The organism is Streptomyces sp. NPDC004788 (assembly GCF_053601115.1).
Genome location: NZ_JBSGBF010000046.1, coordinates 1 through 57,671, shown reverse-complemented (window position 1 = coordinate 57,671; position 57,671 = coordinate 1). Strand labels below are relative to the sequence as shown.

General features: G+C 72.8%; 51 protein-coding genes (1 of these 51 running past the window's edge). 37 read left to right on the top strand and 14 right to left on the bottom strand.

Annotated features, from left to right (window positions below; genetic code table 11):
- Positions 1-1,696, bottom strand: partial view of a glycoside hydrolase family 15 protein gene (locus ACWEJX_RS21120; RefSeq protein WP_451608944.1) — the 5' portion only. It extends 170 nt beyond the left edge of the window; only the first 1,696 of its 1,866 coding nucleotides appear in the window; the start codon lies at positions 1,694-1,696; its stop codon lies beyond the left edge, outside the window.
- Between the two features lie 277 nt (positions 1,697-1,973).
- Between ACWEJX_RS21120 and ACWEJX_RS21115 the strand changes: the two genes are divergently transcribed.
- From ACWEJX_RS21115 to ACWEJX_RS21085, 7 genes are all read left to right on the top strand, one after another.
- Positions 1,974-2,438 carry a hypothetical protein gene (locus ACWEJX_RS21115; RefSeq protein WP_451608943.1) on the top strand — a complete coding sequence of 155 codons (465 nt, stop codon included), beginning with the start codon at positions 1,974-1,976 and terminating at the stop codon, positions 2,436-2,438.
- Positions 2,435-2,785, top strand: a complete 351-nt coding sequence (locus ACWEJX_RS21110; RefSeq protein WP_451608942.1) for an MrpF/PhaF family protein — start codon at positions 2,435-2,437, stop codon at positions 2,783-2,785. Before ACWEJX_RS21115 ends, ACWEJX_RS21110 begins: the two co-directional genes overlap by 4 nt.
- Positions 2,786-2,810: 25 nt before the next feature.
- A complete protein-coding gene (locus ACWEJX_RS21105; RefSeq protein ID WP_451608941.1) occupies positions 2,811-3,119 on the top strand; it encodes a monovalent cation/H(+) antiporter subunit G in 309 nt (102 codons plus the stop codon).
- Entirely contained in the window at positions 3,116-3,544 is a 429-nt protein-coding gene (locus ACWEJX_RS21100) for a Na(+)/H(+) antiporter subunit B (RefSeq protein ID WP_451608940.1), read from the top strand. The genes ACWEJX_RS21105 and ACWEJX_RS21100 overlap by 4 nt, the downstream gene beginning before the upstream one ends.
- A complete protein-coding gene (locus tag ACWEJX_RS21095; protein WP_451608939.1) occupies positions 3,541-4,269 on the top strand; it encodes an MnhB domain-containing protein in 729 nt (242 codons plus the stop codon). The genes ACWEJX_RS21100 and ACWEJX_RS21095 overlap by 4 nt, the downstream gene beginning before the upstream one ends.
- A 71-nt stretch (positions 4,270-4,340) precedes the next feature.
- Entirely contained in the window at positions 4,341-4,718 is a 378-nt protein-coding gene (locus ACWEJX_RS21090) for an NADH-quinone oxidoreductase subunit K (RefSeq protein ID WP_451608938.1), read from the top strand.
- 12 nt (positions 4,719-4,730) lie between these two features.
- Positions 4,731-6,596 (top strand): complex I subunit 5 family protein, encoded by a 1,866-nt coding sequence (locus tag ACWEJX_RS21085; RefSeq protein WP_451608937.1) that lies wholly within the window; start codon positions 4,731-4,733, stop codon positions 6,594-6,596.
- Between the two features lie 14 nt (positions 6,597-6,610).
- Here ACWEJX_RS21085 and ACWEJX_RS21080 read toward each other — a convergent pair whose 3' ends face one another.
- Together ACWEJX_RS21080 and ACWEJX_RS21075 are read right to left on the bottom strand one after the other, a co-directional pair.
- Entirely contained in the window at positions 6,611-8,035 is a 1,425-nt protein-coding gene (locus ACWEJX_RS21080) for a hypothetical protein (protein WP_451608936.1), read from the bottom strand.
- A 57-nt stretch (positions 8,036-8,092) separates the two neighbouring features.
- Positions 8,093-9,358 carry an MFS transporter gene (locus ACWEJX_RS21075; protein WP_451608935.1) on the bottom strand — a complete coding sequence of 422 codons (1,266 nt, stop codon included), beginning with the start codon at positions 9,356-9,358 and terminating at the stop codon, positions 8,093-8,095.
- 422 nt (positions 9,359-9,780) lie between these two features.
- On the opposite strand from ACWEJX_RS21075, the gene ACWEJX_RS21070 reads away from it, so the two are divergent.
- The 9 genes from ACWEJX_RS21070 (at position 9,781) to ACWEJX_RS21030 (ending at position 19,322) form a co-directional block, all read left to right on the top strand.
- Entirely contained in the window at positions 9,781-10,701 is a 921-nt protein-coding gene (locus ACWEJX_RS21070; protein WP_451608934.1) for an acetaldehyde dehydrogenase (acetylating), read from the top strand.
- The gene (dmpG, locus tag ACWEJX_RS21065; RefSeq protein WP_451608933.1) at positions 10,698-11,711 is read left to right on the top strand and encodes a 4-hydroxy-2-oxovalerate aldolase; all 1,014 of its coding nucleotides are present in this window, start codon (positions 10,698-10,700) and stop codon (positions 11,709-11,711) included. The genes ACWEJX_RS21070 and dmpG overlap by 4 nt, the downstream gene beginning before the upstream one ends.
- 117 nt (positions 11,712-11,828) lie before the next feature.
- Positions 11,829-12,695 carry a cupin-like domain-containing protein gene (locus ACWEJX_RS21060; RefSeq protein ID WP_451608932.1) on the top strand — a complete coding sequence of 289 codons (867 nt, stop codon included), beginning with the start codon at positions 11,829-11,831 and terminating at the stop codon, positions 12,693-12,695.
- On the top strand, positions 12,695-13,948 hold the full coding sequence (locus tag ACWEJX_RS21055; protein WP_451608931.1) for an 8-amino-7-oxononanoate synthase family protein: 1,254 nt from the start codon (positions 12,695-12,697) through the stop codon (positions 13,946-13,948). The genes ACWEJX_RS21060 and ACWEJX_RS21055 overlap by 1 nt, the downstream gene beginning before the upstream one ends.
- Complete coding sequence (locus tag ACWEJX_RS21050) at positions 13,945-14,835, top strand: HpcH/HpaI aldolase/citrate lyase family protein (protein ID WP_451608930.1); 891 nt, start codon at positions 13,945-13,947, stop codon at positions 14,833-14,835. Before ACWEJX_RS21055 ends, ACWEJX_RS21050 begins: the two co-directional genes overlap by 4 nt.
- Positions 14,832-15,797 (top strand): ornithine cyclodeaminase family protein, encoded by a 966-nt coding sequence (locus ACWEJX_RS21045; RefSeq protein ID WP_451608929.1) that lies wholly within the window; start codon positions 14,832-14,834, stop codon positions 15,795-15,797. Before ACWEJX_RS21050 ends, ACWEJX_RS21045 begins: the two co-directional genes overlap by 4 nt.
- A complete protein-coding gene (locus tag ACWEJX_RS21040; RefSeq protein ID WP_451608928.1) occupies positions 15,784-17,154 on the top strand; it encodes a hypothetical protein in 1,371 nt (456 codons plus the stop codon). The genes ACWEJX_RS21045 and ACWEJX_RS21040 overlap by 14 nt, the downstream gene beginning before the upstream one ends.
- A gap of 91 nt (positions 17,155-17,245) precedes the next feature.
- Entirely contained in the window at positions 17,246-17,767 is a 522-nt protein-coding gene (locus ACWEJX_RS21035; RefSeq protein ID WP_451608927.1) for a MaoC family dehydratase, read from the top strand.
- A gap of 58 nt (positions 17,768-17,825) precedes the next feature.
- Entirely contained in the window at positions 17,826-19,322 is a 1,497-nt protein-coding gene (locus tag ACWEJX_RS21030; RefSeq protein ID WP_451608926.1) for an aminopeptidase P family protein, read from the top strand.
- 119 nt (positions 19,323-19,441) lie between these two features.
- Here the strand turns inward: ACWEJX_RS21030 and ACWEJX_RS21025 are convergent, their stop codons facing one another.
- The 9 genes from ACWEJX_RS21025 to ACWEJX_RS20985 form a co-directional block, all read right to left on the bottom strand.
- Complete coding sequence (locus ACWEJX_RS21025) at positions 19,442-21,559, bottom strand: BTAD domain-containing putative transcriptional regulator (RefSeq protein ID WP_451608925.1); 2,118 nt, start codon at positions 21,557-21,559, stop codon at positions 19,442-19,444.
- 42 nt (positions 21,560-21,601) lie between these two features.
- Entirely contained in the window at positions 21,602-22,372 is a 771-nt protein-coding gene (locus ACWEJX_RS21020) for an SDR family NAD(P)-dependent oxidoreductase (protein ID WP_451608924.1), read from the bottom strand.
- A 35-nt stretch (positions 22,373-22,407) separates the two neighbouring features.
- Positions 22,408-23,781 (bottom strand): cation:proton antiporter, encoded by a 1,374-nt coding sequence (locus tag ACWEJX_RS21015; RefSeq protein ID WP_451608948.1) that lies wholly within the window; start codon positions 23,779-23,781, stop codon positions 22,408-22,410.
- A gap of 17 nt (positions 23,782-23,798) precedes the next feature.
- On the bottom strand, positions 23,799-25,325 hold the full coding sequence (locus ACWEJX_RS21010; RefSeq protein WP_451608923.1) for a class-II fumarase/aspartase family protein: 1,527 nt from the start codon (positions 25,323-25,325) through the stop codon (positions 23,799-23,801).
- 78 nt (positions 25,326-25,403) lie between these two features.
- Positions 25,404-26,585 carry a Glu/Leu/Phe/Val dehydrogenase dimerization domain-containing protein gene (locus ACWEJX_RS21005; protein WP_451608922.1) on the bottom strand — a complete coding sequence of 394 codons (1,182 nt, stop codon included), beginning with the start codon at positions 26,583-26,585 and terminating at the stop codon, positions 25,404-25,406.
- Positions 26,578-28,065: a pyridoxal-phosphate dependent enzyme gene (locus ACWEJX_RS21000; protein WP_451608921.1), complete on the bottom strand. Its 1,488-nt coding sequence runs from the start codon at positions 28,063-28,065 to the stop codon at positions 26,578-26,580. Before ACWEJX_RS21000 ends, ACWEJX_RS21005 begins: the two co-directional genes overlap by 8 nt.
- Entirely contained in the window at positions 28,052-29,881 is a 1,830-nt protein-coding gene (locus ACWEJX_RS20995; protein WP_451608920.1) for a thiamine pyrophosphate-dependent enzyme, read from the bottom strand. Before ACWEJX_RS20995 ends, ACWEJX_RS21000 begins: the two co-directional genes overlap by 14 nt.
- 29 nt (positions 29,882-29,910) lie before the next feature.
- Positions 29,911-31,161: an ABC transporter substrate-binding protein gene (locus tag ACWEJX_RS20990; protein WP_451608919.1), complete on the bottom strand. Its 1,251-nt coding sequence runs from the start codon at positions 31,159-31,161 to the stop codon at positions 29,911-29,913.
- A gap of 81 nt (positions 31,162-31,242) precedes the next feature.
- Complete coding sequence (locus ACWEJX_RS20985; protein ID WP_451608918.1) at positions 31,243-32,187, bottom strand: sulfotransferase family protein; 945 nt, start codon at positions 32,185-32,187, stop codon at positions 31,243-31,245.
- 684 nt (positions 32,188-32,871) lie between these two features.
- Between ACWEJX_RS20985 and ACWEJX_RS20980 the strand changes: the two genes are divergently transcribed.
- From ACWEJX_RS20980 to ACWEJX_RS20900, 17 genes are all read left to right on the top strand, one after another.
- On the top strand, positions 32,872-33,129 hold the full coding sequence (locus ACWEJX_RS20980) for a phosphopantetheine-binding protein (protein ID WP_451608917.1): 258 nt from the start codon (positions 32,872-32,874) through the stop codon (positions 33,127-33,129).
- On the top strand, positions 33,126-36,308 hold the full coding sequence (locus ACWEJX_RS20975; protein WP_451608916.1) for a non-ribosomal peptide synthetase: 3,183 nt from the start codon (positions 33,126-33,128) through the stop codon (positions 36,306-36,308). The genes ACWEJX_RS20980 and ACWEJX_RS20975 overlap by 4 nt, the downstream gene beginning before the upstream one ends.
- Positions 36,305-37,036, top strand: coding sequence for a thioesterase domain-containing protein (locus tag ACWEJX_RS20970; RefSeq protein WP_451608915.1), 732 nt, complete (start codon positions 36,305-36,307; stop codon positions 37,034-37,036). Before ACWEJX_RS20975 ends, ACWEJX_RS20970 begins: the two co-directional genes overlap by 4 nt.
- Entirely contained in the window at positions 37,033-37,773 is a 741-nt protein-coding gene (locus ACWEJX_RS20965) for an SDR family NAD(P)-dependent oxidoreductase (RefSeq protein WP_451608914.1), read from the top strand. Before ACWEJX_RS20970 ends, ACWEJX_RS20965 begins: the two co-directional genes overlap by 4 nt.
- 6 nt (positions 37,774-37,779) lie before the next feature.
- Positions 37,780-39,069, top strand: a complete 1,290-nt coding sequence (locus tag ACWEJX_RS20960; RefSeq protein ID WP_451608947.1) for a glutamate-5-semialdehyde dehydrogenase — start codon at positions 37,780-37,782, stop codon at positions 39,067-39,069.
- Positions 39,066-39,353: an acyl carrier protein gene (locus ACWEJX_RS20955; protein WP_451608913.1), complete on the top strand. Its 288-nt coding sequence runs from the start codon at positions 39,066-39,068 to the stop codon at positions 39,351-39,353. The genes ACWEJX_RS20960 and ACWEJX_RS20955 overlap by 4 nt, the downstream gene beginning before the upstream one ends.
- Positions 39,350-40,705, top strand: a complete 1,356-nt coding sequence (locus tag ACWEJX_RS20950) for a TrpB-like pyridoxal phosphate-dependent enzyme (RefSeq protein ID WP_451608912.1) — start codon at positions 39,350-39,352, stop codon at positions 40,703-40,705. Before ACWEJX_RS20955 ends, ACWEJX_RS20950 begins: the two co-directional genes overlap by 4 nt.
- On the top strand, positions 40,702-41,883 hold the full coding sequence (locus ACWEJX_RS20945) for an acyl carrier protein (protein WP_451608911.1): 1,182 nt from the start codon (positions 40,702-40,704) through the stop codon (positions 41,881-41,883). Before ACWEJX_RS20950 ends, ACWEJX_RS20945 begins: the two co-directional genes overlap by 4 nt.
- Positions 41,880-43,379, top strand: coding sequence for a class I adenylate-forming enzyme family protein (locus ACWEJX_RS20940; RefSeq protein ID WP_451608910.1), 1,500 nt, complete (start codon positions 41,880-41,882; stop codon positions 43,377-43,379). The genes ACWEJX_RS20945 and ACWEJX_RS20940 overlap by 4 nt, the downstream gene beginning before the upstream one ends.
- Positions 43,372-44,595 carry a type III PLP-dependent enzyme gene (locus tag ACWEJX_RS20935; RefSeq protein WP_451608909.1) on the top strand — a complete coding sequence of 408 codons (1,224 nt, stop codon included), beginning with the start codon at positions 43,372-43,374 and terminating at the stop codon, positions 44,593-44,595. Before ACWEJX_RS20940 ends, ACWEJX_RS20935 begins: the two co-directional genes overlap by 8 nt.
- A gap of 33 nt (positions 44,596-44,628) precedes the next feature.
- The gene (locus ACWEJX_RS20930) at positions 44,629-44,886 is read left to right on the top strand and encodes a phosphopantetheine-binding protein (protein ID WP_451608908.1); all 258 of its coding nucleotides are present in this window, start codon (positions 44,629-44,631) and stop codon (positions 44,884-44,886) included.
- The gene (locus ACWEJX_RS20925; protein WP_451608907.1) at positions 44,883-46,043 is read left to right on the top strand and encodes an acyl-CoA dehydrogenase family protein; all 1,161 of its coding nucleotides are present in this window, start codon (positions 44,883-44,885) and stop codon (positions 46,041-46,043) included. The genes ACWEJX_RS20930 and ACWEJX_RS20925 overlap by 4 nt, the downstream gene beginning before the upstream one ends.
- On the top strand, positions 46,036-47,166 hold the full coding sequence (locus tag ACWEJX_RS20920) for an acyl-CoA dehydrogenase family protein (RefSeq protein WP_451608906.1): 1,131 nt from the start codon (positions 46,036-46,038) through the stop codon (positions 47,164-47,166). The genes ACWEJX_RS20925 and ACWEJX_RS20920 overlap by 8 nt, the downstream gene beginning before the upstream one ends.
- Positions 47,163-47,795: a 4'-phosphopantetheinyl transferase family protein gene (locus tag ACWEJX_RS20915; protein ID WP_451608905.1), complete on the top strand. Its 633-nt coding sequence runs from the start codon at positions 47,163-47,165 to the stop codon at positions 47,793-47,795. Before ACWEJX_RS20920 ends, ACWEJX_RS20915 begins: the two co-directional genes overlap by 4 nt.
- Positions 47,792-48,844, top strand: a complete 1,053-nt coding sequence (locus ACWEJX_RS20910) for a hypothetical protein (protein WP_451608904.1) — start codon at positions 47,792-47,794, stop codon at positions 48,842-48,844. Before ACWEJX_RS20915 ends, ACWEJX_RS20910 begins: the two co-directional genes overlap by 4 nt.
- 19 nt (positions 48,845-48,863) lie before the next feature.
- Positions 48,864-50,420 (top strand): amino acid adenylation domain-containing protein, encoded by a 1,557-nt coding sequence (locus ACWEJX_RS20905; protein ID WP_451608903.1) that lies wholly within the window; start codon positions 48,864-48,866, stop codon positions 50,418-50,420.
- Between the two features lie 107 nt (positions 50,421-50,527).
- Positions 50,528-52,135 carry an amino acid adenylation domain-containing protein gene (locus ACWEJX_RS20900; RefSeq protein ID WP_451608902.1) on the top strand — a complete coding sequence of 536 codons (1,608 nt, stop codon included), beginning with the start codon at positions 50,528-50,530 and terminating at the stop codon, positions 52,133-52,135.
- Between the two features lie 20 nt (positions 52,136-52,155).
- Here the strand turns inward: ACWEJX_RS20900 and ACWEJX_RS20895 are convergent, their stop codons facing one another.
- On the bottom strand, positions 52,156-52,731 hold the full coding sequence (locus ACWEJX_RS20895) for a GNAT family N-acetyltransferase (protein ID WP_451608901.1): 576 nt from the start codon (positions 52,729-52,731) through the stop codon (positions 52,156-52,158).
- Positions 52,732-52,766: 35 nt separating this feature from the next.
- On the opposite strand from ACWEJX_RS20895, the gene ACWEJX_RS20890 reads away from it, so the two are divergent.
- Positions 52,767-53,363: a flavin reductase family protein gene (locus tag ACWEJX_RS20890; protein WP_451608900.1), complete on the top strand. Its 597-nt coding sequence runs from the start codon at positions 52,767-52,769 to the stop codon at positions 53,361-53,363.
- Here ACWEJX_RS20890 and ACWEJX_RS20885 read toward each other — a convergent pair.
- Positions 53,285-54,613, bottom strand: coding sequence for an MFS transporter (locus tag ACWEJX_RS20885; RefSeq protein WP_451608899.1), 1,329 nt, complete (start codon positions 54,611-54,613; stop codon positions 53,285-53,287). The genes ACWEJX_RS20890 and ACWEJX_RS20885 overlap by 79 nt on opposite strands.
- 150 nt (positions 54,614-54,763) lie before the next feature.
- Between ACWEJX_RS20885 and ACWEJX_RS20880 the strand changes: the two genes are divergently transcribed.
- Genes ACWEJX_RS20880 through cysD form a run of 3 tightly spaced genes read left to right on the top strand, consistent with a single transcriptional unit; the run spans position 54,764 to position 57,521 of the window.
- Complete coding sequence (locus ACWEJX_RS20880) at positions 54,764-55,987, top strand: DUF1015 family protein (protein ID WP_451608898.1); 1,224 nt, start codon at positions 54,764-54,766, stop codon at positions 55,985-55,987.
- A gap of 38 nt (positions 55,988-56,025) precedes the next feature.
- Positions 56,026-56,586: an adenylyl-sulfate kinase gene (gene cysC / locus ACWEJX_RS20875; RefSeq protein ID WP_451608897.1), complete on the top strand. Its 561-nt coding sequence runs from the start codon at positions 56,026-56,028 to the stop codon at positions 56,584-56,586.
- The gene (gene cysD, locus ACWEJX_RS20870) at positions 56,583-57,521 is read left to right on the top strand and encodes a sulfate adenylyltransferase subunit CysD (RefSeq protein WP_451608896.1); all 939 of its coding nucleotides are present in this window, start codon (positions 56,583-56,585) and stop codon (positions 57,519-57,521) included. The genes cysC and cysD overlap by 4 nt, the downstream gene beginning before the upstream one ends.
- The last annotated feature ends 150 nt before the right edge of the window (positions 57,522-57,671 follow it).

The window sequence follows — 57,671 nt, the reverse complement described above, 5'->3', positions numbered from 1 at the left end:
CCGGGACCGGACGGCGCTCGGCGCCGCAGGCGGCCGCCATGAGGAAGCCACAGAGGAGGAAGGCCCCCTCGTCCTCGCCGAGAGCGGAGTCGCCGCGGCGGAAGCGGTAGACGAAACCGTCCTCGACGAGCTCGCGCTCGACGGCCCGCCGCGTCCCGGTGAGCAGGGTGTCCCCGCCCGGCCAGGACGCCATCGGCTCGGACGCCGAGACGAGCGGGCGGAGCAGGGCGGCGTCGGGGCGCGGATCCCCGGCGGCGCGCTGCCAGCGTCCGTCGGGGTGGACACAGCGCCGGCGGGTCTCGGCGAGGATCGTCTCCGCGAGCTCCTGCCAGCGGTCGGTGCCCGGCGCGTCGATGTCCCGGGCCGCCGCGGTCAGCCCGCACACGGCGGCCAGGCGGGAGTGGGTCCACCAGGCCGGCTCCAGCTCCCACAGCCCGGCGTCCGGCCGGTGCCAGTTGGCCGCCAGGGCGTTCACGGCGGTACGCGCGGCCCGGACCCCGTCCCCGTCGAGGCGGTCCTGGCGGGCCGCGGCGGCGAGGAGTTCGAGGACCTCGCCGAAGGTGTCGAGCTGGAACTGGCTTCCGGCGCGGTTGCCGACCCGGTCGGCGGCGCCGGGGTAACCGCTGAGCGGCAGGGTCCGCTCCCGCGGCACCGGGCCGCCGTCGGTGCGGTACGCGGGCCGCAGCCCGGGCCCGTCGGCGAGCACCCGCTCGACGGCCACCCGCACGGCGGCGTCCATGAGCGGGTGCGGGCCGTGCGCGGCGACGGCGAGGCCCGCGTAGCACTGGTCGCGCAGCCAGGCGTAGCGGTAGTCGTAGTCCCGCTCCGAGCCGGCGTGTTCGGGCAGCGAGGTGGTGGCGGCGGCGACCATGGCGCCGGTACGGGGCACGGTCAGGCCGGTCAGGACCGCGTACGCCGCCCGGGCGTCGCGCGCCGCGGGGAGCGCCTTGCAGTCCGGGACGGCCTCGGCCCAGTGGCGCTCGGTGCGCCGCCAGGCCCGGTCGGCGGGTTCGGGCGCGGGCAGCGGCCGGTCGGAGAGTTCCAGGACCAGGTCCCGCTCCTCGCCCTCCGGCACGGTGAGCCGCGCGGTGAGTTCGCCGTCGGCGCCGACCCGGGCCTCCGTGACGCCCCTGAGCCGCAGCCGCAGCCCGCCCCCGGCGGCCTCCCAGGTCTCGGTACCGGCCCCGACACCGGTCCTGGGCCCGGTCCCGGTCCCGGTCCCGCCTTCGGCTTCAGCTTCGGCTTGGGCTTGGGCTTCGACGCGGTGCGGCACCAGGGGCGGGGCCTCGCCGTATCGGCCGCGTACATGGAGGCGCACGGCCACCCGGGCGGTCCCGGACACCGCCCGTATCCGGCGCAGCACCACGGCGCGGTGCGGGTCGGGCGGCGCGGCGAGCGCGTCGCGGCACTCGATCACGCCGTCGGCGAGGGTCCAGCGGAAGGTCCAGACGAGAGTGCCGTCGTGGTACGCGCCCGTGGGCACGTGCCACGGATCGACGGGGCGCGCCTGGAAGGCGCCCGCGCCTCCGATCAGTTCCGACAGGACGGCGGGGTCGTCCCAGCCGGGCACGCACAACCACACGAGGTCGCCCTCGGGCCCCACGATCGCGCCCCGTTCCCCGTCGGCCAGCAGCGCGTAGTCACCCAGCGGCCGCGGTCGGTGCGCCGGGACCGAGGGCGTGTTCGGCTGCGCCATCGGCTCATCACCTCCCGGCCCCCTCCGCCGCATGCCCGGCGGCTACCCGCTCGGACGGCGGGTACTCCGCGGAGCTCCGCGCCGACCGCTCCGGACCGGCCGCTCCGGACCGACCGCTCCGGACCGACCTCCGGGCCGACTGCTCCGGACCGGTGACAAGCGGGCCCGCGCGCGGCGCGGGTCGGCCGGTCGGGGCGGCCGGAGGCGGTAGGTCTGATCCGCGGGACCCGGCCCGAACCCGACGGCCGGAGCGGGCCGCGGCGGCTGGGGAGGCGGGATGGGACGGGCGGCGGTGGAGCTGCTCACCTGGTGGGCGGCGGTGTGCGCGTTCCAGGTGCTGCTGATCGGCCAGGTCAGCTGGCCGGAGCTGGCGGTGGCGGCGGCCGGAGCCGCGCTCGCCGCGCTCGCGGCCCGTACGGTACGGGTCGCCGCCGACGCCCGGCTGGGTCCGACGGCCCGCCTGGGAACGGCCCTGCTGCTGTGGCCGGGGGCACTCCTCGCCGACACCTGGCGGCTCGCCCGGGCCGTCGGCCGGGTGCTGCGCGGGCGCCGGGTCACCGGCCGGTTCCGTACGATCCGCTGGGCGCACGGCACGGGCCCGGCCTGGGCCTGCGGCCTCCTCTCGGCGACGCCCTCGCTCTACGTGGTCGCGCTCGGCCGGGACCGTACGGCCCTCGTGCACACGCTGCCCGGCGGGGCGGGTCCCCTGGAGTCCGCGCTGACCAGCGGCGGGCGGCGATGAGCGGCGCGCCGGGCGGGGAGTGGAACGGCTGGCTGGCCGCGCTCGGCACGCTGCTCGTGCTCGCGCTGCCGCCGGCGCTGCTCGCGGCCTGCCGCGGCACTCCCCCGGCCCGCCTCGCCGGGCTGAGCCTGACCGGCACCCTCGGCACGGTGATCCTGCTGCTCGCCGCCCAGGGCTTCGGCCGGGACGCGTACGGGGACCTCGGCGTCGTCCTCGCGGTCCTCGGCCCGGTCGGCGTCCTGGTCTTCACCCGGTTCCTGGGCGGACCCCTGGTCGGCGGCACGGCGCCGGCCCCGGACGCCGAGGGCGGCGGACGAGGGCGGGACGGGCAAGGGGCGCCACGGTGACGCCGGCGGCAAGAGCGGGGTCGCGATGAGCGCCCGTGCCGTCTGCGCCGCCGTGCTGCTCGTCGCCGGCGTCGCCGTCCTGCTGCTCGCCGTGCTCGGCCTGCACGTGCTGCCCGGCCCGTACGCGCGGCTGCACGCGCTGTCGCCCGCCACGTCGCTCGGCGGGCCGCTGGTGGTGCTGGCGCTCGTGGTCGAGGCGGGGCCGAGCCGCCGTGCGGCGGCGCTGCTCGTGGTGGCGCTGATCATGGCCGTCGGCGGTGCGCTGACCACGATCGCCCTGGGCCGGTCCACCGCGCAGTACGAGGGACGGGTGCCCCGGGAGGATCCTCCGTGACGGCCCCGCAGCCCGCCGAGGTGCTCGGCTGCGTCGCGGTCGTGCTCGCGGCGGCCGTCGCGACCGCCGCGGTCCGCACCCGCGACCCGGTGCGGCAGGCCGTGGTGCTGAGCGCGCTCGGGCTCGTCCTCGCACTGGTGTTCATGCTGTTCCAGGCTCCCGACGTGGCCCTCAGCCAGCTGGCCGTCGGCACGGCGGTGACCCCGCTGCTGATCCTGCTCACGGTGCGCACGATCGCCCGCCGGGCGACCCGACGCACGGGCGGGGGCGAGGGCGAGGGCGAGGGCCGGGGCGGGGGCCAGGGCAGGGGTCGGGCCGGAGACAGGGACGGAGGCCAGGGCGGGGGCCGCGACAGAGGCCGGGGCGGGGGCCAGGGCGGGGGCCGCGGCGGAAGCGGTGACCGGAGCCCGGCGGGTGACCGGTGAGCCGTACCGTCCGCGCCCGGCTGTTCCTGGCGGCGGCGCTCGTGTTCGGCGCCGGATACGTCCTCGCCTGTCTCGAACTGCCGCCCCTGGGCAGTCTGTTCCACCCGTACGCGCGGCGGGCGGTGCCGGTCGCGCTGGCCCGGCGGACCGCGAACACCGTCTCGTCGGTCAACTTCGACCTGCGCGGATTCGACACCCTGGGCGAGGAGTTCGTGCTGTTCACGGCCGTGCTCGGGGCCGTACTGCTGCTGCGCCGCACCCGCGACGAGCACGTGACGCGGCCGCGGCCCGGCCGGGTCCTGTCGACCGTACGGCTGACCGGCACCGTCCTGCTGCCGGTCGCCCTCGTCACCGGCGTCTACATCGTGGCGCACGGTCAGCTGACTCCCGGCGGCGGCTTCCAGGGCGGTGTGATCCTGGCGACCGGCCTGCACCTGGCGTATCTGGCCGCCGACTACCGCGTGCTCCGGCGGGTGCGGCCGCGGGCCGCCTTGGAGGTCACCGAGGCGGTGGCGGCGGGGGCCTTCGCGGGCCTCGGCCTCGCCGGGCTCGCGCAGGCGGCCGCGTATCTGGAGAACGTCCTGTCGCTCGGCACGCTCGGGTCGCTGACCTCCGGCGGTCTCGTGCCCGTGCTGAACGCGGCCGTGGGCGTGGAGGTCGGCTCGGCCCTGGTCGTCCTCCTCGCCGGCTTCATCGACCAGGCCCTGGAGATCGAATCCGAATGACCGCGACCGCGACCGCACTCCTCACGCCCCTCACGCCCCTGACATCCCTCACGTCCCTCACATCCCTCGCGATGCCTCTGGCGCCGCCCTCTCCCGACTCGCCGCTCCTCCTGCTGCCGTACCTCGCCGCGGGCTGGATGATGCTGGTCGGCGCGTACGGCCTGGTCACCAGCCGCAACGCCGTGCACGCCGTCGGCTGTCTCGGCGTCGCGCAGTCCGGGACGTACGTGCTGCTCCTCGCGGTCGGCTACCGGCGCGGCGGCACCGCGCCGTTCTTCGTCGACATCCCGCCCGGCACACCCGTCGTCGACCCGGTCGCCCAGGCCCTGGCACTCACCGACGTCGTCGTCGGAGCCGCGGTCACCGCGCTGCTCCTCGCACTGGTGCTGCAGACGGCGAAACGGCACGGCACCACCGACCCCGACGCCCTCACCGGGCTGCGCGGCTGACCGGCCGGCCCCGTGCGGAACGCGTCCGTCCTGCTGCCGCTCGCCGTCGCCTGCCCGCTGCTGGCCGCGACGGTCCTCGCCGTGCTCGGCCGCCTGCTGCCGCGCACCGCGACCGACGCGCTGGCGACGGCCTGCGCCGCCGCCCAACTCGCTCTCGTCGGCGGGCTGGCGTGGGCGTCGGGCAGCGGCGGCCGGACGGTGACGTGGCTGGGCGGCTGGACGCCGGTCCACGGCCGGAGCGTGGGGATCGTGCTCGCCGCCGACGGCCTCGGACTCGGCCTGGCCGTGCTCGTGGCCGCGCTCGTGCTCGCCGCGCTCGGGTACTCCTGGCGCTACTTCGAGGAGCCGGAGCGGGCGGGCGGCCACGGCGGCGGCTTCCCCGCCCTCGTACTGCTCTTCGAAGCCGGGGCGACGGGGTTCGCGCTCACCGGGGACCTGTTCAACGCCTTCGTGTTCTTCGAGTTGATGGGGGTCGCCGGATACGCGCTCACCGGCTACCGGGTCGAGGAGCGACGGCCGTTGCAGGGGGCGCTGGCCTTCGCCGTGACCGGCTCGCTCGCCGGCTATCTCGCGCTCCTCGGCGTCGGTCTGCTGTACGCGCGCACCGGCGAACTGACCTTCGCCCGGATCGGGCAGGAGCTCGCCCGGCACCCGGCCGACACCCTGGTGGCGGTGGCGGGCGCGCTCGTCGCCTGCGCGATGCTCGTCAAGGCGGCGGCCGTGCCCTTCCACTTCTGGCTGCCGGACGCGCACGCCGAGGCCCCGACCCCGGGGTGCGTGCTGCTGTCCGGCGTGATGGTGGAGCTCGGCCTGTACGGGCTGCTGCGCGTGTACACGGACGTCTTCTCCGGCCCGGGCGGCATCCCGCCGTACGTGCTGCGCGGCACGCTGCTCGCGACGGGTTCCGTCACCGCGCTGACGGGCGCGCTGCTGTGCTGGCAGCAGCGGCACCTCAAGCGGCTGCTCGCCTTCTCGACGGTGGGGCACATGGGTCTGTTCCTGTGCGGTGCCGGACTGCTGTCGCCCGAGGGGACGGCCGGGACGGCCCTGTATGTGGCGGGGCACGCCGGCGCCAAGGGCGCGCTGTTCTGTCTGACGGGCGTCCTGCTCGACCGGCACTCCTCGGTCGACGAGCACGGGCTGCGCGGCCGGGCGCGGGACATGCCGGTGGTGGGCGCGCTGTTCGCGGCGGGCGGGCTCGCGCTCGCCGGACTGCCGCCGTTCGGCACGGGGCTCGGCAAGTCGGTCGTGGAGCACGCCGCGGAGGAGCGGCCGTGGCTCCTGGTGCTCTTCGTGCTCGTGCCCGCCGTCACGGCGGGCGCCGTCCTGCGCGCGGCGGCCCGGGTCTTCGCCGGGGCCGGGACCCGCCCGCACCAGCGCCACTCGGGTGCGGAGACCACGGGCTCCGGCGAGGAACCCGAGGTGAGCGGTCCGCGCCGGGCGGTGCCGCCGACGATGCCCGGCGTCGCCGCGCTGCTGCTCGCGGCCTGCCTGGCCGTGGGACTGCTGCCCGTACTGTGGCGGCGCGCGGCGGTCGCGGCGACCGCCTTCACCGACCGGGCCGGCTACACGGCGGTCGTGACCGGCGCGGCCCCCGCGGTCCCGCCGGGCCCGGCGCCCGACATCTCCTGGACGGCGACGGGCGTCGCACTCGGCCTCCTCTCGACGGCCCTCGCGGCCGCCCTCGCGGCCGGAGCCCTGTGGGGACCCGCGCTGTCGGGGCGGCTCGCCCACGGCGTACGCCGGTGCGCGGACGCGGTCGACCGCACCCTGGTCCTGGCGGTCCGGCGGCAGCACTCCGGGCACGTGGGCGACTACGTGGCCTGGCTGATCGCCGGACTCACCGCGCTGACGGCGGTGTTCACGCTGTGGGGGTGAGCGCGGGGCCGGCGTCAGCCGTCGCCGCCCTCGCCGCCGTCGAAGACGCAGCCCACCGTGGCGCCGCTGCCCATGCTGACCACGCCCACCGCCGGGTCGGCGCTGGCCCGTACGAAGCCGCCACCGTAGCCGTCGCCGTAACCGTCTCCGTAGGCGTCGTCCTCGGTGCCGGCGGGGGCGCCCACGTAGATGCCCCAGTTGAGGAAGAGTTCCCGCACGCCGCCGGCGCCGTCCGGGAACGGTTCGGCGACCGGGCGGACCCGGCGCTGGACGACGTACGGGCCGTTCATGGCCTCGGTGAGCCGGTGTTTCCATTCGGCCGGGTCGGCCTGCCAGCCGGCGGTGATGCCGTGGCCGCCGTGCAGCAGGGTCGGCTTGAGGATCAGCTCGTCCTGGTGGGCGACGGCGTGGGCGAGGAGGTCGATCCGTGAGCCGCCGGGGTCGGTGGCGTGGGGGCGGACGTAACGGGTCCAGGGCAGAAGGCGGTCGACGCAGGCGAGTTCGGCGGCGTCGAACAGGGCGCGGTGCCGGTCGTCGGAGAGCATCGCCAGCGTGCCCTTGTTGCCGTACAGCTCGGCGTCCAGCCGGCTGAAGAGGCCGACGCGGCCCTGCTCCGCCGCGGTGAGAAGCGGCTCCAGCTGGGCCGCCGCCGCGAGGGCGGAGAGGTCTTCGGGCAGGAAGTAGCGGAAGACGAGGTCGACGGCCCGGCCGTCGACCGTGGGGCGGCCGTTGGGGTACGTGAACTCGCCGAGGTCGCAGGCGATTCCGTCGACTCCGTGCTCGGCCAGCTTCCCGGCGAGCACCCGCAGCCGGGGCCCGACGACGGCGAAGTTCTCCGGCGTGTCGACCACGGCGACGACGGGCGGCCGGCCGGCCGGGATGTGGGCGGCGCACTCGGCGCGCATGGTCCGCACCATGCAGGCGATCGTGTCCCGGTAGCGGAGCCGGTGCCGCCGTACGAACTCCGCGAGCGGCGGGTACGCGAGCATCGCGCGGTTGATGTCGGCGTTCTCGAAGCCGCCGAGCGCGCTGGTGATGTTGAACTCGAGCAGCTTGAAGCCGGTGCCGTCGTGGTAGAGGTCGGCCCGGCCCAGCGGATGGAGCGAGCCGGTCCGGGCGCTGCGCGTGATCAGCGCGGTCTGCAGCGGGTCCAGGCCGACCGCCTCCGCCAGGGCGGTGATGCTGCCGCCGAAGACCCGCTCCGGCAGGGAGCGCAGCAGCCCGTAGACGGTGTGCAGGTCCCGTACGACACTGGCGCGTTCGGTCTCGCCGAGGAAGGCGGGGCTGTTCAGGAACCGGTCCTGGTACGCCAGGGTGAGAGTGGCGGAATCGCGGGCGGCGGCGGTGGGGTGGACCGTCGACGCGTGCCGCGCGAGCTGCTCCCCGTACGCGTGGCCGAGTCGCGATCTGGGCGGCTGGGGCGGGCTCGTGGTCGTCATCGCTGGTCCTTTCCGGAGGCGGCCGCAGGGTCCCGGCGCACCGGGCGGCCGCTCCGCTCAGTCCGTCTCGCCGCGCTGCTCGGCGCGGGTGATCCAGTGGCGGCGGGCGCCCGCGAGGAGGGCCACCGCGACGACGGCCATGGCGACCGCGCCGGCGCCGAACACGGCGCGGGTGCCGACCTCGGCGGCGACGATGCCGCCGACGGCCGCGCCGATGGGCAGTCCGCCCCAGGCGACGAGGCGGTACACGCTGTTGGCCCGGCCGAGCAGGTGCTGCGGCACGAGGGTCTGGCGCAGCACGACCACGACGACGTTCCAGGTCACGGTGCCGCACGCGAAGATCGCGAGGGCCGCGCCGACCGCGTACGCCGAGGGCACGGTGGCCAGCACCGTCTCGCTGGTGGCGATCAGGACGGCGGTGGCGACCAACGCGCCTTCCCTGCCGAGGCGTTCGGAGAGGGCGGGCGCGAAGCGTGAGGCCAGGACGGCTCCGACGGCCTGGCAGGCGAGCATGACGCCGTAGCCGAACGGGCTCAGGTGGAGCACCCGCTCGCTGTGCACGACGAGCACGGCGAGCATCGCGTTCCCGGCCATGTTGATCAGGCAGGAGATCAGGGCGAGGCTGCGCAACAGGTGGTGCGAGTACAGCCACTTGGCGCCGGCCAGCATCTCCGACAGCACGCCCTCCGCCGCCGGCTTGGCGTCGACCGGCTTGGTGCGGCGGATGCGGCTGACCAGGACGGCGGAGCAGAGGAAGGTGGCGGCGTCCGTGGCGAACGGCAGGGCCATCGCCACGCCGAAGAGCAGCGCGCCGACGAGCGGGCCGACGAATCCGGTGCCGGCTTCCTGCGCGGCCATGACGCGGGCGTTGGCGGTGGCGAGCCCGGCCTGCGGGGCGATGAAGGGGACGAGCACCTGGGCGGCGTTGCGGCAGAGGACCTCGCCGGTGCCGAGCAGGAACATGACCGCGTAGAGCAGCGGCAGTCCGCCCCAGCCGCCGAGGATCCCGGCGGCCAGCAGGGCGAGCAGGCAGGCCCGGGTGAAGTCGACGCGCACCATCATCCGGCGGATGTCGACGCGGTCGACGAGGAGTCCGGCCGGGATGCCGAAGAGGATGAACGGCGCGGTGAAGGCGACCGAGGCCGCGCCGATCAGGCGCGGGTCGTCGGTCAGCCGGGCGGCCAGCAGGGGTGCGGCGGCGATCGTGGCGCCGTCGCCCAGCGAGGACACGGCGGCGGACCACCACAGCCGGGAGAAGTCGCCTCCCAGCCGCGGGCGTTCGGGACCGGTCGTCTCGGTCGTGTCGGTCGTCGACGCGCTCATGACACCACGGGGCGGCGCAGCCGGCAGTTCATGGTCTCCCCCTCATCGGTCCGCCGCACGAGCGGGCGCACGGGCTCGCCGAGGATAGTCCGCGTTCGACGGCCGCGTCGAGGAAAAGATCAGCTTTGTCGATCAAGCCTGTCACCTGCGAATCCCAGCCGCAACACGTTCGAACTCCATTCAAGTAAGGGGGGTTTGAGTCAAACGCTCTTCTGGTATGTTCGCGGCCGCTGGCTGCTGAAACGGCGGCCGGCGCGGTGTCTGCGTGGGGGGCATGTCATCGACGGGGCTTTCGAAAACTGTGTGAAGACGTCTGGTTCGCGCCATCTTCGCGACCCGCGGCCGGGCGTCGGCTCCCCCGTGCCTGCAGTCAGGGCTGCCACAAGCAGCCGCACGCACATCGAACGGTGAGGACAACGCTCATGGGCCTGACGAACGCGCCTCCGGAGGTAGCCGAACCGGTGACGGTCGCCGTCATCGGCACCGGGGCGATCGGCCGGGACCTGGTCAGCAAGATCGACCGGTCACCCGCCCTCGACCTGCGGCTGGTGGCCGGGCGCAATCCGGAGTCGGCGGGCCTGCGGTACGCCGAGCGCCTCGGCTACGCCACCACCGCCGCCGGCATCGAGGCCGTGCTGGCGCCCGCGCGCCCCTTCGACGTGGTCTTCGACGCCACCAGCGCCGCGTCCCACCGTGACCACTGGCCGCTGCTCGAACCGCTCGGGACGCTGGTGATCGACCTGACGCCCAGCAAGGTCGGGGAGATGGTGGCGCCCACCGTGACCGGGGTGTCGGCGACGACCGGGCGCAACGTCAACCTGATCAGCTGCGGCGGCCAGGCCTCCGTCCCGGTCGTGCACGCGCTCGCGGCCGAGTTCCCCGTCTCGTACGTCGAGGTCGTCTCCACCGTGGCCAGTGACGTCGCGGGCCGCGCCACCAGGCTGAACCTCGACGAGTACGTGGCGACCACCGGCCACGCCGTGACGGCGTTCTCCGGCGTCACGGACGTCAAGGCGATCCTCAACATCTCTCCCGCGGTGCCCCCGGCGACCTTCCGCACGGCCGTCCACGCCCTCATACCCGGCGCCGACCCGGCGGCGGTGCGGGCGGTGGTCGACCGGGTGGCCGAGCAGGTGCGTTCCTTCGCGCCCGGCTACGAGGTCACCGCCTGCACCGCGGTCGACGACCGGGTCACGATCACCCTCCAGGTGATGGCGCACAGCGACGTCCTTCCGCCGTACGCCGGGAACCTCGACATCATCAACTCCGCGGCCGTCATGGTCGCCGAGCAGCACGCGGCCCGGCTCGACCGGGCGGCCCGCATTTTGGGGGTGGCGCGATGAGGCAGGTGCTGATCCACGACCCGACACTCCGCGACGGCCAGCACGCGGTCCGGCACCAGCTCGGGGTGGCGGCCATCCGCCGCTACGCGGAGGCGGCGGACGCGGCGCGGATCCCGGTGGTGGAGGTCGGCCACGGCAACGGCCTCGGCGCCTCGTCGCTGCAGGTCGGCCTGGCCGCGGCGAGCGACGACGAGATGCTGTCGACCGTCCGGGAGGCGCTGCGCAGCAGCCGGATGGGCGTCTTCATGCTGCCCGGCTGGGGCACCTCGGGCGATCTGCGGAAGGCGATCGCGCACGGCGCCGACGTCGTCCGGATCGGTGTGCACGCCACCGAGACCTCGCTGGCCGAGCGCCACCTGGGCTTCCTGCGGGAGGCCGGCGCCGAGGCCCACTGCGTGCTGATGATGAGCCACATGGCCACCCCGGAGGAGCTGGCCGAGGAGGCCGCGCGGGCCGTCGGGTACGGGGCGCAGGGCGTGGGGATCATGGACTCCGCGGGGCACTTCCTGCCGGCGGACGTCACCGCGCGGATCGGCGCGATCGTCAAGGCCGTCGGCAGCGTCCCGGTGATCTTCCACGGGCACAACAACCTCGGCATGGCCGTCGCCAACTCGGTGGCCGCCGCCGACGCCGGCGCCACGATCATCGACGGCTGCGCCCGCGGCTTCGGCGCCGGGGCGGGCAACACCCAGCTGGAGGTGCTCGTCCCGGTCCTGGAGCGGAGCGGGTTCGCGACGGGCATCGACCTGTACGGGCTGCTCGACGCGGCCGACCTCGCCGAGCGCGAGCTCATGCCGGCGCCGCCGGTCACCGCGTCGATGAGCATCGTCAGCGGTCTGGCCGGAGTGTTCTCCGGATTCAAGCACCGGGTCGTGGAACTCTCCGCGGCCGCCGGTGTGGACCCGCGCGACGTCTTCTTCGAGCTCGGCCGGCGGCAGGCCATCGCCGGCCAGGAGGACCTGATCGTCGACGTCGTGGCGGAGCTGAGCGGCCGCGGCGCGACCGCCTGACGGCACCCGACCCGGCCCTTTCCCAAGGGCCCGGCCTTTTCCGAGGGGCCCGGCGCTTTCCGAAGGGCCCGGCCTTTTCCGAAGGGCCCACTCATTTCCGAAGGGAGGACAGACGACATGGCAGTTCCGGACGCTGTGACCGGGTCGAACGGGTCGGCGGGTGTGGAGGTCGCCCGCATGTCGTTCGACGAATTCCTGGCCGTCGGCCCGCAGGGGCTGTACAAGGCCGACCGACCGGTGGTGATCGAGCTGCCGAAGAGCGTGCAGGGGCTCGGCCGCGACGAAGTGGCCGCCCGGCTCGCCGAGATGACCGTCACCCTGTTCACCGAGCCGGGCGACAAGAACCACCCGGGGCGCTGGGAGACGCGGGACATCAGGCTCCGCGAGTTCTTCGCCGACGAGCGGCTCCTGAACAGCTCCGACACCTGGCACCGCGTGGTGTCGAACATCCGCAGCAGCCCGGCCGACGTCAACGCCGTCATCGGCTTCGACGCCGAGGAGTTCTTCGGCTACGGCGACAGCCTGTACGCGGCCAACCTGTGGATCAGCCACCGCGGCGTGTTCACGAAGAACCACTTCGACGAGTTCGAGAACTTCAACATCGCCCTGGAGGGCCGCAAGCGCTTCATCATCGCGCCGCCCGGCGTGCGGGACTACTACCCGCGCTCGGTGCTGCGCGGCTTCGGCGACAAGTCGAAGGTGTTCGACCTCGACGACGTCGACCTGAAGCGCTACCCGAGGCTGGCGGCCAAGCTCGCCCAGCGCCGTGACTTCGTCCTCGAACCCGGTCACATGCTCTACCTGCCGCTCGGCTGGTGGCACCAGGCCGAGTCGCTGGACGAGATGAACATCAACGTCAACTTCTGGCTCAAGTCGAAGAAGATCCTCCGCAGGCCGCACGTGCTCGGCGTCGCGCTGTACACGTACGCCTACCGGAGATTGAAGGGCGTCTACAGCTACCGTCCCACCGAGGTGAACTCCTGATGAGCGAGCGCAAGACCATCACCCCCACGCACAAGTACCGCAACAACGACCGGCTTATCGGGATCGGCAACGAGTTCTGGAACATGTCCTACGAGCACGGGGTCGCCGGCATCGTCGGCGACCTCTCGGACGGCGTGTTCCACATGCCCGACGGGCACGAGTTCGTCAACTTCACCGTCTGCTCCTACCTGGACCTGGACACCCACCCCAAGGTCATCGACGGCGCCGTGAACTCGCTGCGCCGCTTCGGCGTGCTCGACCACTGCATCCCGCGCACCCGCGTCCAGACCCCGGTGCTGCTGGAGCTGGAGGAGTCGCTCGGGGAGCTGTTCGGCGCGATGGTGATCAGCGCGATCTCCACCGCCGCCGCCAGCACCGGCCTGCTCCCGATCATCGCGTCGGGCCACCTCGGCAACGGCACCCGGCCGCTGATGGTCTTCGACAAGAACGCCCACGTCTCGATGGCCAACGCCAAGCCGAGCTGCGCCGACGAGACCGAGGTGGTCAGCTGCCGCCACCACGACCTCGACTTCCTCGAGGACATGTGCCGCACCTACGAGCGCGTCTGCTACGTGGTCGACGGCTCGGACAGCCTCGGCGGCTACGCGCCCGTCGCCGAACTGGCCGAGCTGCAGGACAAGTACAACATGATGGTCTTCTACGACGACTCGCACTCGCTGTCCGCCTACGGCGAGCGCGGCATCGGCTACGTCCGCTCGCACTCGCCCGTCCTCGACGAGCGCACCATCACCGTGGCGACGCTCAGCAAGGGCTTCGGCGCCGGCGGCACGGCGATCCTGCTCGACGGCTACCCGCAGGAGACGCGGCGTCTCATCGAGCGCTTCGCGGGCCCGCTGGGCTACTCGCAGAAGATGAACGCCGCCGCCGTCGGCGCGGCGATCGCCTCGGCCGAGATCCACCGCACCGACGAGCTCACGCAGCTGCAGGGGCGTCTGCGCTCCAACATCGCGCTGTTCGACTCGCTGGTCACGACCGAGCAGGCCGCCAGCACGTACCCGATCCGCGTGGTGCCGATGAGCGACGAGACCGTCGTCGACGCCGCCCAGCAGGTCTTCGCGGCCGGCTTCTACACCTCGCCGGTGTTCTTCCCGATCGTCGCCCGCGGCACCGCCGGACTGCGCGTGATGCTGCGGGCGGGCCAGACCGAGGAGCAGATCAAGCGGCTCGCCGCCGCGCTGATCGAGGCCGGGGCGCGCCCGGCGGCGTCGGCGCCCGAGTCGGTGGCCCGGTGACCGGCCCGGCACGGGCGATCCCGCGCAGCATCCTCTACACGCCCGCGCTCTCCCTCGACCGGGTGACGAAGGCCTGGTCGTACCCGGCGGACGTCCACCTGATCGATCTGGAGGACTCCGTACCGCCGGCCGAGAAGCCGGCCGCCCGCACGGTCTGCCGGGCCGCGCTCGAGAAGGCGCCGCGGCCGGCCAACGTCGGCGTGCGCATCAACGAGCTCGGCGGCATGGCCGCGGTGCACGACGTGCTGATGCTGGCCGAGAGCCCGGTGAAGCCCGGCATCGTCGTGATGACGATGGTGACCTCGGGCGCCGAGGTCGACCTGCTGCGGCGCATGCTGGCGTCCGGCGGGGCGCATCCGGAGATCTACGTGACGGTGGAGACGGTCGAGTCGGTCACCGCCATCGACGAGATCGCGCGCGCGGCCGACGGTCTGGTGCTCGGCTCGGCCGACCTGGCCGCCACGCTGGGCGTCGAGATCACCTGGGAGGCCATGCTGGCCGCCCGCCAGGCGATGGCCATGGCCTGTGCCCGGTACGGGACGGCGTGCATCGACACCGCCAACTTCCGGCTCGCCGAGCCGGAGGTCCTCGCGGCGGAGACCACCCGGGTCAAGGGCCTCGGCTTCCACGGCAAGGTGACCGTGCACCCGGCCGAACTCGACGTGATCAACCGGATCCTGGGGCCCCGCCCGGACGAGCTGGCGCTGGCCCGGCGGGTCGCGGAGGCCGTGGCGGCGGCCGACGGCGGGATCGCCGTGGTCGACGGCAACATGGTCGGCCCGCCCTTCGCCCGGCGGTCCCGTGACACCGTGGCGCGCGAGGACGCCTGGGCGAGCCGCTTCGGCGGCGAGGGCGACGGCCACGGCGGAACGGGCGGCGTCGCATGACCGCACCGCTGATGGTCGGCGCCGCCGACATGGCCGGTGTCCGGCGCATGACCCGGGTGATCGACACGCTCGGCGAGATGTTCACGGACCTCGCCGGCGGCCGGACCCGCTCCCCCGCCCGTACCGTCGTCGAGCACGGCGACCAGCGGGTGCTCCTGGTCAGCCCCGCCGTCTGGGAGCAGCGCGGCGTGGGCAGCGTCAAGGTCACGACGCTGACCCCGGACAACCCGGTCCGCGGGCTGCCGCTGATCCACGGGATCGTCGCGCTCACGGACCTGACGACCGGGCGGATCACCGCCCTGCTCGACGGCGCCGAGCTCACCGCCGTCCGCACCGGCGCGGTCGCCGCGCTAGCGACCCGTCGGTGCACCGCCGAGGACGCCGACGACCTCGCGGTGGTCGGCGCGGGAGTGCAGGCGGAGGCCCTGATCCGGGCTGTGACGGCGGTACGCCCGATCCGCGGCGTCCGGATCCACTCGCGCACCCGCGCCCGCGCCGAGCAACTCGCCGACCGGGTGAGGGAGACGGCGTCGCGGCCGGTCCGCGTGACGGTCTGCGACACCGTGAGGGACGCCGTCGCCGACGCGGCGATCATCTGCACGGCCACCTCGACCGACGACGCCACGCCCGTGGTGGAGGCGGACTGGGTGGCCGCCGGGGCGCACGTGAACGTGATCGGCGGAACGCACCCGGACGCGATCGAGGTCGAACCGGCCCTGCTCGCCGGGGCCGTGACGATCGTCGAGGAGCGGGCCGCGGCCCTCGACGGCGCGGGTGAGGTGCGGGCCGCGCTGGCCGGCGGCCTGATCACGGCCGACGACCTGTACGAGCTGGGCTCGGTGGTGGGAGGTACGGCCGACGTCGTGGGCCGGACCTCGGTGCTGCGCACGGTCGGGATGGCCATCGAGGACACCGCCGCCGCGGTGGCGCTCTTCGAAGGGGTGGCGGATGGACACGTATAAGGACCTGGGCCTCATTGAGGACGCCGACGCGGGTCACCCGTGGTTCGGCCGGCACCGGCTGAGGCCCGCCGCGCCGGCGGAGACGATCCGGCGGATGCTGCGGCACGAGCTCCGGGACACCGGCTGGCCGTACCAGCGGCTGCTGCCGGCGGCGCCGATGGCGATCCCTCGCGCGTCCTACGCCGAGGTGTTCCGGGCGGGCGTCGCGCTGACCGAGCTGCTGCGCCGTACCGCCCTGGAGACCGGAGCCACCACGGCCGACCGGCTGGCGGCCTACCGCATGCCGGGCACCGAGGACCGGCTCTGGCTGGCCGACCCGTTCACCGAGGAGCGGTACGCCGACTGCGTGGTCCGGCCCGACCTGGTCATCGGGCCCGACGGGCCGCGGTTCCTGGAGTTCAACGTCAGCGGCGCGCTCGGCGGTGTCGTCGAGACGCAGAGCCGGCTCTCGGTGTGGCGCAGGCTGCACGGCGACGCGGACGGCCGCACGCCCTTCGGCTCGCACAGCCCCTTCGCCGTGCGCGCCGAGATGTTCCGGTCGCTCGCCGCGGAGCGGGGTGTGGCGCCGCGGGTGGCGGTCGTCGGCAGCGCCCGGGTGAACGGCGTGGAGCGGCGGTACTTCGAGATGGAGGCCGACCACTACAACAGCCACGGGCTGACCGCGCGCTTCTTCGAGCCGGAGGAGCTGCACGAGGCGTGGGACTGCGCCCCGCACCTGCGCCACGCGATCGGGCTGCGGAACTTCACCATCCCGGACTGGCTGGAGGTCGGTCTCGACACCACGCCGGTCCAAGGCGCCCTGGACAACGGCTGTCTGCTGGTGGGCACCCAGACGTCGACCTTCATGCACAGCAAGGTCACCATGGGGCTGCTCTCGGAGGGGCGGCCCTGGATGACGGCGGCCGAGCGCGCTCTCGTCGACCGGTACCTGCCGTGGACGCGGGTCCTCGCGGAGCGGAAGACCGAGCGAGAGGGCCGGACGGTCGATCTGCTGCCGTTCGTCCTGGAGAACCGCGAGCTGCTTGTGCTCAAGGCCGGCCTCGGCGAGAGCGGCAAGCAGGTGGTCATCGGCCGTGAGGTCGAGCAGGCCGGCTGGGAGTCCGCCGTCGGCGAAGCCGTCGACCGCGGCACCAGCATCGTGCAGGAGTTCGTGGCGCCGCAGACCTGCCGGGTGGCGCTGATAGCCGACGGCTGCGACGAGCCGTACGAGGCCGATGTCGCCCCGGTGCTCGGCCCGCTGCTGTTCGGCGGGCGCCCGGCCGGACTGTTCTGCCGCTTCTTCGGCGACGGTTCCGCCGGGATCGTCAGCGTCCGGGGGCACACGAGCAGTTCCGACAACGTGACGGTGGCCGTCTGACGGCGCGCCGCCGCCCGTGTCCCGCCTCTCCCTCCCGGCGCGCGCCCCGCGCGCCGGGAGCCCTTCACCCACATCACCGGAGTGACACCGCATGACCCTGCGCCGCGTCAATGACCACGAGTACGTCGAGGAACACGGCGGGGACTACGAGGACTTCGAGCCCGGCATGGTCATCCGGCACTGGCCGGGCCGCACCCTGTCCGAGGCCGACAACACCTGGCTGACCCTGCTCACGATGAACCAGCACCCGCTGCACTTCGACCAGCACTACGGGGCCGGCGCCGAGTACGGCAAGGTCCTCGTCAACAGCGGCATCACGCTGTGCCTGATCGGCGGGATGACCGTGCAGGCGCTGTCCGCGCGGGCGGTGGCCAACCTGGGCTGGGACCGGGTCCGGCTGAAGGAGCCGGTCTTCGTGGGCGACACGCTCTACGCGACGAGCCGGATCCTCGGCAAGCGCCTGTCGAAGTCCCGGCCGGGACAGGGCATCATCACGGTGGAGACGACGGGCACGAAGTCGACGGGCGAGACCGTGATCGTCTTCGAGCGGTCGTTCATGGTGCGCTGCCGCGACGAGCACGACCCGGCCGGGGAAGACGCTACGGTTTTGTGATCGCCATTTTTGATCGTCAGGTGCTCGCGAAGTCGACGGGGCTGACAGGATGTTGGGCATGCCGAGCGAGAATCAACCCAAGGCCGGTCACCGCGGTATCCCCGCGAGCGCCGAGTTCCGCGAGTTCATCGCCTCCGGGTGGGCCACCGACGACCGCCCGCCGACGCCCCGTGACGAGGTCGCCGACCCCGCGGCCCGCCGCCGGGCGGCTCTCTCCGAGCGCTTCCCCGGCGAGCGGCTCGTCCTCCCCGGCGGCGGCCTGAAAGTACGCAGCAACGACACCGACTACACCTTCCGGCCGCACACGGCCTTCGCCCACCTGTCCGGGCTCGGCGCGCACGCCGAACCCGACAGCGTCCTGGTCCTCGATCCCAGGCCCGAGGGGGGCCACGAGGCCGTCCTGTACACCCGTCCGCCGGCCCCGCGGGACAGCGAGGAGTTCTACGCCGACTCGCGGTACGGCGAGTTCTGGGTCGGCTCCCGCGAGACCCTCGCGGACCTCGAGTCGCGGCTCGGGCTGACCGCCCGCCACATCGACTCGCTCGCCGACGACCTCGCCAAGGACGAGGCCGCCGCCCGGCTGCGCGTGGTCCGGTCGGCCGACCCGCGGCTCGCCGAGCTCGTCGACGCCACCCGCACCCAGGCCGGGTCGACGCTGACCGGCCCGGAGCAGGAGGAGACCGACGACGAGCTGGCCCGCCACGTCTCCGGGATGCGGCTGGTCAAGGACGCGTGGGAGGTCGGCGAGATGCGCAAGGCGATCGCCGCCACCCACAAGGGCTTCGAGGCGATCATCGCCACCCTGCCGGAGGCGGTGCGCAAGGGCCGCGGCGAGCGGTGGGTCGAGGGCATCTTCGGCCTGTACGCCCGGCACGAGGGCAACGGCGTCGGATACGAGTCGATCTGCGCGTCCGGCGACCACGCCAACACCATCCACTGGACGCGGAACACCGGCGAGGTCCGCGAGGGGGACCTGATCCTGGTCGACGCCGGCGTCGAGATCGACTCCCTGTTCACCGCCGACATCACCCGAACCCTGCCGGTGTCCGGCCGCTTCACCGACGTCCAGCGCAAGATCTACGACGCGGTGCACGAGGCGCAGCAGGCCGGCATGGAGGCGGTGAAGCCCGGCAACCGGTTCAGCGACATCCACGCCGCCGCGAACCGGGTCATCGCCCGCCGCCTGCACGAGTGGGGGCTGCTGCCCGAGGGCGTCACCCTGGAGCAGACCCTCGACCCGGAGCGCGGTGGCTGGCACCGCCGCTGGATGGTCCACGGCACCTCCCACCACCTGGGCATGGACGTGCACGACTGCCAGCTGCTGCTGCGCTCGGACTACATGGACGGCGAGCTGAAGCCGGGCATGATCCTCACGGTCGAGCCGGGGCTGTACTTCAAGGCCGACGACCTGTTCGCGCCGGAGGAGTTCCGCGGCATCGGGGTGCGCATCGAGGACGACGTGCTGGTGACGGAGGACGGTTACGAGAACCTGTCCGCCGCGATGCCGCGCGGTTCGTACGAGGTGGAGGAGTGGATCGCGCGGGTGTCGCGCTAGCACCCGTACGAGCCGAGTCGTGCCCCTGCCGGTGTTCCGGCAGGGGCACGACGTCTTTCCGGCGTCCGCCCGGCGCCCTTCCGATGTCCTTCCGGCGCCTGCCGGTGCCTGCCGGTGGCTCAGGCCGAGCGGCGGACGGGCTCCGGGAGACTGCCGGACTCGTTGCCGGTCAGCCTCGCGCGCAGTTCGGTGAGCAGGTCGAGCAGGCGGCCGGTCGGGTCGTGGCCGACGAGGACGCGCAGCAGGTCGAGCTCCTGGCGGTACCAGGCGAGGGTGCTCTCGCGGATCGCGCGGTGGTCGGCGAGTTTCAGCTGGGCGCTCAGGACGCCGGTGTAGTGGCCGACCAGCCGCTGGATCTCCTTGCCGGAGTCGGCCGAGTAGGGGCCGAGGACGGATTCCGGCCAGTCCTGGCAGAACAGCCGGACCAGTTGCGGCACCCGGTACCGGTCGCCGTCCAGCGCCTCGACGAGCCCCGCGTGGATGAGCGACTCCGCGACCGTGTCGGCCTCGGCCTTCGAGTCGAGCAGCCCGGCCAGGGCGTCGCCGCTGACGACGGGCACGTCCAGTTCGCTGAGCACGCACAGCGTCCCGAGGGCCGCCGGGGTGCCGATGCGGCGGACCAGGCGCACTCCGGCGCAGATGCTGGCGCGCATGCTGAACCGGTCGAAGGTCAGCAGGTCGAGGCGGTCCTTGGACTCGGCCAGGCGGGTCGCCAGGACGTCCACGGACCAGTCGGGCCGCCGGGCGAGCCGGGCGGCGGCGATGCGCAGGGCGAGCGGAAGGTACTCGCACATCCGGGCGACGGCCGCCAGGGCGGCGCGGCTTCCGGCGTGGTTCGGGCCGGCGTAGCGGTGCAGCAGTTCACCGGTGTCGGCGATGCTGAGCCGGCCGAGCCAGATCTGGTTCATGCCGCAGGCGACGGCCAGGGCCGGCCGGCCCACGACGAGGACCGCGCACTCGCTGCTGCCGGAGAGCAGCGGCCGTACCTGGTCGGCGTCCAGGACGTCGTCGACCACCACGAGGATCCGGCGGGTCGCCGCGAGGGCGTGCCAGCGGGCCGCCGCGCCGTCGAGGTCGGCGGGTATCTCCCGGTCGGGCAGGCCGAGGGCGCGCAGCAGCCGGTGGAGCGTGTCGCGCGGGGTGGCCGGGGAGCGGGGCGAGCTGCCGCCGAGGTCGAGGTAGACCTGACCGTCGGGGAAGCGGTCGGCGACGAGGTGCCCGGCGCGCAGCGCGAGCGCGGTCTTGCCGACGCCGCCCGTGCCGTGCACCGCGCAGAGCGTCTCGCCCGCGCGCAGGCGCTGCACCAGGGTGGCGAGTTCCTCGTCCCGGCCGACGAGGAAGGTGGGTTCGGGGGGCAGCCGGGGCGGCTCCGCGCCTTCGTCCCGCACCGCGGGAGCCGGGGCCGGCTCGGCCTGGAGGAGCAGTGCGGGGTCTTCCTGGAGGATGCGCTGGTGCAGGTCGCGCAGCGGTTTGCTGGGCTCGATGCCGAGTTCCTTGACGAGCAGATGGCGCAGGTCGTGGTAGGTGCCCAGGGAGTCCGCCTGCTGGCCGGTGCGGTAGAGGGCCAGCATGAGGTGCTCGTGGAGGCGTTCGCGGAGCGGGTACTGCGAGACGATCTGCTTGAGGTCGGGCAGTACGGCCTCGTGCTGTCCGAGGCCGACCTGGGCGCCGAGCCGTGCCTCGATGACGGAGAGCCGGGACTCCTCCAGGCGGGCCGTCTCGGCCATGACCGACGGGGTCAGCGGTACGTCGAGGAGCGGGCTGCCGCGCCACAGGTCGAGCGCGGCGGTGTAGCTCTCGACGGCTCCGGCGAGGTCGTGGGCCTCCATCCGGCGGCGTCCGGTGCGGACGTGGCACTCGTACTCGTGGATGTCGACGGCGCCCTGCCGGACGACCAGTTGGTAGCCCGGCGCCCGGGTGACCAGGTGTTCGCCGAGCGGGTCGCCGAGCAGGCGCCGCAGCCGCCACACGTATCCGGCGAGGAGCCGGTTGGCGCTGCCGGGCGGGTTGTTGCCCCACAGCTCGGAGATGAGCTGCTCGGAGGGGACCACCCGGTTGCCGTTGAGTACGAGCAGGGTCAGGAGGGTGCGCTGCTTGGCGGCACCGATGCCCGTCCACTCCCCGTCGGTGTGCACCTCGAAGGGTCCGAGGACCCGGTATCGGTGTCCGGTCGTTCCGGTGCCGGCGCTGGTGCTGTCGCCGGTGCCGGTGCTTGCGTGGGGGGTTGGTGCACTCATCGACTTCTGCCTTCAGTGGCGTTCTTCCGGTGGCGTCGTGCGTCAACGGCCGAGCATCGCCCCGCCGTTGATGTGCAGGATCTGGCCGTGGACGTAGGCGGCCTCGGGCGAGCACAGGTAGCGGATGGCGGCGGAGACCTCCTGCGGGGTGCCGCCCTGCTTGGTGAGGGTGGCGTCCACCCGGGAGGCGACGAACGCGGGGGTCGCGCGCTCCCCGAAGAACTCGGTGTCGGCGACGTAACCGGGTGCCACGGCGTTCACGGTGATGCCCTCGGCGCCGACGCGCTGGGCGAGTTCGTACACGTACGCGTGCAGCGCCGCCTTGGATCCGCCGTACGATCCCGGGCCGCGTACGGCGGCGATCGAGGACAGGTGGACGACACGTCCGCCGGGGCGGCGCATCGCGGGCAGGAGGGCCTCGGTGAGCAGGACGGCGGTCAGCGTGTTGGCCTTGAAGTTGCGCAGGTAGCCGTCGGCGATCTGCTCCAGGGTGTCGCCCGCGTCGGGGGCGACGTTCCCGCCGGCGTTGGTGACGATGACGTCGACCGGGCCGTCGCCGGAGATCCGCGCGGCGGCTTCGGCGGTGTCGGCCGGGAGGGAGAGGTCCGCCCGGATCCAGCTGACCCGGTCGGTGTCGTGGCGCTTGTTCACCGCGGCGGCGGCGTCGCGCAGGACGTCCTCGCGCCGTCCGATGATGATCACCTCGTCGCCGGCGGCGGCGAAGTCCTCGGCCGTCACCAGGCCGATGCCGGTGCCGCCGCCGGAGATCACCACGCGACGGGGGGTGCGGTGGGCGTCGTTCGGTGCGTTCACATCTGCTCCTCGAAGGGGGTCGTGCGCCGTGCGCGTCATTCCGCCGCGCGGCCGGCCGCGAGGGGTTCCGCCCGTTCGCGTACCGCGGGGGCGTCCTCGATCTGCCACGCGGCCAGTTCGCGTTCCCGGCCCAGCTCCAGCTCGGTGGGTACGGTGCGGCGCATCGCCGCCCGCAGCATGGGCGCGGCCATGATCGAGGTCACGACGGCGACCAGCACGAGCAGGGTGTAGACGGCGGGGCTGAGGATGCCGCTGCGCAGCCCCACGTTGGCGACGATGATCTGCACCACGCCGCGCGCGTTGAGTCCGGCGCCGATGGCGAAGGCGTCCCAGCGTGGGAGTCCGCTCAGCCGGGCCCCGAGGTAGGCGCCGCCCAGCTTGCCGACGATGGCGATCGCGAGGACCGCGAGCCCGGCGAGCAGCACGGTGGGCCGGGCCAGTGCCGTGAGGTCGATCCGCAGGCCGGCGGTGGCGAAGTACACCGGGGCGAACACGGACATGACGATGGTCCGCAGCGGGGCGAGGCTGGCGGCGGGCAGCAGCGAGATGGTGGCGAGGCCGACGACGAAGGCGCCGAACACCGCCTCCAGGTGCAGCGACACGGCCGCCCCGGCGCCCAGGAGCAGCAGGATCACCAGGACCGCGCAGTTCCGGCCGGTCGTGCCCCCGGCGCCGGAGTCGCGCTCCGGGAGCCGCTTGAGCAGGGGCGCGATCAGGAACCGGACGGCCAGGGCCACGCCGCCGGTGAACAGCACGAGCGACAGGGCGGAGTTGCCGAGGGCGGCCGCCATGCTGCCGCCGGTGCCCATGGCGACGATCGCCGACAGCGCGAACCAGGCGGCGGCGTCGTCCACCATGCCCGCGGCCAGGGTGAGCTGGCTGGTGTTGCGGTGCAGCAGCTTCATGTCGGCGAGCGTCTTGGCGATGACCGGCAGGGCGCTCACGGCCAGCGCCACGCCGATCATCAGGGCGAAGACGGTACGCCCGCCGTGTGCCGCCAGGCTGTCGGGCATGAGGCTTTCCGGTGCCAGGTAGCCGGCACCCACGCCGAGTCCGAAGGGCAGCACCAGGCCGGCGAAGGCGGTGATCCCGACCGACCGGGTGTGCCGTCTGATCATCGACATGTCCAGGTGGCCGCCGGTCATGCCGACGAGCAGGATCACCCCGAGCTGTCCGACCCCGTCGAGCAGGGCGGCCTGCTCCGGGCCGCCGGGGATGAAGTGCTCGGCGAGGCCCGGGGCGACGTTGCCGAGGACCGAGGGTCCGGCCAGGACGCCGACGAGGAGTTCGCCGACGACGACGGGCATCCCGAAGCGTCCCGCCAGGCGTCCGAAGAGCAGCGCCAGGGTGAGGAGCACGGCCACCTGGAGGAGGAAGACCATGAGCTGGGGTGCCGGCAACCCTGGCATGGTCACGGCGGCGAGGTTCATGAGTGTGCGGTGCCCTTCTGCGGCGGAAGCGTTCCGGTGCCCCTGCCGTGCAGGTAGTCGGCGGCCTTGCGGGTGACGTGGCGGGTCAACGCGGCGGAGGCGCCCAGGTGTTCGGCCGGGTCGAGTACGTGGTCGAGGTCGAGGTCGCCGAGTTCGGAGACCACCTTCGGGTGCCGTTCGAGGACCTCCCGGAAGGGGACGCCCTCCTCGCGCGCGGTCTGGCTGATCTCGTACACCACGTGGTGCGCGGCCTGCTTGCCCAGGCGCTGCGCCAGGGTGAGCATGAGGGCCTCGGTGGTCACCTGGTGGGCGACGGCGGTGACGTTCTCCCGCATGCGGTCCTCGTGGACGATGAGACCGCTGACGATCTGCCGGAAGATCTCGCAGGCGGCGAGGGTGTGGTGGGCCACGTCCGGGACGCAGGCCCATTCCAGGCGCAGCGAACGGGAGTCGCGTTCGTGGTCGCCGATCATCGCGGTGAGGGCCGTGGACACCTGGGCGGCGGCGAGGCGGGCCATGACGACGACCTGCTCGCACCGCTCCGGGTTGCGCTTGTGCGGCATGGTGCTGCTGCCGACCTTGCCGAAGCTCCAGGCCTCGGAGACCTCGCCGAACTCCTGGCGGGACAGGGTGCGGATCTCGTCGGCGGCCCGGCCCATGGTGCCGGCGACCATGGCGAGCACGGAGGCGTACTCGACGATGCGGTCGCGCGCGACGTGCCAGCCGATCAGCGGGGCGTGCAGTCCGAGGCGCTCGGCGAACCTGGCGAGGAGCTCCTGGCTCTGCTCGCCCAGGCCGGCCATCGTGCCGGCGCCGCCGAAGAGCTGGGCGACGAGGACGCGCTCGCGGGCCTCGCGCAGCCGCTCGGTGTGCCGGAGCAGTTCGTCCAGCCAGCTGGCCGCCTTGAGCCCGAAGGTGATGGGCAGCGCCGGCTGGGCGTGGGTACGGCCCAGGGCCAGCGTCTCGGCGTGCTGGTCGGCGAGCCGCGCGACGTGCGTGATGGTCTCGTCGAGCAGCCGCTCCAGCTCGTCGAAGACGTCCCGCAGTTCCAGGGACTGCGCGGTGTCCTGGATGTCCTGGGTGGTGGTGCCGAAGTGGATGTACTGGCCGGCCTCGCCGTCGCACGCCCGCTCCAGGACGCGCAGCAGGCCGACGAGGGAGTGGCCGGACTCCAGGGTGGCCTTCTTGACCTCCTCGGGGTCGACCCGCTCCACCGTCGCGGCCTCCGCGATGCGCTCGGCCGCCCAGGCGGGGATGATCCCGAGGTCGGCCTGGGCGAGGGAGAGCTGGGCCTCCACGGTGAGCCAGCGCTGGATGCGACAGGTGTCGCAGAATATGGCGCGGCTCTCCGGGGTGGCGTAGCGGTCACCGAGCAGGAAGGAGTCGGTGATGTGCCCCCGGTCGTGGGAGCAGGGGGTGGTGGGCGCCGAGGGTTCCGCGGACCCGGCGGAGTCGGCGGAGTCGGCTTCGAGGGTGGCTTCGAGCAGGGTCGACACTGCCGTGGACTGGGCTGAGAGGGACATTTCCGTCTCCAGATCGCGACCGTCTTTGAGGGGGGTTGGGGATGTCCGGCCGGGGAGCCGGACGCCGTTGCGGGATGTTCAGACCACGGAAAGCGCCCTGGCCAGCAGCGGGCTGTTGCCGTAGGCGCGGGCGCCCACCGCTTCGGCCGCCGTCTCCTGCGTCGCCCGGCGTTCGGCGACTTCGCGGACGAGCGTGTTCTCGTGCCTGCTGGTGCTGATCAGCTGTCCGGTGAGTTCGTGCATCATCGCCGCGACCAGATCGAGGGTGTGCCGGGGTGTGCCGATGCGTTCCGGCCCGAAGAGCGCCTCCATGGAGGCCGAACCGCCGATGCCGCCGATGAAGTCGGGTACGACGAGCACTCCGCGCTCGTGCAGGGCCCGCTCCACCGGTTCGCTCAGGCCGTTGTTCGCGCCGACCACGACGACGGACGCGGGAAGCTCCGCCGCCTGCTCCGGGGTCATCGCGTTCTCCGCCGCCGCGAGGACGAGCACGTCGCACGGCTGCGTGAACACGGCGTCCGCGGGCAAGATCGTCACTTCCGGAGCAACGTCCGAGACGCGCAGCCCGTTACGGGCGGCCAGCATGGCCTTGATGTCGAGGGCGGACCCGTCGGGGCGGGCGACGCAGCCGAACTGGTCGGCGACCGCCCCGAACACGGCGCCTTCCTCGGCGAGCGTGTAGGCGGCGGCCCGGCCGAGGTTGCCGAACCCCTGCAGGGAGCAGGAGATCCCGCCGGTGAGGCCGGCGGCGCGGGCGGCCGCGAGGGCGGCGTGGGCGACGGCGTGCCCGGCCCGGCGTTCGCCGAGGGTGAGGGTGCCGACGGGGGCGTCCAGGAGCCGGAACCGGGCGAAGAACTCGTCGTCGCTCAGGCCCTGGGCCCGCTTGATGGCGTACTTGATGGACGGGATGCCCAGCCGGCGCGCCGCCGCGTCGAGTTCGTCGAAGCGGGTGCCCATGTCGCAGCCCATGCTGAACCTGGTCAGCAACTGGTCGCGCAGGAAGGCGAGGAAGCGCTCCGTCGCCGCCTTGCTGCCGGGGGCGGCGGGGTCGTAGTCGAGACCGCACTTGGCCCCGTCGACCGAGATGCCGAGCACCCGCTGCTTCAGGGTCATGCGCGCGGCCAGCGAGGACAGCGTCTGCGCGGTGAGACCCGGTTGCATCCGGCAGCCACCCGCGGCCATGCGCGCCGACGTCCTGTCGTACACCAGCCAGCCGGTGAAGCCCTCGACGGGGTCGACGTACTCCAGGATCTCACTCACTGACGTCATCCTCTCGGTTCGGCGTCGGGGCGGCGGCGGGGGCGGCCGTGACCGGGGCGGCGGCGGCCGGAGCGGCCGTGACCGGGGCGGCGGCGGCCGGAGCGGCCAGGAAGGCCGCGATGTCCGCGCGGGTGACGACGCCCTCGACGAGGCCGTCGCGCAGGACCAGGACGGTGTCGTCGCCGCCGACGAGGGCCAGGGCCTGCGCCACCGGCTGTCCGGCCCCGGTGAGGGGCAGCGGCGGCTCGGCGAGTTCGCCCACCGGCCGCTCGAGTACGCGTGCGTCGGCGGCCAGGGCCTCGGTGATCGCCCGCGCGGTGATCGTGCCGGTGACCTCGGCGAGCCGGACGGGTGCCGTGGTCCTGGTCACCGGCAGCGCGGGCAGGTGATGGCGGCTCAGCAGGGCGAGGGCGGTCGCCAGGGTGTCGTCGGGGGTGACGGCGGGCAGCGCCGGACGCGCGGTGACGCCCGTGAGGACGTCGCCCAGTACCGGGCCGGCGCCGGCGCCGTCCACGGTGCCTTCGCCGGTGCCGAAGCCGCGGGTGGCCATCCAGGTCTCGTTGAAGATCTTGGAGACGTAGCCGCGGCCCGAGTCGGGGACGAGCACCACCACGACGTCCTGCGGGCCGAGCCCGGCCGCGACCTCCAGGGCCGCGGCGACGGCCATGCCCCCGGAGCCGCCCACCAGCATGCCCTCCTCGCGGGCGAGGCGGCGGGTCATCTCCAGGGCGGCGGCGTCGGAGACCGGGATCAGCCGGTCCGGCACCGCCGGGTCGTAGGAGGCGGGCAGCGTCGGCTGGCCCACGCCCTCCAGGAGATACGGCCGCAAGGTCGGGGAGGTGTAGACGGAGCCGTCCGGGTCGGCACCGACCACCGTGACGCCGCCGGAGGAGACCTCCTTGAGATAGCGCCCGGTGCCGGAGAGGGTGCCGCCGGTGCCGACGCCCGCGACGAAGTGGGTCACCCGGCCGTCGGTCTGCTTCCAGACCTCGGGGCCGGTGGACCCGTAGTGCGTCCGGGGGTTGGCGGCGTTGGAGTACTGGTCGAGCAGCAGCCCACCGGGGATCTCCGCGGCCAGGGCGCGCGCCCTGTTGCGGTAGAAGTCGGGGTGGTCGAAGGGTGCCGTGGCCGAACAGACCACGACCCGGGCGCCGTACGCGCGCAGCAGGTCGATCTTCTCCGGGGACACCTTGTCGGGGCAGGTGAAGACCACGGAGTAGCCGCGCTGGGCGGCCACCATGGCCAAGCCGACGCCGGTGTTGCCCGAGGTGGGCTCCACGATCGTCGCGCCGGGCCGCAGCGTGCCGTCGGCCTCGGCCGCCTCGATCATGCCGAGCGCGATGCGGTCCTTGCTGGAGCCGCCCGGGTTGAGGTACTCCAGCTTGGCGAGCACGGTCGCCGGCACGTCCTTCGCCACCCGGCGCAGCCGCACCAGCGGCGTGCCGCCGATCAGGTCGAGGAGCGAGTCATGCGCTTCCACGGGCACCTCCACCGGGGCCGGCCGGCGCGACGTCGATGCGCCGGTAGGGCGAGGTGTGGGCGAGACTCGTGCGGACGTGCAGCAGCGAAGGGCCGTCGTGCCGGAGGGCCGTCACCAGGGCGTCCTTGATCTCGGCCGGGTCGGTGACGGTCAGTCCGAGCGCCCCGTACGCCTCGGCGAGCCGCGCGAAGTCGGGGTTGCGCAGGTCCGTCGCGATGGCCCGGCCGGGGAACTGCCGCTCCTGGTGGAGGCGGATGGTGGCGTAGCTGCGGTTGTCCGAGACGATCACCACGAGCGGGAGGCCCGCCTCGACGGCGGTGATCAGTTCGCTGCCGTTCATCAGGAAGCCGCCGTCTCCGACGACGACCACGACCGGGTTCCCAGGGGTGCGCAGCGCGGCGGCGACGCCCGCGGGGACGCCGAAGCCCATCGGGCTGGAGGTGACGCCGAGCAGCCGGCCCGTGCCGGTGAACCGCAGATACCGGTAGACCCAGCTGGTGAAGGTGCCGGAGTCGACCACGACCGTCGCCTCGCCCTGGGTGCACTCGTCGAGCGCGGCGACCACGTCGCCGAAGACGATCCCGTCGGGCGCGTCCTGGCCCTGCCAGACGGCCTTGTCGGTCTCGATGCGGTGCAGGCGTTCGATCCACTCGCCGCGTGCGGCGTGCGGTCCGGAGCGCGGGTCGACGTCGGCGAGTGCGCGCAGGAACGCGGCGGGTGTGCAGGCCAGGCCGAGTTCCGTCGCCCGGCCGGCGCCGATCCTGGCCGGGTCGCCGTGCACGTGGACGAGCGGCTGGGCCGGCACGGGAGCGCTGGGGAAGGCCCCGCCGCGGGTGGTGGTCTCGTCCAGGCGGGTGCCGACGGCCAGGACGAGATCGGCTTCCTGGAAGGCGGCCAGCTGCGGCTTCTGGGTGGCGTTGTGCAGGTGACCGGCGTAGTGCGGGTGCCGGTTGTCGAAGAGGTGCTGCTGTTTGTTCGCGGTGACCACGGGGATGCGGTGCCGCTCGGCGACCTGACGTAACAGCAGTCTCGCCGCGGACGTGTCGAGTTGCTCTCCAGCGAGGATCAAGGGCCGTTCGGCAGCATCGAGCAGGGCGAGCACGGCGGCGAGGTCCTCGGCCGCGGGCGCGGACTCGGAGAGCGGCACGCGCCGCGAGGGCAGACCGCTCGGGTCCGGCTGCCCGATGACGTCTTCCGGCACCTCGATGATCACCGGTCCGGGGGTGCCGGACTCGGCGATGCGGAAGGCGCGGGCGACGAGCGACGCGGCCGAGGCCGGGTCGTTCAGGACCAGGGTGGCCTTGCTGAAGCCGCCGAAGAAGCCCGCGCAGTCGATCTCCTGGAACGCCTCGCCGCTGCGCCGGCTCCGCTTGACCTGGCCGACGACCAGGATCAGCGGGGCGGCCTCCTGCCAGGCCGCGTGCACCGCGATGCTGGCGTTCGTCGCTCCGGGGCCGCGGCTGACGAGGCAGACGCCCGCCCGCCCCGTGAGCTTGGCGTCGGCCAGGGCCATGAAGCCGGCCGACGCCTCGTGCCGGGAGGTGACCACCTCCACGGCGTCCGCGCGGTCCCGGGTGGCGTACAGGGAGTCGAGGACCGGCAGGTAGCTCTCGCCCGCGACGCAGAAGACCCGGTCGACGCCGTGGCCCTGCATGCTCGCCACCATCGTCGCGGCCGCGGTGGGTGTCGGTGTGCTGGTGATCGGTGTACTGGTGATCCGTGTGCCGGTCTTGGGTGTGCCGGTGATCGGTGTGCTCGGTGCCGGTGTGCCGGGCGTCGGTGCACTGGAGACCGGTGCGGTGTTCCGCTCCGTCATGAACTGTCCCTCTGGTTCGGGTGCACCGATCAACGGAGCGCGTCGGCCGGCACGTAGGCCGCGTTGGCAAGGGAGTCCGGGTACACGATCGCGGACTCGTCGAAGGTCTGGCCGACCTTCTGGTACTGCATGATCTGCAGCCGCGGCATGTTGTGGTGCCAGTGCTCGGAGCCGCGCTCGAACCGCAGCGGTCCGCGCCAGGTGTCGAACTCGTGGGACTCCAAGGCCTCGATGACGGCGTCGTGTTCGGTGGTTCCGGCCAGTTCGATGGCGCGGGCCAGGATGGTCACGTCGGTGAACGCGCTGAGGGTGGTGTCCGGCGCGTAGCCGCCGTACATCGCCTCGTAGCGCTCGGTGAACCAGCGCCCGATGTCGGTGAGCCCGTCCCAGGTGGGGCGGTACTGGATGCCGGCCCACATGATGCCGACGCCGGCGTCGCCCGCCTCGCGCCAGAAGTCGTGGGAGCGGGTCGGGAAGCCGAAGGTGACCATCATCGGGACCTGGGGCCGCAGGCCCAGCTCGGCGGCCTGCTTGATCATCAGGTAGTTGGTGCGGATCACACCGTCGTTGATGATGAGGTCCGGCTCCCAGTCCTTGACCGCCTTGAGCTGTTCGCTCAGGTCGTAGGTGGTCTCCTGCGGGAAGTCGAAGCGCAGGAACTCCATGCCGTGGACCGACGTGCCGTATTCCTCGATGGTGTCGGCGGTGGTCAGGCCGAAGACCGTGTCGGCGGCGAGCATCGCGATGCGCCGGAATCCCAGGGTGGCGACGTAGTCCATCATCAGCGGGACTCGGTCGGCGATGGAGAAATACTGCCGGAATATGGAACGGTATCCGGAGGACGTCACGTCGATCTGGCCGTTCTCGACGAATGTCGGAATGCCGATCTTGTCGGCGAGCGCGGAGACGTACTTCGACGTGCGCAGATGCCACTGGCCGAAGACTCCGGCCACCTCGTCGATCTGCGCGAGTTTGGCGAGTTCGCCGACGGCGGACCGCGCCATTCCCTCTTCGGCGGCGGTGGCCTGGTCGTTGCGCAGGACGAAATCGAGCTGGCGGCCGCCGAGAATGCCGCCCTGCTCGCGAATGTACTCGGCACCTATTCGGGCGCCACGGGATACGATCACGCCGGCCACGGAGTCACCGGGACCGGTGAGCGGCGTGAGAATTCCCAGCTTCACCGGGTTCTCCCCGGCGAGCTTGCTCACCTCCGCTATTTCAGCGCGCGCCATCTGCTCGTGGGTCATCGACTCGGACATGCGGTCAGATACCTCCGTCATTGAGCGATCATGCGGGTGGGGGCTGATGATCGACGCGTGGGCGGTCGGACGCTCGCACGCGTCGGATGCGCAATTCTGCGGTCAGAGGTTGAAGGCCCGACGGTATGCGCCGAAGCGCTCGTCGAGTTCACGGGCGTCCAGGCCGAACTCCTCGGCCGAATAGCTGTGCTTTCCGTGCTTGTCCTTGGGATTTCCGGCGAGGAAGCCGCGGACCCGGTCCGCCGCGGCCGGCGACCACGGGATGCCGGCGAAGCCGCACACCCGCGCCACCGTCCCGACGGGATCGGAGACGAGGTCGGAGTAGCGGAGGTCGAGGACCGGCAGTCCGGACGGCAGGACCTCGGCGGGGCGGGTCTCGGCGAGGGCGCGGCCGACGTGCTCGGCCCAGTACCCGCCGATCTCGCGCTTGTCGACCTCGCCGGCCCTGGCCCCTCTGACGACGCTCGTCAGACTGCACAGCGAGGGCAGGCACGCCTTGGGGTCGCGGTGCAGCCGTACGACGCGGGCCTGCGGATAGACCTCGGCCAGCGTGTTCAGGTGCCACATGTGCGAGGGGCACTTGAGCACGACGTGCTCGGCCGGCTCGGCGTGCAGCAGGCAGCCGAGCAGGGTGCGGTGGTACGCGTAGCTCGGCCGCATGTCCTGCTCGCGCAGCCAGGCGACATAGCCGGGGACGCGGTAGCGCAGGGCGTAGATGTCGGCGCGGAAGGTGCCTCCGGTCAGCCGGTGGCACTCCTCGGGGCGGTGCGCGTCCAGTGGATGGATGGCCTTGAAGAGCGGGGCCTTCTCGTAGTACTCGGTGACGTACTCCTCGGCCGCCTTGATCGCCGCGGAGCGCTCGGGCTCACCCGCCGCGGCGGCGGCCGGCGCCAGCATTTCCCAGAGCCGGGGCGCGCGGACCGCCGGGAGTTCGGCCATCAGATTCTGCAGCAATGTGGTGCCGCTGCGGAAGATGCCGGTAATGAAAACAGGTCCCGGTATCTGCTGTTCGACAACCTCGGGATTACGCCGGATTAACTCGTCCACACGGGAACGGGTTACCAGTTGATCAGCGAGGGCTTTACCCACTGCGGCGGCTCCCGAAACAGTGAGCCGAGCTTCGCTCTGCAGGGCCGAGGTTAACTGCTGGAGAGCGGGAAGAAGATGTTCCGTGTCGTGAGATCGTTCTCGGTTCACGCCGCCGATCTCGATGCCCGCCGCATCGAAGATCTTTTCCGGATTCAGGCAGGCCAACTGTTCATGTTCGGCAAACGGCGACGGCAACGAATCTCCCCCTGTCGCTCGCGATCGTCCTGCGTAACTGAACTGGTCTTCGATCGTTGGGAGACCGTACCAACATGATCACGCCTTGCGCAATGGCTGTGATCATCAGTGATTTTTGATCAATCATTGCACGAGTATTGCGGGAGTATTGCAGAGGAATGTCCGGCATTCGCCCGCAAAGGACGCGTCATGTCCTGGTTTGACCCTTGTAAAGTCGGGATCACCCGGACCGCTCTGGCGCTCGCACCGGTGCGCTGACCTGCGGATACAACGCGCGAACAATCGTCAGCGAATACTGAATACATCGGGAGTACACACCCCCGGCAGATGCTGTTGCCCAGGTCCTCGCGGCATCTCTGCTCACAGTTCTGGGCTATCGCCTATTTCCAGCCACTCGCCCGACGCGTGCGGCCGATTCACGATTCCTCTGACATGACTGGAGCATCGATGGAGACGTCTGTCGACTTCGACGCCATCATCACCAAGTACGCGACCTTCGCCTTCGACGACAGCACCCCCCTGCAGGACGCCGGCCTCGAGTCGCTGTCCCTCATCCGCCTCGCCGTGGAGGTGGCCGCCGACGACGACGCCGAGATCGACGCCACGCGCCTGGCCGATCTGCGCACCATCGGCGACCTCAAGGCATGGCTGCGCGACGTCGCCGCCGGCGGCGACGCGGACGCGGACGGGACGGCCGACGCGTGAGCGCTCCGACGGACACCGACGCCGTCCCCGCGGCCGCTGCCGAGCCGCTCCCGCTGACCGACTCCCAGAAGGGCCTGCTGGTCGTCAACGACCGCGTGCCCACCCCCGAGATCTACAACCAGGTCATGCGGTTCGACATCGACCCGGCCTTCGGTTTCGAGGCCGTGGCCGACGCGCTGATCACGCTGGTCACGGTGCAGCCGTCGATGCGTCAGATCTTCGCGCTGCGCCCCGCCCCGCACGCCCGGTTCGCCGAGCCGCCCGCCCGCGCGGAGCTGCCCCTGGAGCTCGTCGAGGCGCCGGCGGACCGCTTCGACCAGACGATCGGCGAGTGGGCGGTGCGCCTCGGCCGGCCCGCGTTCGCCCTCACCGAGGAATCGCCCTGGCGGGCCGGCTACGTACGCGCCGCCGACGGTTCCCAGGCGGCGATCCTCCTGGTGATGCACCACATCATCGGTGACGGCGTGTCGCTCGGCCCGGTCGTACGGGACATGGAGTCCGCCCTGGGCGGCTCGCTCACGGCCGAGCGCACCCGGGAGCTCCGCGCCACCCGGGAGCGGGCGTTCCTGCGTGAACTGCGCGCGCAGAACTCCGTGACCACCGCGGACAAGACCGTCGAGCGGGCCCGGCAGTGGGCCGAGCGGCTGCGCGAGGTACCCGCGCAGGTGCTCTTCCCGCGCCCGAACCGGCCGGCGGAGACCGACTTCGACGGCGCGCGCCTGGAGTGGCTGCTCGGCGAGGCGGAGAGCGACGCGGTCGCCGCGACCTGCAAGCGGCTGAACGTGACGCCGTTCGTCCTGTTCAGCGCCCTCTACAGCGCGGTCGTCGCCCGGCACGCGGCGGTCGAGACCGTGCTCGTCGGCAGCCCCTTCATGGCCCGCCGCACCGTCGGCGCCTTCGACCTGTGCGGCTTCTTCGTCAACACCCTGCCGGTGGCGATCGACGTCGACTGGACCCTCCCGTTCGACCGGCACGCCGGCGAGGTGGTGCGCGAGGCGGTCGACTACTGCCGCTCCAACGTCGACGTGCCGTTCAACCAGCTCGTCGCCCACGCGCAGCCGGACCGCTCGACCAACCGCAACCCGCTGTTCGCCTGCATGCTCGCCATGCAGGACACCTTCGACGGGGACAGCTCCGGGGTCATCCGCGGGGTGGGCGAACCCAGCAACGGCACCGCCAAGTTCGACCTGTGGCTCGGCGCCACCCCGGTCGACGGCCGCTGGCTCCTTGAACTCGAGTACGACACCCAGCTGATCGCACCCGTCGTCGCCGACGGACTGCTCACCTCGCTGCGCTCGGCGCTGCGCCGGGCCGTCGAAGACGGGTCGCGCACGCTCGCCGACCTGTTCACCGACGCGTCGGCGGTCGACAGCCGCCGCACCGACGGATACCCGGCCGACGTGCCCGCGGCCACGCTCACCGAGTGGCTCTCCGACGTCGCCGCCGCGCAGCCCGAGGCGGTCGCCATCGCGGACGAGGGCGGGAACGTCTCGTACGGCGAACTCGCCGCGCGCGTCGACGCCGTGGCCGCGGGTCTGGCCAAGGCCGGTGTGGCCGTGGGCGACGTGGTCGGCATGTGCCTGGACACCCTGTCCGACACCACCGTCACCCTCCTCGCGATCATGCGCTGCGGAGCGGCCTATCTGCCGCTCGACCTCAGCCTGCCGGCCGAGCGCCTGCGGTACATGGCGGAGACGGCCGGCATCCACGTCACGGTCGGCGCCGAGGTCGACATCCCCGGCGTGCGCCGGGTGACGCTGGACGAACTGGGCGCCGGCGGAGCGGAGTTGCCGCCGCTGACCGGGGCCGCCCCGCCCGCGTACGTGATGTTCACCTCCGGCTCCACCGGCCGCCCCAAGGGCGTGCTCATGGGCCAGGGCCCGCTGCTCAACCTCACCGGCTGGCAGATCGCCGCGCTCGGGATGGACCGGGACACCCGCTTCCTGCAGTACGCGCCCCTGGGCTTCGACGTGTCGTTCCAGGAGATCGTCCCCACGCTCGCCGCCGGCGGCACCGTGGTGTCGCGGGAGCCGGTCGACCGCCGGGACTTCCCCGGCCTGGTGCGGCACGTCGCCGACGCCGAGGTCACGCACATCTATCTGCCGGTCGCCGCGCTGCGCCCGTTCGTCCAGGCCGCGCAGGCCAGGGGGACCCGCTTCACGGCGCTGCGGTACGTCTGCGTCTCGGGCGAGCAGCTCCTGGTGGACGAGCAGATCCGCGCGTTCTTCGTCGACCACCCGCACTGCGAGCTGGTCAACCTCTACGGTCCGACCGAGACCCACGCGGTGACCACCCAGCGCCTGTCCGGCGCCGAGGAGCAGTGGGCGGGCCACGTGCCGATCGGCCTTCCGCTGGCCGGCGTCCACGCCTACGTGGTCGACGTCACCGGACACCTGGCTCCCGCGGGCGTGCCCGGTGAGCTGTTCCTCGGCGGCAGGTGTCCGGCCGAGGGCTACATCAACGACCGGGAGCGCACGGCGGCGAGCTTCGTCGAGGACCGCTTCGCCGGGACCGGGTCCATGTACCGCACCGGCGACCGGGTGCTGCGCGACCAGCACGGGCGGCTCGTCTTCCTGGGCCGCGGCGACACCCAGATCAAGATCCGCGGATACCGCGTCGAGCTGGGCGAGATCGAGATCGCCACCACCGACCTGCCCGAGGTCCGCCAGGCCGTCGTGGCCGTCCGCGGCACCGGGGCCGACCGCGAGCTGCTGCTCTTCGTGGTGCCCGAGGGCGACGCCACCGTGGACGGCGAGCGCGTCCGCCGCCACCTCGCCGGCGTCCTGCCGGCGTACATGGTCCCCGCGCGGGTCCTCACCGTCGACACCGTGCCGACGACGGGCACCGGCAAGACCGACCGGGACGCCCTGCTCGCCCGCGCCGACCGGCTGATCGCGGAGCGTCAGGACGCGGCGGGCCCGGCGCCCGCGGAGTACGCGGACGACCTGGAACGCGGTCTCGCCGCCGTCTGGGAGGAGGTGCTCGGCGCCACCGGCATCGAGCGCGACCGCACCCTGCTCGACTACGGCGCGCACTCGCTGAACATCCTCTCCGCGCTCGCCCTCGTCGAGGAGCGGTTCGGCGCCGCGGTGCCGATCGTCGACTTCTTCCGTCTGCCCACGATCGCCGCGCTGGCCGGGCTCGTCCGCGAGTACGGCGAAGAGGAGGCCACGTCATGACCACCGCGTCCCCCGCGACCAGCCGTCTGGTGATCCTGGTACGCAAGAAGAACCGGCCGGCCTGTGTCGTGCTGCCCGGCGCGGGCGGCGGCCTGCAGCCGTACCTGCGCCTGGCCGGCTACCTCGGCAGCCGCTACAACGTGTACGGCGTGCGCACCCTGGGCATGGTCGCCGGCGAGCAGCCCGAGACCACCGTGCCGGAGATGGCCGACTCGGTGCTCGCCACCCTGGACGCACAGGGCCTGACACCCGATCTGGTGGTCGGCTGGTCCATGGGCGGCACCCTGGGCTGGGAGCTGTCCACCCGTCTCGCCGAGCGCGGACACCGCCCCGACCTCGTCCTGATCGACACCTCCCCGCTGCTGCGCGAGTCCACGCCGGAGGCGGACGGCGACATCGAGGACAACATCGTGCGCCAGCTCGGTCCGCACGCGGACGAGGCCACCAGGACCCGGGTCCTGGAGACCTTCCGCGCCCAGGTGCGGGCCCTGACGGAGTACGAGACGACGACTCCGTACGCGGGCCGGGTGCTCCTGACGATGTGCACGGGCGACCGGATGGGCCCCCGCGAGGAGGCGACCGAGCGCTGGCGGGAACTCGCCGCCGACCTGCGTACGGCCTCCCTGTCGGCCACCCACTTCGGTGTCTTCGACGCCGAGCACTTCACCGAACTCACCGAGCCCATCGGCAAGTTCCTGGACCTGGCCGACCCGGAGGCGGCCAGGTGACCGGTCCGCTCGCGGTCGTCAGCGGTGGCACGCGGGGCATCGGCCTCGCGTTCACCCGCCGGCTGCACAAGCTCGGCCACCGTGTCGTCGCCCTCTACCGCTCCGACGAGGACGCCGCCCGGCAGGTCGCGGACCCCGGCGCCGGCATCCACGTCCTGCGCGCCGACCTCGCGGACCCGGACTCGGTCGCCGCGGCGGTCGACACGGTCCTCTCGGCCCACGGCACCCCGCGGGTGCTGGTGAACAACGCGGGCGTCAACATCGACCGCCCGTTCCTGGAGATGAGCGTCGACGAGTGGCGGCGCGTCGTCGACACCAACCTGTCCGGCGTCTTCTATCTGACCCGCGGCCTCGCCCCGGCGATGGTGGAGTCCGGTGAGGACGGCTCCGTCGTCAACGTCGGCGCCACCACCGGCATCCGTCCCCGCCTCAACGGCGCCAACTACTGCGCGAGCAAGGCGGGACTGCTCCAGCTGACCAAGTGTCTGGCCCTGGAGCTGGCCCCGCGCATCCGGGTGAACTGCCTGATCCCCGGGATGACCGAGACGGAAGAGCTCGTCACCCGGTTCCGGCTGGACGACGCCGAGTCCCGCGCGGCCGTGCTCGCGGAGATCCCGCGGCGGCGGATCGGCGCGGTGGACGACATCGCGGACGCCCTCGAATTCCTTGTCGGCCCTGGCTCTGCCTACATGACGGGTCAAAAACTCGTCGTGGACGGCGGCCAGTTCATGTGGTAGGTGACCATGCTCGATGAGATGCTCTCGGCCGCCAAGGCGGCCCGGCTCGCTGCCCCGCCGCCCGGCGAGGCCAACTATCTGTCGTACTGCAAGGAACTCGCCACCTCCCTGCGCACCCACTGGGACGCGGTGCTCGCGGCCAACGCCGAGGACATCGCGGCGGCCCGGGCGCGCGGCCTGTCCGAGACGCTGATCGACCGGCTCACGATGGGCACCCCGCAGCTCGACCACCTGGTGGGGCTCACCGAGCGGGTGGCCGCGGAGCTGCCCGAGGTCACCTCGGTCTCCGAGGCGCACACCGCGAGCGGCGCCATGGCGGTGCGCCGCATCCCCAAGCCGCTGGGCCTGATCCTGATGATCTACGAGGCCCGGCCGACGGTCACCGTGGAGGGCGCCCTGCTCCCGGTGGCCGCGGGCAACTGCGCGCTGCTCAGGGGTGGTTCGGAGATCGCCCACACGGCCGGCGCGCTGCGCGCCGTGGTCGCCGACGCCCTCGCCGCCGCGGACCTGCCGGCGGACATGGTCCAGATCATCACCGACCCGGACCGCAAGCTCGTGCGCGAGCTGCTCAAGCGGCCCGACGCGATCGACGCCCTGCTGCCGCGCGGCAGCGCCGCCCTGGTCGACTACTGCCAGAGCACCTCCACCATTCCCGTGATCGCGAGCGGTGGCGGCGTCAACCACCTGTACGTGGACAGCAGCGCGGACGTCGACCTCGCCGCCCGTGTCGTGCTCGACAGCAAGCTGGCCGAGCCCACGGCGTGCAACACGCTGGAGATGGTGCTCGCCCACTCCGCTGTCGCGGGCGACCTGGTACGGCGTCTCGTCGCCCTCGGCGGGGAGAGCAGCCATGCGTACGCCCTGCGGCTCGGCCCCGGCCTCGCCGATCAGGCGCCGGCCGACGGCGGCGAAGGAGCCGTGCGTGTCGAGGCGCTGTCCGACACGGACAACGGCCGCGAGTTCCTGGACCGCACCCTCGGCGTCCGCGCCGTCGACGGCCTGGACGAGGCGGTCGCGCACATCCAGCGGTACGGCTCGCGGCACACCGAGGGCGTGGTCGCCGCCGACGGCGACGTCGTCGACCGCTTCCTGCGCACCGTCGACGCGGCCGCCCTCGTGGTCAACGGCTCGCTGCGCCTGCACGACGGCCCGACCATGCGCCTGGGGCCCGAACTGTCCATCAGCACGGCCCGGTTGCACGTGCGGGGCCCGGTGAACCTGGCCGCCCTGATGACCTACAGCTGGGTCGTCGAGGGCAACGGCACGCTGCGCGGCGCCGGAGAGGAGGAGGCGTGACCGAGGCAACGGACGCGGCGACCCGCGCCGAGATCAACCGGGTCGTCAAGGAGATCCTCATCGCGGAGGCCCGGCTGTCCGTCGGGCCGGACGCCCTCGCCGACGACGAACCGCTGGGCGGCGAGCTCCTGAAGGTCAACTCGCTGGGCTTCCTCGGCATGCTCATCCGGCTGGAGGACGAACTCGACGTGACCCTGCCGGACGACCTCTTCGTCGGTCACACCTTCCACACGGTCGCCGACCTCGTCGCCGTCATCGAGCGCGCAACGGAGATGAACCAGTGACGAAGACCCCGACCCGCTGGCGCAGCGTGCTCCCGCACCTGGGCTACCAGCTGCCGCCGGACGTGACGCCGCCGGCGACGGACGGCCCGGTGACCGCGCACCTCCCGCTCGAACTGGTCCGGCAGAGCATCTCCGGCCGCGAGTGGTGGGACATCCCCGAGGAGGTGGCCGACCACTACCGCAGGTTCCGCCCCACTCCGCTGTGGCGCGCCCGTCGCCTGGAGCAGGCCGTCGGCGCCAAGGCCCCGGTCTACGTGAAGTACGAGGGCGGGAACCTCTCCGGCAGCCACAAGTTCAACACCGCCCTGGCGCAGGCGTACTACTACAAGCGGGCCGGCGTCGAGGAGCTGGTCACCGGCACCGGCGCGGGCCAGTGGGGCACCGCGATGGCTGCCGCGTGCGCCGCGTTCGGCCTGAAGTGCACGGTGTTCATGGTCGGCCGCAGCCTGCACGACAAGCCGTACCGCGGGACGCTGATGCGCCTGCTCGGCGCCGAGCTGCACGCCAGCCCCAGCCGGGCCACCGAGCTCGGCCGGCGCGGCGACACCGGGTCGACCAACGCCCTGGCCCTGGCCATCGGCGAGGCGGTCGAGTACGCGAAGGAGGGCGGCCGGGACGGCATCAGGCGTGCCTTCTGCATCGGCAGCGGCGAGACCTACAGCATCCTGCACCAGTCGGTCATCGGCCTGGAGGCCATCGACCAGCTGCAGGAAGAGGGCGCAGAGGTCGACACCGTCGTCGGCTGTGTCGGCGCGGGCTCCAACTTCGGCGGCATCGCGCTGCCGTTCTTCAGCCGGCACACCGACGAGGGCACACCGGTGCCGACCCTGCTCGCGGCCGAGTCCAGCGCCACGCCGAAGCTGAGCCGGGGCGTCTTCGCGTACGACGTCACCGACGCCACCGGCACCGGTCCGATGGAGGCGATGTACACCATCGGCAGCAGCTACGCGATCCCGCCCGCGCACTCCGCAGGGCTGCGCTTCCACGGCGCCGCCAAGGTGATCTCCGCGATGCGCCACCGGGACCAGGTGGCCGCCGTCGCGGTGGGCCAGCGGGCCGCGCTGGAGGCGAACCGGCAGTTCGCGCTCACCGAGATGATCCTGCCCGCCCCCGAATCGGGGCACGCGCTCGCCGCCGCGCTCGACGTCGTCACCGGACGCGACGAGCAGCGGGCACCGGGCCGCGGCGTGCTCGTGGTGGTGAGCGGCCACGGTCTGCTCGACCTCGCCGCCTACGGTCAGCTGCTCGACGGCACGATCGAGGACGGAGGACACGACGAGGAGCAACTGCGCCGCGCCACCGCCGGGTTGCGCCGGGTCCCGGACGAGCTCCTCGAGGTGAGGGCCCGATGAGCGGTGACACCCCCGTCGAGGCGCCGGCCGGTGCGTGGTCGCCCGCGCTGACGACCGTGCGGGCGGACGCGCTCGACTGTCTGCAGGCCAACCTCGCCGTGCTCGCCGACCACGCCCACGGCGGCGGCGCCCACCTGGCTCTGGGCGCGCCCGTCGGCTTCGAGACGACACCGGCCGGCCCGGAGCAGCGGCTGGCCGAGGCCGAGGAGCTCCTCGGCCTGCGCGTGACCGCGCGCCGGGACAGAGCGGACGGTCCGCTGGTGCGGGAACTGCTCCGCGACCACGCCGTCCTGTACGTCGTCGGCGACGCGTACACGATGCCGTGGGTGCCGTACGCCGGGCACGAGCACATGGAGCACAGCTTCCTGCTCACGACGGACGACGAGGATGCCGAGGCCGACACGCTCACCGTGATCGACGCCTACCACAACGACACCCCGTGGGGCAGTGCCCGGCCCGGCGTCTGGCGGCTGCCGGCCGCCGACCTCGACGCCGTACTCGCCACGAAGTGCACCGCCCTGGCGCTGGACGCCACTCCCCCGCCGGCGCTCGACACCACGGCGGTCCTGGCCGCCAACGCCGCCGCGATGTCCGCGGCCGGGCCGCGGGTCGACGCGTACGTGACGGCGGTGCGCGAGGCCCTCGGCGACCCCGACGCGCTCGACGCGCTGGTCCTGGACGTGTGGGTGCTCGGCAGGGCCCGTACCCTGCACGCGGCCTGGCTCGGGACGGTTCCGGGCGTCTTTGCCGACGCGGCCGAGGAGCAGGCGCAGGCGTGGCGGCGCTACGCCGCGCACACCTACGTGGCCGCCCGCCGGGCCCGGCGCGGCGGGGCCGTACCGGCGTCGGTGATCGACCAGCTGGACCGGCTGCTGCGCACGGACATGGAGCTGGCCCGTCAACTGGCTGCCCGGGAAGCACCGTTGGATCCGCGCGCCGTCGTGGTCGAGGAGCTGTGCGCCGTCCTCGGCGCCGACGTGGCGGGCCTGCCGTCCGCCGCGCCGCTGCGTGACCTGCCCCAGTTCAACTCGTTCCGGCTCGTCGACGTCATCGAGCGGGTCGAGACCCGCCTCGGCGTGACGCTCGACCCCGAGGCACTGCGCGAGGACAGCTTCGACACCGTCGACACGCTGTGCCGGCTGTTCGCGGCCCCGGCCGCCGTGGAGGAGGCATCGTGACCGCAACCACCCTGCTGCATGAACTGCTCGACACCACCGCCCTGGAGCACCCCGACTCCCCCGCCGTCAGCTGCGGCGACACCGTGATGACGTACGACTGGCTGCGCGCCGCCAGCCACCGGGTCGCGGCCTGGCTCGCGGACCGCGGCGTCCGGCGCGGCGACCGGGTGCTCATCTGCCTCCCGGCGGACGTCCACGGACCGGCCCTCGTCTACGGCTGTTCGCGGCTCGGCGCGATGTTCGTCATCACCGCGGAGGGGGCCCCGGCGGGCCTGATGGAACACCTCCTGGACGACGCCGAGCCCGCCCTGCTGATCAGCGAGGACGCCGGCAGCCGGCGGCTCGCCGAGGAGCGCGGCATCAGGACGGCCGTCCTCGCCGACGTCCGCACCGCCGCGGCCACGGCCGGCCCGGAGTTCCGGGCGGCGGAGAGCCCGCTCAGCGTGGACCCGGTCTGCCTCATCTACACCTCCGGCAGCACCGGCCGGCCCAAGGCCATCGTCTCCACGCACGGCCAGGTGGTCTTCGCCGCCCGCGCCATCCAGCAGGTCCTGGGCTACCGCGCGGACGACGTGGTCTTCGTACCGCTCCCGCCGTCCTTCGACTACGGCCTCTACCAGCTGTTCCTCACCACGCTCGCCGGCGCCCGGCTGCACCTGGCGTCCGCGGCGGAGGCCGGCACGACGCTGCTGCGGCACCTGAACGCCACCGGCGCGACCGTGCTGCCCGCCGTGCCCTCGCTCGCCGGCACGCTGGCCCGGCTGCTGCGCCGCCCGCAGGCCCGGGCCCCGCGGATCCGGCTGATCACGAACACGGGCGCGGCGATGCCCGAGGACATCCCGAACACGCTCCGCGCGAAGATCCCGGGCCTCCGGATCCAGCTGATGTACGGCCTGACGGAGTGCAAGCGCGCCGCGATCATGCCGCCGGACGGCGACCTGGAGCGGCCCGGCTCCAGCGGCCGGGCCCTGCCCGGCACGGAGATCTTCGTCGTGGACGAGACCGGTCAGCGGCTGCCCGCCGGCAAGGACGGCGAGATCGTGGTCCGCGGGCCGCACGTGATGGCGGGCTACTGGCGCCGTCCCGAGGTCACCGCCCAGCGCTTCCCCCGGGTGGAGGGTCTGCTGCCGCAGCTGCACACCGGCGACTACGGCCGGCTCGACGAGGACGGCTATCTGTACTTCAGCGGCCGTCGCGACGACCTCTACAAGGAGCGCGGCTTCCGGGTGAGCGTCACCGAGGTCGAGGCCGCCGCCCACCGCCTGCCCGAGATCGAGGCCGCCGCCGTGCTGCCCCCGGCGGAGGGGCGCGACGGAGCCGTGCTCTTCGCGGTGACCGGGCTCCAGGCGCACGACGTCCTGACCGGACTGCGCACGGAGCTGGAGGACTTCAAGGTCCCCCAGAAGTGCGTCGTCGTCGCCGAACTGCCGTACAACGCCAGCCGGAAGATCGACCGGGCCGCGCTCGCCCGCCTCCTTGAGGAGTCCCATGTCTGACGACGTCGACGCCGGCGAGAGGGTGACCCCGAGCTACCGCTACGACCTGGACGAGGTCCGGCGCTGCCACGCCCGGCTGCGCCGGGCCCTGCCGGAGCCCAGCGAGGTGTACTACTCGCTCAAGGCGAACCCGCACCCGGCGATCGTCTCCGCGCTGCACACTGCCGGCTGCCGGGCCGAGGTCTGCTCCCCCGGCGAGCTCCGGGCCGCCCTCGACGCCGGCGTGCCGGCCGGGAAGCTGCTCTACACCGGCCCCGGCAAGCAGGACCGCGCGATCGAGGACGCGATCAAGGCGGGCGTCACCGAGTTCTCGGTGGACTCGCCGCACGGCCTGGACCAGCTCGACGAGGCCGCCCGCCGCCTGGACGCGCCGGTGCGCACCGTGCTGCGGGTCAACGACTCCACGCCCGCGCCCGGACAGGGCCTCACCATGACCGGGGTGGCCTCGCCGTTCGGCGCGGACGCGGAGTGGATCCTCGCCGAACCGGAACGTTTCGGCTCCCGGCCCTCGGCCAGGCTCGTCGGCTTCCACCTCTACATGGGCACGAACGTCCCCGACGAGGACGCGCTCATGGCGCAGTTCACCCAGTCGGCGCACACCGCCCGGAAGCTCGCCGACGTGCTCGGCATCGACGTCGAACTGCTCGACCTGGGCGGCGGGTTCGCCGCTCCGTACGCCCGCGAGGGCGAGCCGCCGTCGTACCCGACGCTGGCCGGGCGGCTCGGCGAACTGCTCGACGGCACCTTCCCCGGGTGGCGCGAGGGGCGCCCGACCGTGGCCTTCGAGTCCGGCCGCCACCTCGTCTCGACCTGCGGCACGCTCTTCACCCGGGTCCTGGACGTCAAGCGCTCGCACGGACGGCGGGTCCTCGTCCTCGAATCCGGCATCAACCACCTCGGCGGCATGTCCGGCCTGCGCCGCCTGCCGCAGATCGCGCCCGCCGTGCTGCACGGCGAGCCCGGCACGACGCTGCCGCTCGCCGACGCCATGGTCACCGGACCGCTCTGCACCCCGCTCGACACCTGGGCGCGCGCCGCCGAGGTGGCCGAGGTCCGGCCCGGCGACGTGGTGCGGGTGCCGAACGTCGGCGCCTACGGACTCAGCGCGAGCCTGCTCGCCTTCCTCGGGCACCCGGCTCCCGTCGAGGTCGTCGTCGACGGCGGCCGGATCGTCGAGGAGTCCCGCCTCACGCTGCAGCGGCAGCCCGCCAACTGACCGACCGACCGATCCGAAGGAAGTGACCCGGATATGAACCCGGAGTTCGAGGGAATGCTCCGCCCGTTCCTGAAGTACGCGGGCGAGCAGGAGCTCACCGCCGAGTCAAAGCTGCGCGAGCTCGGTCTCGACTCGATGCAGGAGATCGAGCTGCTGTTCGCCATCGAGGACACCTTCGGTGTCCAGCTGCCCGACGAGCTGCTCACCGAGACCACGTTCGCGACGGCGGGCAACCTGTGGCAGGCGATCTCGGACCTGGACGGCGCCGCCGACGGAGCCGCTCGGTCATGACCCTACTCAGCGAGGAGCCGCTCCGGCTGTCCGACGTGCTCGACGTGGTGGCGAAGGAGGCGGCCGAGTCCGACGAGAACGCCGGCTTCCCCGTCGCCGCGCTCGACGCCCTGCGCACCCACCGCCTGCTCGGTCTGCTCGTACCGACCGAGTACGGCGGGCTCGGCGGCACCGCGGCCACCATGGTCGACGTGGCACTGCGCCTCGCCCGCGAGGACCTGTCGGTCGGGGTGATCTTCGCGATGCACTGCCAGCAGGTCGCCACCCTGGTCCGCTACGCCTCGCCGGAACTGCGCGCGGAGCTCCTCCCGGCGATCGCCAGGGGCGAGTCGTACCTGGCGTCGGTGACCACCGAGGCCGGCACCGGCGGCAGCCTGCTGGCCGCCGAGTCCACCACCGAGGCCGGCGACGGCCTGGTGCGCATCGACCGCAACGCGCCGATCGTCACCGGCGGCATCCACGCCGACGCCTTCCTGATCACCGCGCTCGCCCCCGGCGCGACCTCGCCCAACCAGGTGTCCCTGGTCTACGCGCACCGCGACCAGCTGCAGGTGGAGGTACGGGGAGACTGGCAGCCGCTCGGCATGCGGGCCACGTCCAGCGTGCCCATGCGGCTCACGGGCGCGGTGCCCGAACACCAACTGGTGGGACCGCTCGGCGACTTCAGGTCGATGGTCACGGCCCTGTTCGGTCCGTACGCCCACCTGGGCTGGGCCGCGTGCTGGCTCGGCGCCTCGGCGGGCGCCCTGTCCCGGGTGATCCGCCATGTGCGCAGCCCGCAGGGCCGGAAGCGTTTCGACACCCGCTCCGACCTGCTGCTGCGCCGGCTCGCCCAGGTCCGCGGCGGCCTGGACACGGTGCACAGCCTGCTCCGCCACACCCTCGACGTCCTGGACCGGACCGAGGACATGTCGCAGGCGCCGGTGCAGCTGCTGCTCAACACCCTGAAGACCGAGGCGGCGGAGCGGTGCTTCGGCGCGGTCGACGAGCTCGTGGAACTGGTCGGCATCCAGCACGGCTATCTGCGCAACTCGCCGCTGTTCCTGGAGCGGACCTTCCGCGACCTGCGCAGCGCCTCGCTGAACTACAGCAACGACCGGCTCTACCGCGCCAACGGTTCGCTGTCGCTGCTCGACGCGGAGGTGCGCCTTGCCTGAGGCCGCCGCCACCGACATGAGCGGCCTGCGCGCGTCGATCGCCTCGGCGCTCGACCGGGTCGCCGTTCCCGGCGAAACCGCCGCTGTCTGGCGCGAGTTGGGGCGAGCGGGCGTGCTGCGCGCGCTCGGCCCGTCCGGTACGACGCCGGGCCGGACCGCCGACCCGCTGGCCCTGGAGGTGCTGCTGACCGAACTGGACGCGCGCCATCCGACCGGCACGGTCCTGTCGGCCTGCGTCCAGCTCGCCACCGCCCTGCCGATCCTGGCCGAGGGACTCGACAGCGACCCCGTCCGGTCGGTGTACGGGTCGACGCTGGACGGGGAGGCCCAACTCGCCCTCGCCACGACCGATTCGGGCGCGGGCGGCTCCGATCTGATGGAGGCCACGACCGTCGCCGAACTGGGCGAGGACCAGGTGGTGCTGAACGGCGGCAAGCGGTGGATCACCAACGCGACCACCGCCGGCCACGCCCTGGTCCTGGCCCGGCACCGGCCGGCCCGGCACTTCACCAGCTTCGTCTGGGTGCTCGTCCCGACCGACGCGGCCGGGGTCACCGTGGAACCGACGACCACCCGGCTGTTCCTCGGCTCCGGCGTCGGGAACCTGCGCTTCGACGGTGTCACCGTCGGCCGCGACCATGTCGTCGGCCGGCCCGGCCGGGCCCTGCCGAGCTTCGCCCGCCACATCGGCACGGAACGCCTGGCGTCCGCGCTGTGGGCGCGGGCGATCTGCCGGCGGGTGCTCGACCGGACCCGGGAACAGCTGGCCGGGCACCCGCTGCACGGCCGGACCGCCTGGGACAACGACGCCGTCCGCGCGCGCTTCGCGCAGTGCCTGGTGGAGCTGCGCCGGATGGACGCGCTGTGCGCGACGATCCGGGGCGGACCGGACGAGCAGCCCACGGCGGTGGACGGCATGATCGCCAAGGCGGCCGTGGCCGAGAGCCTGCGGTACGTGGTCGGCGAGTGCGTCCAGCTCCAGGGCGCCGCGGCCTTCGCCGACGACGGCATCGCCCATCTGCACACCGAGGCGGCGGCGTGGAGCATCGCCGGCGGCGCGACGGGAGCCATGCTCGCCGGAGTCGCCGACCACGCCGCCGACGTCCTCAAGGCGAGCCGGTGAGACCGCCGGAGCTGATCCCCGTCGCGGACGGCGTCACGCTGGCCGTGGCCCGTATCGACGCGCTGCTCCCGCACGCGCGGCGCTGCATTGCGGCGGACCGGTCCGCGATCGCCGGACTGCCGCCGTGGCGGGCCCGGCAGTCGCTCGGCGCCCGCACGCTGCTGCGGCTCGCGCTCGCGGACACCGCCGGGCCCGGCGCGGCGCGGGCTCCGATCGCCGTCCGCGACGGCGGCAAGCCGTATCTGCCCGACCGGCCGGACCTCGGCATCAACCTCTCGCACGACGGCGAGTGGGCGGCGGCGGTCGTCGGTGACGGGCACGCCGTGGGCGTGGACGTGCAGGAACCGCGGGCGGTCAGCCCGGCGATGCTCCGCCGCTGCTGCACCGAGTCGACGGCGGCCGGCCTGTCCGTACTGCCGGCGCCGGACCGGGAGTGGGAGTTCGCCCGCATCTGGACCGTGCAGGAGGCGTGCGTCAAGGCGTCCGGGGACGGCCTGCCCGGCCGCCCCTGGACGATCCGCGTCGACCTCGGCCGGCAGCACGGCGCGTGGCGGTCGTACCGGTGGCGGTCCCTGCGCGAGGGCCAGGGGCCTCCGGTGAGTTGTGCCTACCGAAGGGAGGAAGGGTGACGGAGACACAGGCGGACCTACCCGAGTGGCTGCCGTTGTTCGAAGGTCTGAGCTGCTACACGGCGAACCTGGCGGGGTACCTCCACCGCGAGTTCCCGCGGACCGACGAGCACCTCGCCCGGTCCGTACGGCTCGCGGTGCGCACCGACCTTCCCGACGGCGAGCTGTCCTTCTCCCACCACGCCACCCCGCTGGACGAGCTCCCGGACGGCAGCCGGCTGCGCTACCGGACCGCCGGCGACGAGGAGTCCGCCGCGGCGGAACTGACCGCGGAGGCCGGACGGCACGGGCGCGTCCTGGTCGTCACGGACAGCGCGCGGCTGCCCTGGTCCCCGGTCTTCGGCCAGGGCCCGTCGGCGCCGCACTGGCTCCTGGTGACCGGCGGCGGAGGCGAGGGCCGCTGGCAGGTGTACGACGCCTTCGCCGGCCTGCTGCCCGCGGGCGAACAGCGCCCGTACGCCGGCACGGTGACCACCGCCGAGCTGCTCGCGATGATGACCCTGCCCGCGGGCTGGTCGCCCGCGCAGCACCGGCGCAACACCCTCGCCTTCGGATTCCCCGTACCGGAACCGGAGCCGGAGCGCGGGTCCGGGCCCGGGTCCGGACCCTCCGCCCGGCAGTGGCTCGCGCGGGAGGCGGCGCCAGGGCCGGGACGGGGATCGGTGTCCGGGCCGGAGTGCGAGCGGCCCGGGCCGGGATCCACCGCGCCGCTGCCCGGCGACTGGCTCACCGACAGCGTCTCGGCACTGCCCTTCCTGGCCGACCTGCTCACCCGGCAGGAGGCCGACGCGGGCCGCCACCTGGAGGACCTCTGGGCGGCGACCCAGCACCACGTGTTCCGGTACCGGCGGCCGGCCCTGCGCGGCGACGCCTCGGCGGAGGAACTCCACCGGTGCGAAGAGGCCGTCGGGGCGTGGGAGGCGCTGCCCAAGGCCGTGCGCTTCGCCGTCGACTCCGCCCGCCGGGGCCGGCCCCGCGCCTCCCTCATCCACAGCACGTTCGAGCGCCTTCTCGACATCGAATCCCGTCGCGCCGCGCTCCCGGTGTGACAAGGAAAGGAAACCACCCGTGATCGATCGGTCCCTCTACGACTGGTTCCTCGCCTCGGCGCAGCGCCACGGAGACTCCATGGCGCTGGAGGTCGGCAGCCACGCGCTGACCTACGACCAACTCCTGAAGGCGTCCGAGCGCATGGCCGCGCTGATCGAGCGGCAGCTCGGCCGGCGGCCCGAGCGCGTGGGCCTGCTGGCCAGCCGCAGCCTGACCACCTATGTCGGCTACCTCGCGATCCAGCGCCTGGGCGCCGCGGTGGTGCCGCTGAACCCGCGTTCTCCCGTGGCCCGCAACCTGGCCATCACGAAGGACTCCGGCCTGGAGATCACCGTCGCCGACGAGACCGCGAGCGAGCAGCTCGACGAGTACGCGCAGAAGGCCGGCGTCGACGTGGTCGACATGACCGGCGACGACCGCAAGAAGCTCGTCACGCAGGGCGGCGACGACGAGCTGGTCGCCGCGATATCCCGGCCGAGCAGCGACTACGCGTACATCGTCTTCACCTCGGGCTCGACCGGCCGCCCGAAGGGCGTGCCCACGACCCACCGCAACATCTCGTCCTTCCTCGAGGACGCCATCCCGCGCTTCCACTTCGCTCACGGCTGCCGGGTGTCGCAGACCTTCGAGGTTTCCTTCGACGGCTCCATCATCGAGATCTTCGGCGCCTGGGGCTCCGGCGCCACGCTCTGCATCCCGCAGCACAGCGACGTGTTCGCGCCCGTGCGCTTCGTGAACGAGAAGCGGCTGACGCACTGGCTCTCGGTGCCGTCGATCATCTCCTTCGCCAAGCGGCTGCGCGCCCTCGCCCCGAACAGCATGCCGACGCTCCAGTACTGCAACTTCGGCGGCGAGCCGCTCACCGCCGAACAGGCCGACGCCTGGCTGACGGCCGCGCCGAACGCCACGATCCACAACTGCTACGGCCCGACCGAGCTCACGGTCATCATCACCGGCAACCCGGTGCCCCGTGACAAGGAGGCGCGCACGCCCACGTCCAACCGCACCATCCCGATCGGCGAGATCTACCCGCACATGGAGTGGGTCCTGCTCGACGAGGAGCTGCGGAGCACGGACGACGGCGAGCTGTGCGTGCGCGGCCCGCAGCGCTGCCCCGGCTATCTCGACCCGGCGCACAACGTGGGCCGGTTCGTGGACTTCGACGGGGTGCAGGGGCGCTCGTACGACGGCTCGGAGCCGCTGCACGACAAGCACTGGTACTGCACGGGCGACCGGGTCCGCATCGAGCACGGCGAGCTCGTGCACCTCGGCCGCATCGACGACCAGGTCAAGATCCACGGCTACCGCACGGAGCTGGGCGAGATCGAGTCGGTGCTGCGCAAGCACCCCGACATCGCGGAGATCGTCGTGGTGGCCGTGACGGCGGCGGACGAGCAGATCGACCTGCACGCCTTCTACACGGGCGACGAGGTGTCGGCGAAGGACTTCGCGCGGCTCGCCGAGGAGCTTCCGGTCTACATGCGCCCGCGCTCCTACCACCACCGGCAGTCGATCCCGCTGTCGATGGTGGGCAAGGTCGACCGCAAGCTGCTCGCCGCCGAACTGACCGGCTGACGCACGCCGTTCGCCGGCCGGTCCGGAAGGCCGTTCTCCTCCGGACCGGCCCTCCTTCCCACCGACCCGACCGCCCGACCGCCCACCCGCTCCACGAAAGGCCCGGTGTGGACCAGCACACAGATCCGGACGGAACGCTGTTCACGTGGTTCCGGGACAGCGCCCTGCGTCACTCACGGCTGACCGCCCTGGAGGTCGGCGGCGAGTCGTTCACCTACGGGGAGCTGCTCGACCTCGCCGAGCGGCTCGCGCACCGACTGGTGTCGGTGACCGGCCGGCCGCCCCGGGCCGTGGGGATCCTGGCGGCCCGGTCGCCCGCCGCGTACGCCGGCTATCTGGCGGCGCTGCGGCTGGCGGCCACGGTGGTGCCGCTGAACCCGGCGTTCCCGGCCGAGCGGAACGCGTACGTGTGCCGGGCCGCGGGCGTGGACGTCGTCGTGACGGACCGGCGCGACGCCGGAGTCGTGGTGACGGACCGGCCCGACGCCGACGCCGTCGTGACCGAGCGGTCCGGCGAGGGCTCCGGCAGTGGCCCGGCCCCGGTCCTTCTGGACGCGTCGACCCGGGACGAGGTGGCGGCGGGACCGCGCTGGTCCGGTCCCCCGGAGGGCGCCGCGGACGACGTCGCGTACGTCCTGTTCACCTCCGGCTCCACCGGCCGGCCCAAGGGCGTGCCGATCCGGCACCGGCAGCTGGCCCGGTACGTCCCCTGGTGGATCGAGCGGTACGGGGCGGGTCCGGGCAGCCGGCTGTCCCAGTCCTTCGACCTGACCTTCGACCCGTCGGTGTTCGACATGTTCGTCGCGTGGTGCTCGGGCGCCACCCTGGTCGTCCCGCAGTCGCGCGAGCTGATGATGCCGACGCGGTTCATCGCGGCCAAGGGCATCACGCACTGGTTCTCGGTGCCGTCGGTGATCTCCATCGCCCGGCGGCTGCGGGGACTTGCGGCCGGCAGCCTGCCGACCCTGCGGCACACCCTCTTCGGCGGCGAACCGCTGACGCTCGAACAGGCCGCGGCATGGGCCGAGGCGGCGCCGCACAGCGTCATCGAGAACCTGTACGGGCCCACCGAGGTGACCATCTCGTGCACCGCTTACCGGCTGCCGGCGGACCGGGCGCACTGGCCGCGGACGCCGAACGGCACCGTGCCGATCGGCACGGTGCACGACCTGCTCGACGGCGTCGTCCTCGACGACTCCGGGCGCGCCGCCGACGAGGGCGAACTGTGCCTGCGCGGGCACCAGCGGTTCGACGGGTATCTCGATCCCCGGCAGAACGTGGGCCGGTTCGTGGCGTACGACGGTGACCGGTCGAGCGTCCTCGACGGCGACGCGGTGACGCCCGGCAGTTGGTACCGCACCGGTGACCGGGTGCGCGTCGAGGACGGGCAGTTCGTCTATCTGGGCCGGCTCGACGACCAGGTGAAGATCCGCGGCTACCGGATCGAGACCGGTGAGATCGAGCACGTACTGCGGGCCCGTCCCGAGGTGCAGGACGTGGTGGTCCTCGCCGTGCCGGGCCCGGGCGGGCACGCGCTGCACGCGGTCTACACGGGCACGGAGGTCCCGGACGAGGAGTTCACCGACCTGGTCGCCACGAGGCTTCCGCCGTACATGGTGCCCGAGCGGTACCACCGGCGCGCGATGCTGCCGGTGAACGCCAACGGCAAGACGGACCGCCGGCAGCTGGCCGCCGAGCTCCAGAGGGACCTGTGAGCCGGGACGCGCCGGAGCGCTCAGGCGCAACGGCGTTCCATCACCAGGCGGTTGGCGGTGGGCCGGCGCGCCACGGTGAAGCCCTGCCGTTCGAACAGGCCCTGGGTGCCGACGTAGAGGTCGGAGGCCGCCGCCTTCGGGCTCGTGGTCGGATAGCCCTCGATCACCTCGGCGCCGTGGGCGCGCGCGTAGTCGCAGGCCGCGGCGAGCAGAACGTCCGCGCTGCCCTGCCGGCGGTGTCCGGCGCGGACGTAGAAGCAGGGCACCGACCAGCGTCCCGGCTCGTCGGCGCCGCCGCGGCCCACCGTGGCCGTCCGCAGGCGGGCGAACGCCGACCGGGGCGAGACGGCGCACCAGCCGATCGCGCGTTCCCCGCCGTTCGCCCGGTCCTCGGTGTAGGCGAGCAGACCCGTCGGTTCGCCGTCCTTCACCAGCGCGTGGAACGCCCGCCGGTTGGCGTCGCCGGACTCGTAGTCGGCGCGGGTGAGACGCCAGTACATACACCAGCAGCCGCCGCATGCCCCGCGTTCACCGAAGAGGTCCTCCAGGTCCGGCCAGTTCTCGACGGTGAGTGGACTCGTCCGCGTGATGCGCATGTCCGGCTGCACTCCTCCTGTGGAAGGAATCGGGGATGACCCATGGTAACGAGGCGACCTCGGCCCTGAGCGCAGCCGAGCGGTCGGCCTTCCGGAGCGCCGCGGGCCGTTTCGCGACGGGCGTCGTCGTCGTCACCAGTCTGACGGACGACGTGCCCCTCGGAGTGACGGTGAACGCGTTCTCGACGGTGTCGCTCGACCCGCTGCTCGTCCTGGTCAGTCTGCAGAACACCTCGCGGATGCTGACCGCGATCGAGCAGTCGGAGATCTTCGCGGTCACCGTGCTCGCGGCCGACCAGAAGTACCAGGCGGGCTGGTTCGCCAACCCGCGGCGGCCGACCGGTCTGGCCTCGTTCGGCGGCGAGACCATGTTCGCGGGGCCGGCCACCGGTTGCCCGGTGCTCGCCGAGGGGCTGGCGTTCTTCGACTGCCGGCTGCACGCGGCGCATCCCAGTGGCGACCACGTGATCCTCGTGGGCGAGGTGCTCTCGTTCGACCAGATGCGCCGGGCCGCGCCGCTGCTCTTCGCGAACGGCGAGTTCGGCGTCGGGGATCAGCCCTCGGCCGACGCCGTGTCGGACCGCGGGGTGTCGACGGCGGCCAGGGCCTTGTCGGTCACCACCCGCAGGTAGGGGATGACCAGCAGGGCGCAGAGCACGGCGAACACACCGAAGGCCACGTGGTAGTTGACGAACTGGGCGACCAGGCCGCCGACCGCCGCGGCGATCGGGGCGGTGCCCCAACTGATGAGGCGGTAGGCGGCGTTGAACCGGCCGAGCAGGTGGTCGGGGACGAACGTCTGCATGATCACCCGGGCGTTGACCGTCCACATGGTGCCGCCGACGCCGGCGACGAACGCGGCGCAGGCGATGGGAACGGCGCTCCCCTTGACCGAGGGAAGCAGGGCCGGAGCGGCGACGAGGAAGAAGGAACCGATGATGTCGACGAACATCGACCAGCGGCGGCCGAGCAGCCGGTTCACCCGTCCGACCAGCAGCGTGCCGACGATTCCGCCGACGCCGAGGCAGGTGAGGAGCAGGCCGTACTGGCGGGGGCTGAGTCCGAGCGGGCCCGGAGCGGCGGCGTACGCGGGGATGAGGGCGAGCCAGACGCTCCAGCAGCCGGCCATGACCGCGATGAGCAGCGCCATCGTGCGCAGCAGCCGGTTCTTCCAGAGGAAGTCGAGGCCCTCGCGGATCTCGACGCGGATGGGCTGCCGCGGCCGGGCCTGGGCGCCGCCGGCCGGCTTGGGCGAGAAGTCGCCGACGAGCAGCGTCAGCAGCACCATGCCGGCGGCGTACACGAGACCGCTGACGCCGAAGGCGAGGACGAAGCCCGAGGCCACCAGGAAGCCGCCGACGGGGGCGCCGAGGAACTGCTTCCAGAGGTACTCCATGGCGGTGATGCGCGCGGTGGCCGGTTCCCAGCGGGACTTGGGAACGGCGGCGGGAACGATGGACGCGCCGGAGGTGAGCGCGAGGACCTCCGCCGTACCCATGGCGAGCGCGACGACGTAGACGATCGGCAGCGACTTGGCATCGAGCAGGACGGAGGCGAACAGCGACGTGATGGCGCAGAGCCGGATCGCCTCCGCGACGACCATGAGCGTGCGCCGGCTGACCCGGTCGACGAGAACGCCCACCGGCAGTGCGGCCAGCAACCACGGGAGCGTGATGAGGACACCCACGGCGGAGATGAGACTGGGCGACTGCGTCATCTTCGCGGCCAGCAGCGGCAGGGCCACCCGGGCGATGGCATCCGCCATGTTCGTCATGGCGGTGAAGAAGACCAGCAGCCATTCGTTGCGGCCGGCCCGGGGAATTGATTCGCCGGAATCTGATTCGCTCGTCGAGGAGCTCGATGTCGAGTGCGCCTGGGGCACTGCCGTTCCCTACTTTCGCGTTTCGATGAATGCCGGAACGACGGCCAATCGTCCATGCCCCTACTTGACATGTCAAGGCCCGATGACACCGTTCGCTCAATGGGGCCGAATTCGGTCGCAGAATGTCCATTTTTCCGCGAGGAGGTGCGAATGGATCTGATACCTTTTCGAGCCACACGCTTTGTGCAGGACGTGGTCGGCGATCTGGCGAGTGTCACGGCGCTTCCCGAGGAGCACCCGAAAGACGGGAGCCGGCCGGTCAGTCCGTACAACGTCCGGCAGATAATCCAGCCCGACGCGGACATATCCGCAGAAGCGGGGCGGAATGCCGGGGCGCGGGTGACGCTGCGCCGCTGGCTCTCCGAAGGCGTACTGGCCACGGACGCCGAGCCGGCGCTGTTCGTGTACGACCAGACCGAGGCCGGCAGCGTGATCCAGCGCGGGCTGATCGGCGCGCTCCACGTGAGCGACGACCCGTCCTCCGGCGTGCTGCCGCACGAGGAGCATTTCGCCGCCTCCATTCCGGACCGGGCGGAGTTCATCCGCACCGCCTCCGCCGACATGGAGCCCATCTTCTGCGTGTACGAGGGCGGCGGCGCGGCGAGCGAGGTCGTCGACGCCGTGGCGGACCGGCGCCGTCCGCTGGTGCGGGTGACCACCGAGGACGGCCGGACGCACCGGCTCTGGCGCATCACCGACAGGGCCGCGCACGCGACCATCGCCCAGGACCTGCGCCACCGGGCGGGGCTGATCGCGGACGGCCACCACCGCTATGCGGCGTACCAGCGGCTGCGGGCCGAGCACGCGCAGGACGAGGCGTGGCACTACGGACTCGCCCTGCTCGTGGACTCGGCCGCCTATCCGCCGCGGCTGCGGGCCATTCACCGTGTCCTGCCGGACCTGAGCCTGGCGGAAGCCGTCGAGCGGGCCAAGGGCGTCTGCCGGGTCCAGGAGACGCCCCGTGAATTCGAGTCCGCCCTTCGTCTCCTTGAATACACCCCGCCGGACGGCATATCTTTTCTGATCAGTGACGGGGATCGCCACTTCCTGGTGACCGACGTCGACCGGCTGGCAATTGAACTCGCGATGTCCGGGGCGGCTCCGCCGGAATGGCGAAACCTTGATTCCGCGATTCTGCACACCTTGTTCATCGAAGTGGTCTGGGACCATTCCGATGATTCCGATATAGCGTATGTCCACGGCGCCCGCGAGGCCGTCGACCGGGCCCGCCGCAAGAACGGCACCGCGGTCGTCCTGAAGCCCCCGGACTTCTCCGACGTGCGGGCCATCGCCATGGCCGGCGGGCGCGTTCCCTACAAGTCGACTTCATTCGATCCCAAGCCGCGAAGCGGGTTCGTGCTGCGCATGCTCTGAGGACCGCTGACGAGGACCACCCACGGAAGAGAGATCTGATGAGAGAGAACGGCATCTGCACCTGCTGGCCGGGCGCGACCGTCTGGCTGACCGGCTTGCCCAGCTCGGGAAAGACGACCATCGCGCACGCCATGGCCGAACGCGTGCGCGCCGACGGACGCCGGGTGGAGGTGCTCGACGGCGACGAGATCCGCACCACCCTCTCCGCGGGGCTCGGCTTCAGCCGCGAGGACCGGAACACCCATGTGCAGCGCATCGGCCTGGTCGCCGAAGTCCTCGCCCGCAACGGCGTGTTGGTCCTCGTGCCGGTGATCGCGCCGTACGCGGACCAGCGCGAGGCCGTCCGCAAACGCCACGAGGCGTCGGACACGCCCTATCTGGAGGTCCATGTGTCCGCACCCGTCGAGGTGTGCGCCGAACGAGACGTGAAGGGTCTGTACGCCAAGCGTGCCGCGGGCGAGCTGTCCGGGCTCACCGGCGTCGACGACCCCTACGAGGTACCCGACTCGCCCGACCTGCGCATCGCTTCGCACCAGCAGACCGTGCAGGAGTCCCTGGCCGCGCTGCACACGCTGCTCACCGAGAGGGAGCTCGCATGACCACGATCACGTCCTCACCGGCGCGGGAGGCCGACCGCCCCGCCACGCTCGGCCACCTGGACGCCTTGGAGTCCGAGGCCGTGCACATCCTCCGTGAGGTGGCCGGCGAGTTCGAGAAACCGGTGATCCTCTTCTCCGGCGGCAAGGACTCCATCACCATGCTCCACCTGGCGCTGAAGGCGTTCGCGCCCGCGCCGGCACCCTTCTCCCTGATGCACGTGGACACCGGGCACAACTTCCCCGAGGTCATCGAGTACCGCGACCGGGTCGTGGCCGAGCACCGGCTCCGGCTGTACGTGGCCTCGGTGCAGGAGTACATCGACCGCGGTGTCCTCAAGGAGCGTCCGGACGGTACCCGCAACCCGCTGCAGACGGTCCCGCTGACCGAGGCCATCCGGATCCACGGCTTCGACGCGGTGCTCGGCGGCGGGCGGCGCGACGAGGAGAAGGCCCGCGCGAAGGAGCGGGTGTTCAGCCTGCGCGACGAGTTCTCGCAGTGGGACCCGCGCCGTCAGCGCCCCGAGCTGTGGCAGCTCTACAACGGCCGGCACGCCCCCGGTGAGCACGTCCGCGTGTTCCCGCTGTCCAACTGGACCGAGCTGGACGTCTGGCAGTACATCGCCCGCGAGAACATCGCGCTGCCGGAGATCTACTTCGCACACAAGCGCGACGTGTTCCGGCGCTCCGGCATGTGGCTCACCGCGGGCGACTGGGGCGGCCCCCGCGAGGACGAGCCGGTCGTCACCCGCCAGGTCCGCTACCGGACCGTGGGCGACATGTCCTGCACCGGCGCCGTCGAGTCCGACGCGTCGACCGTCGAGCAGGTCATCACCGAGATCGCCGCGTCCCGACTCACCGAGCGCGGCGCGAGCCGCGCCGACGACAAGCTGTCCGAGGCCGCCATGGAAGACCGCAAGCGCGAGGGGTACTTCTAAATGAGCACGTCCACCGACCAGATGACGCACGGCGCCGACCCGGAGACCACGACGCTGCTGCGGTTCGCGACCGCCGGTTCCGTCGACGACGGCAAGTCCACCCTGGTGGGCCGGCTGCTCCACGACTCCAAGTCGGTCCTCGCCGACCAG

Coding starts and splice junctions, on each gene's coding strand:
- ACWEJX_RS20970 (WP_451608915.1), top strand. CDS start 36,305: ATGACCACCGCGTCCCCCGCGACCAGCCGTCTGGTGATCCTGGTACGC.
- ACWEJX_RS20890 (WP_451608900.1), top strand. CDS start 52,767: ATGACCCATGGTAACGAGGCGACCTCGGCCCTGAGCGCAGCCGAGCGG.
- ACWEJX_RS21055 (WP_451608931.1), top strand. CDS start 12,695: ATGAGCGAGCGCAAGACCATCACCCCCACGCACAAGTACCGCAACAAC.
- ACWEJX_RS21025 (WP_451608925.1), bottom strand. CDS start 21,559: ATGAGTGCACCAACCCCCCACGCAAGCACCGGCACCGGCGACAGCACC.
- ACWEJX_RS21105 (WP_451608941.1), top strand. CDS start 2,811: ATGAGCGCCCGTGCCGTCTGCGCCGCCGTGCTGCTCGTCGCCGGCGTC.
- ACWEJX_RS20945 (WP_451608911.1), top strand. CDS start 40,702: ATGAGCGGTGACACCCCCGTCGAGGCGCCGGCCGGTGCGTGGTCGCCC.
- ACWEJX_RS21030 (WP_451608926.1), top strand. CDS start 17,826: ATGCCGAGCGAGAATCAACCCAAGGCCGGTCACCGCGGTATCCCCGCG.
- ACWEJX_RS20935 (WP_451608909.1), top strand. CDS start 43,372: ATGTCTGACGACGTCGACGCCGGCGAGAGGGTGACCCCGAGCTACCGC.
- ACWEJX_RS20930 (WP_451608908.1), top strand. CDS start 44,629: ATGAACCCGGAGTTCGAGGGAATGCTCCGCCCGTTCCTGAAGTACGCG.
- ACWEJX_RS21035 (WP_451608927.1), top strand. CDS start 17,246: ATGACCCTGCGCCGCGTCAATGACCACGAGTACGTCGAGGAACACGGC.
- ACWEJX_RS21075 (WP_451608935.1), bottom strand. CDS start 9,358: ATGAGCGCGTCGACGACCGACACGACCGAGACGACCGGTCCCGAACGC.
- ACWEJX_RS21045 (WP_451608929.1), top strand. CDS start 14,832: ATGACCGCACCGCTGATGGTCGGCGCCGCCGACATGGCCGGTGTCCGG.
- ACWEJX_RS21080 (WP_451608936.1), bottom strand. CDS start 8,035: ATGACGACCACGAGCCCGCCCCAGCCGCCCAGATCGCGACTCGGCCAC.
- ACWEJX_RS20990 (WP_451608919.1), bottom strand. CDS start 31,161: ATGACGGAGGTATCTGACCGCATGTCCGAGTCGATGACCCACGAGCAG.
- ACWEJX_RS21090 (WP_451608938.1), top strand. CDS start 4,341: ATGCCTCTGGCGCCGCCCTCTCCCGACTCGCCGCTCCTCCTGCTGCCG.
- ACWEJX_RS21040 (WP_451608928.1), top strand. CDS start 15,784: ATGGACACGTATAAGGACCTGGGCCTCATTGAGGACGCCGACGCGGGT.
- cysC (WP_451608897.1), top strand. CDS start 56,026: ATGAGAGAGAACGGCATCTGCACCTGCTGGCCGGGCGCGACCGTCTGG.
- ACWEJX_RS21010 (WP_451608923.1), bottom strand. CDS start 25,325: ATGTCCCTCTCAGCCCAGTCCACGGCAGTGTCGACCCTGCTCGAAGCC.
- ACWEJX_RS21115 (WP_451608943.1), top strand. CDS start 1,974: ATGGGACGGGCGGCGGTGGAGCTGCTCACCTGGTGGGCGGCGGTGTGC.
- ACWEJX_RS21060 (WP_451608932.1), top strand. CDS start 11,829: ATGGCAGTTCCGGACGCTGTGACCGGGTCGAACGGGTCGGCGGGTGTG.
- ACWEJX_RS20925 (WP_451608907.1), top strand. CDS start 44,883: ATGACCCTACTCAGCGAGGAGCCGCTCCGGCTGTCCGACGTGCTCGAC.
- ACWEJX_RS20895 (WP_451608901.1), bottom strand. CDS start 52,731: ATGCGCATCACGCGGACGAGTCCACTCACCGTCGAGAACTGGCCGGAC.
- ACWEJX_RS21070 (WP_451608934.1), top strand. CDS start 9,781: ATGGGCCTGACGAACGCGCCTCCGGAGGTAGCCGAACCGGTGACGGTC.
- ACWEJX_RS20995 (WP_451608920.1), bottom strand. CDS start 29,881: ATGACGGAGCGGAACACCGCACCGGTCTCCAGTGCACCGACGCCCGGC.
- cysD (WP_451608896.1), top strand. CDS start 56,583: ATGACCACGATCACGTCCTCACCGGCGCGGGAGGCCGACCGCCCCGCC.
- ACWEJX_RS20980 (WP_451608917.1), top strand. CDS start 32,872: ATGGAGACGTCTGTCGACTTCGACGCCATCATCACCAAGTACGCGACC.
- ACWEJX_RS20960 (WP_451608947.1), top strand. CDS start 37,780: ATGCTCGATGAGATGCTCTCGGCCGCCAAGGCGGCCCGGCTCGCTGCC.
- dmpG (WP_451608933.1), top strand. CDS start 10,698: ATGAGGCAGGTGCTGATCCACGACCCGACACTCCGCGACGGCCAGCAC.
- ACWEJX_RS21015 (WP_451608948.1), bottom strand. CDS start 23,781: ATGCCAGGGTTGCCGGCACCCCAGCTCATGGTCTTCCTCCTCCAGGTG.
- ACWEJX_RS20880 (WP_451608898.1), top strand. CDS start 54,764: ATGGATCTGATACCTTTTCGAGCCACACGCTTTGTGCAGGACGTGGTC.
- ACWEJX_RS21110 (WP_451608942.1), top strand. CDS start 2,435: ATGAGCGGCGCGCCGGGCGGGGAGTGGAACGGCTGGCTGGCCGCGCTC.